Below are 46,535 nucleotides of genomic sequence, written 5' to 3'. Positions count from 1 at the left end.
CCAGAAGATATCGATGCCGACCTCATCTGCCTGAGCTCAATGACCGCTACCATTACTTGGTGTTACAGATTAGGCGATTTGTTAAGACAAATGGGGAAAAAGGTTGTACTGGGAGGAATACACCCTACGGCTCTTCCTTTTGAAGCTAAGGAACATGCTTATTCTGTTATTGTGGGTGAGGCAGAATCTGTCTGGCCACAGGTGCTCAATGATGCTGCACATGGTATTCTGAAACCATTTTATCACGGTGAAAGATTTCCCCTCGACAATATGCCCATGCCCTATACTTCTTTTGACCACAATCCATACCGGTTCAGAGCGGTCTTTACCGCAAGGGGGTGCCCGTACAGGTGCTCGTTTTGCTCTGTCAGGAAATTCTTCGGTGATACCATCCGTTACCGTCCAGTCCATAAGGTTGTTGAAGAAGTAGAGAACCATACCGGAAAGGTATATTTCAATGGAGATGACACCATCTGGGGTGGAGACATTGAACGGTCCATTGAACTGTTTACTGCCCTTTCGAAGGGTAGTAAAAAACGGTGGTACGGATTCGGTGATCTACGTGCACCCCAATCCCCTAAAGGAGATGAAATGCTAAAGGCTGCCAGGGCAAGTGGGCTATTTTCAGTGTGGGTGGGGTGGGAAACATCATCATGTGATGTGCTTGATAATTACCATGCCGAAACCAAACAGGGACGCAATAGGGAAAACGCCATTAAGAAGATAAAATCATATGGAATTGATGTGGTCCTGTTCGTCGTCCTGGGAGGGCGACAGGATACACTTAAAGATTTTGACAATGCCATGGAACTGGCAAAAAGACTTGGTGTGGGAGTCCACCCTGTGCTGTTAACTCCTTTACCGGGAACAGAACTGTATGATGAGTACGAGCCTTATTTAATAAAAAACAGGGGATGGGAATACTACACAGGTGTAAATGCTCTCTTCGATCACCCTGACCCCGAAATGACTCCTTTTGTAAGAGAAAAGAAATATTATGAAATATCCCTTGAACTGTTGAGTCTCCCGAGGATACTAAATCATCTAACCGAAATACCGTGGTCCGGTTTCCCAATGACACATCTTCTCTCGCTCATGAAACAATTACCAATGAGAAGAGCTATGAAAAAAGCATACACAGAATGGAAAGTAAGAGAAGATAATTCGTGACCAATCCGAATGGTCAGAAAAAAATTTATAATCTGAATTACTGAAATTATCGGAGTAATCCCGATAAACATATCACCCATGGATCCACTTACATTTGTGGGACGGTCGGAGTTTATTATGAAAAAAGTACTACTAATTTCTATTTTCCTGGTTGTAATGGTCCTATCCCCTGGGTGCATATTCTATGAAAAAGAACCAGCTACCGAAGATGATACAAAACATATAATTGGTTATGTGAGTTTGATAAATCACTTCCAGTCAGAAGGTCTTGAAGTTAAAACCCTGGGTATCAGCCAACAGCCATTCTTCTCGATCCGGAGCATGAACCTCACATTGAATGGAGAATTGGTCCTTGTGTTCGACTATTCCAACGTTTCAGGAGCCAGGGAGGATATGGCATTGGTCTCCCCTGATGCACAGTACATTGATAGTGCCAGAATGCACTGGACCGGAACACCGCATTTCTACAACTCAGAAGAAGTTATTGTTCTCTATGTAGGTGACGATCCTAACATTATTGCTGCACTGGACTCTGGAATGGGAGCCCAGTTCGCACCAAAATTATTGGACGAAAAATGACACCTAAAGTGCCAGCAGCCTCTCCCGACCGGATATCACATCTTCCAGGGAAAACACTTCCAGGTTGTGTATGCCCCCATAATCCAGGTCTCCGATTATTGACAAATCAACCGTACCTGTTCCGGGGGCCATGTGTATATCGCCATCATACTCACCGGTCCATACACCCATATTATCGTGTACATGTACATGCACAACCCATTCCCGCACTCTCTTCATGAACGCCCTCACCAGCCCGGAATCGCCCCCCGAGGTCAGGTTGGCATGTCCCACATCAAACGTTACACCCAGATTACCTGAATTTACTTCCTCCACGGCCATTACCAGTTCAGCTGCCTCACAGCACAGGTTGCCGGGAGCAGTACCTTCCTTATTTTCCAGGCCAAGCACTATGCCATGGTCCTCTGCAAATCCTGACAGGCGTTTAAGGTTATCGATCATTTTGTTAAAATTTCCCTGGCGGTCATCCCCTGCAAGACCTGGATGCACCACCATCACATTTGACTGGAAATAGACAGCCATTTCAATGGACTCTTCAATGAGCCTGAAATCAGAACCATTCATGTGTGCCATATCCACACGCAGGGATTTTGGATATGTCTGTGCATCAGCATAATATGGGGCATGGACCGATGTAATTCCTCCGGACGTGGACAATATATCCCTAACATCCTCTACACGGTCATGCTGAAGTTCACGCCCCTCATATAATCCCATTTTGGGAACGTATAGTTCCACAGAGTCAACTTCAGCTATCAATTCCTCGAGCGTGGACGCAAAGGATGATGCTCCGATAATCATTCTACTTACAGCACCTGCCCCATTATGTCCAGTGCCCGCAGGATATCCTCATCACCGGTGGCATAGGAAAGCCTGATATGCCCTGCTCCCCGGGGTCCAAACGCCTCGCCAGGTGCGGTAATAACTCCTGCTTCCAGCAGTTTCTGGACAGCTTCCATGGAATTTTCAACTTCAGGGAATGCGTAGAAGGCGCCCTGGGGCTCCACACATGGAATACCAATATCTTTCAACCCCTTCATTAACAGGTCACGGCGGCGTAAAAAGCTCCTGTACATATCTGTCACACAGTCCTGGGGTCCGGTTATTGCTGCCAGTGCAGCTTTCTGGGCGATACTGTTTGCACAAGCCTGCACATACTGGTGAGCCTTGACCATCTGCTCGGTGATGTCATGGGGTGCGGCCACGTAACCCAGTCTCCACCCGGTCATTGCATATGTCTTGGAAGTGGCATTGATGGTTACCGTATTTTCATATAAACTGGCAGGACTGACATGTTCGCCCGAATATATGAAATGTTCATAAACCTCATCCGATAGTATGGTGATATTATGGTCCTCTGCCAGCCGGCACAGGTCCCTGATCTCGTCCCGTGTCTGCACACTTCCCGTGGGATTGGACGGGGAATTGATAATAAGCACCCTGGTCCTGCCAGTGATGTGTTCTGCCACAGTATCGGCAGTAAGGGTGAAGTTCTCGCTCAGTGGCACACCTACCACATTACCTCCTGCAAATCCGCTCAGTGCCCGATAGGACACAAAGCCGGGGTCAGGGACCAGCACTTCATCCCCTGGTTCCACCAGTGCCAGCAGGGCGATATGAAGCGCTTCGGAAGCTCCTGATGTGATAATAATGTCATCAGGGGCTACGTCAAAATGATTCTCCTGCATGAATTTGTCACGAAGGGCCTGTCTGAGTTCAAGTATTCCCAGGTTTGCTGTATATCCTGTGAACCCGTCAATAATCGCATCAATTGCTGCCTGTTTTATATGATATGGGGTGTCAAAATCGGGCTGTCCAAGACCCATATTAACAGCATTCGGTCCGGCAGATTCAAATATTTTCCTTATACCTGAAATATCGATACTTTCAACCCTTTTCGCAAATTTTCGGTTCATTGTCATGCTTCATCCTTATATTCAACTCTTGATATCTTCCAACCATCAAGTGATTCCAGTTCCTTGCCAATCAAAATTATTCTGGCGATGCTTCCGTTCCAGTGGAAGGTTTTATCCAATTCACCATTTTTCAATTCCCTTGCCGTATTTTCAATAAAATGATTCAGAGCATGCTGTTTTGAAAACTGTATATTGAACAGGGCGCGATAACCACCTTTCGTCTTTCCGTACGACATCAGGACATAATCATGGTTTTCATACACAGGAATCCTGTCATAATTACAGATTATTTCCTTTTCATGGGTAAAAGAAGAATCGATCTTTGCAAAACATTGTAATACTGTCGATACCACATCACGGGTAGTCTGTCTGCCAAACCATAATCTAATCTTACCGGTAGTGCAGTATAAATGAACCTCAGCACATCCCATTTCAACAGACAGTATGTCTCTGCCAGGTTTAATAATGTCCTCAACCGACCCGGGCATATTTTCAGACATCAACGTATTGATATATGCTAGGTAAATAAGAATCTTACTATTCAAACAGTTCCGGGATCAAAACACTTCCATTACCTGTGAGTTTAGGATATTATGTCAGTATACAATAAGTCTGGTGACAAAATGTCCGAAACTCATATATATTTACCATATATTTTATATATTCAATATATAACAGGATATAAATATGGATATTCGTAAAATCCAGCGGACAGGAGGAGCTACATATATTGTTTCCCTTCCAAAAAGATGGGCTGACAGGGTAGGTGTGACCAATGGCACGAATGTAGGGATTACTATCAGACCAGACGGGGCACTTATCATAACACCCGATGTTTCGTCTCCCTCCCCTTCTAAAAAGCAACTTGATGTTACAGGGAAACACGGGGAACCTCTGGTAAGGGAAATTATTGCTTCATATATCGCCGGGTTCAATATAATTGAATTAATTTCACAGCGTATCTCGACAGAACAAAAACAGACCATCAGGCAAATTACCCACAAGCTCATTGGACCCGAGATCATTGAAGATACTGCGAATCATATGACTATACAGGACCTGCTTAACCCGAATGAACTTTCTTTACGCCAGAGTGTAAGGCGTATGTATTCAATAGCTGCATCCATGCATACCGATGCAATACAGGCAATTTCATCCTATGACATTGACCTTGCCATGGACGTGGCACAAAGGGACGACGAAGTAGACAGGCTTAACCTGCTCATAGAAAAACAACTGCGTTTGATGTTGCGCAGTGGCCAGGTCATTGATTCACAAAAGGATATTACTCCAGAAATGAGTCTTGACCTGAGTCTGGCAGCACGTCCCATCGAAAGGATAGCAGACCATGCGCGAAAGATTGCCCTTGCAACCGCAAAACTGGACCGGGAACTCCCTGAAGATACGAATACGATGTTCACAGATGCGGGGAAAAAGGCCAGTGTACTGTTCGGGAATGCTGCAGATTCATTGTTCACATCAGATATCGAACGGGCCAATATGGCAATAGGAATGAAAAAAGACGTTGAAGAAGCACTGCATGCCATAAATCGCAAACTGACAACCATGGATGCCCGGGATGCGCTGCACCTGCGTATTGTCTCGGACAGTATTGACCGTATTGGTGACTATGGGGCTAATATCGCAGAAATAGCGATAAATTCAACTATATCAAGATAAATGTTAGATAAAATAATAATCCCGTGAGGGGATATATAAGGAGGAACATGAATGGGATTAATAAAAAAAGTTAAAAAGAATCTATCTTCTGTATTCAAAGGTATATTCAAAAAGAAAGTGGCAAGGATTGGAATCTATGGTCCGCCCAATGCCGGAAAGACCACACTTGCAAACAGGATCATCAGGGACTGGACCGGGGATGCTATGGGTGCCGTATCTGAAATACCGCATGAGACCAGGCGGGCGCGCCGTCGTGAAGGTGTGACGATCGAATCGAACGGTTCAAAGGTCACCCTGGATATTGTGGATACACCAGGACTGGCCACCAAGATAGATTTCCATGAGTTCATGGCTCATGGATTGGAGGAAGAAGAGGCAAAGCGACGGGCAAAAGAAGCAACAGAAGGCATCATAGAAGCTGTTAAATGGCTGGAAGACCTTGACGGGGTCATCCTTGTAATGGATGCCACCGAAGACCCGTTCACCCAGGTGAATGTGACCGTTATCGGCAATATGGAAGCCAGAAGTCTGCCACTCCTCATTGCGGCTAATAAGATAGACCTGCCTGAATCTTCTCCGGCAAGGATACGCAGTGCATTCCCACAGCATCCTATGGTACCCATATCAGCGCTGGAAGGACAGAACATAGATACTCTTTATGAAGAGATTGCGAATCATTTCGGGTGATATTATGATAGGCGTACAGATGGACCTGATTTCTGAAGACAAACTGTCTCGACTGACACCCATGGAGAAGATACGGCTGATCCTTGATGGGGTCAAGGAAGGTAAGATACTGGTGCTTGAGCGAGGACTGACCCCTTCAGAAGAAGCTAAACTTATCGAAATGACCATGACAGAGATCGCACCTGATGAGTTTGCAGGTATTGAGATAGAGAGTTATCCCAGTAAAAAGAACCAGAAACTATTAGATAAATTATTCAGAAAACCTGTCCTCAGGACCAGATTAACGGTCATCGGCCCTGCAAACCAGTTAAAGACCCTGAAAAAAGACCGGGACCTTATCAGCGCACTGGTATCTTCCCAGTGATGAAAAAAACAGAATTTCATAGCAGAGTGGAAATATGCCCCATAAATGTACCAGGTGTGAGAACATTTTCACGGATGGAGCCGTGGAGATACTTAACGGCTGCCCTAAGTGTGGCTGGAACAAGTTCCTCTTTGTCCGTGAAGAGCCCAAAACGCCACAGTCCGATACAGTAGCAGAAGATGTGGAGCGCGAACCTGCAAAGAAGTTCTTGAAAGAGATCGATGACTTCCTGGTTGACCACGGAGTTGAAGTAAAAGAAAAGGTTGAGCAGGAACCTGAAGAAGACCGGATCGAATCAGTAAGGATAATGGGTCCCGGTTCCTATGAACTCAATCTTGATGCCCTGCTGGAACGCAAGGAGATCATAATGGCAATGAAAGAAGATGGTACCTATATGGTACATCTGCCTTCGGTCTTCGATAATAAAAATCTGAAGAAAAAGAGAAAGAGATAGGCCAGTCTATTCATCCTGTCTGAAAAACACGTTGGGGGTTGATGCGACATTATATAACATCTCGGGATTTTCCTTGCCAGGGAACATGATAAAAGTGTCCACCGTGGAACCAAGTTTGTGGGAATCATAGAAAAAAACGCCTTCAATATCTTCATCCTGGTATCCTACATTGTATGCCATTACCCGGGCATGATTTTCTTTTATGCTGATTATCTTAATATCATCAAAATCGTAGAACAGGTCGGTCATGGCAGGTTCAATGTTTCCGCTGCCCAGGAAGAGTACATATAACCGGGCAATGAAGTCAAGTCTATATTCGACAGTAAATGAAACATTGGATCCCTGTGGTTGCATGCTGATTTCAGTAATATGAAGATACCTGGGCGAATCTGCACTTGCAGGACCAGGGGAAATAAGTAATGTGGCATTGAATAACACCAGCACCAACAGGATCATACGTTTCATTGTCAATTCCATCCGTTTTTATTCATACTAGGTATATAGCTAATACTCAATAATAATAATATCATCGAGCAAATTATTTATCTCTTTCTGTCACCTTAGCAGCTGCGGATATTGTATGTCTCAGGCGTTGCGAGCCACCGAGGTTCTTAATGGTCTTTTTTTCTTTGATATCCAGCACGTCGAAATCTCCGAGTAACCCTGACAACTCGGAAAGAGTAAAATAATGATACACTGAACCCGTATCCCGCCTGTATGTGAAAGGTTCCACTTCACGTCCGCCCATTCGCATATCCTCTCTGCCCAGCACTTCCATAATAAGTATGCCACCTGGTTCCAGTATCCTGTTGAACTCATCCAGTGCTGCTTTTTGCTCAGTTTCAAGCAAATGCTGCAAAACACCAAAACAAACCATTCCCTTGAAAATATTATCCTGAAATGGTAGATGGCAAGTATCGGCTGCTACCAGTTCCATCTCAAGATGACGGCGCCGTTTCGCTTTATCCAGTTCACCCAGGGCGACCCGCGAGATATCTATTCCGACCATGGTATATCCCTGCATGACAAGTGGTATGGTATATCTGCCAATTCCGCAACCTGCATCCAGTATAATACCTGAAGAAGGAGCATACTGGTGGAAATAATCCAGTGAATAGGGTCCTTTCCAGATGCCTCGGCGGTGTTCTTCTTCCCATGCCATGATATGGCTGAATGTTCGACCCATACAATGCTCAATAGTATAACAACGTTTATGTATAAATGTGAATTTTAATCAGCTAAGCAAGTATGGCTTTTCGAATGTAAAATAATATATTGAGGACATGACATGAAAAAAATAGTATCCATCACGTTGATAACCTGTATCGTTCTGGCGGGGTTATTGATCTCGGGCTGCACCGATAATAAAACAAGTACCGGTAATACCATTTCGCCATTCACACCCCCTGAAACCGTAGAGGATGTTTCCATCGCTGAAGTGTTGTCCGATCCTTTTGCGTATAACAATATCCGAATTACAGGTACGGTTAACCAGACCCTGGATGTCAGCGGGTATACATACATGGAATTGACCGATGAGAACAAGAGTATATGGGTAGCAGGATACTCAACGTCGCTTGAGAATGGTACTGAGGTCACTGCCTCGGGCAGTCTGATGATAAACTTCCCAAGCACATCGCTGGGCAGGACATTCGAAGTCCTGCTTATGGCTGATTCTGTTTCTGATGGTTCATCCACTACCACTTCTGAATCACCTCATGGCAGCAGCAACAATGATGTTGTTATAAATGACATCAATGTCACACCAGTCGAAGGAAGTACACAGATATCAGATATTATTTCAAATGCTGAATCTCTGAAAGGACAGGAAGTAAAAGTGACTGCGGTTGTTGTGAAATCTACTCCCCTCATTAGCGAATTGTTCCTTACGTTGGACGATGGCACAGGGCAGTTGAAAGTCAGGTGCCCGAATTCCTTTGTAGTTTCAGGCGGCGACAATGTCGTGGTCACCGGTATTGTCAGGACAGATGTTGACCTGGGTAGCGGGTATTATTATGAAGTATTGCTTGATGTTACTAATGTAGAGTAAATAATGTTACCATTAACCCATTATGGCTTGACCTGAAGTGATAGTATGGGAGAGTACCCGGTAGTAATGACCATCGCCGGCTCTGATTCCGGCGGTGGTGCAGGCATACAGGCTGACCTGAAGACTTTTTCGGCACTGGGAGCCCACGGCACATGTGCGCTCACTTCAATTACTTCACAGAACACCACCGGAGTGCTGGATTTCTATGACCTGCCGCCATCGGCCATTGCATCCCAGATAAGGGCCGTGGCATCGGATATGGATATTGCCTATGCCAAGACCGGTATGCTCTCCTCTTCTGAAATCATCCTGGCCGTGGCAGAAATGGTGCGGGAATACAGGATACCCCTGGTTGTTGACCCGGTCATGTCGGCAGAAGCGGGAGGCAGCCTGTTGCGAAGTGATGCCGTGAAAACCTTGCAGGAGGAACTCATCCCTCTGTCAAAGGTGGTGACGCCTAATATCCATGAAGCAGGCATGCTGGCAGGGATAAAGGTCAATGACTGGCAGGATGCGAAGGAAGCCGCCCGCCGTATAGCAGATGCGGGGGCCAATGCTGTGATCATCACGGGCGGGCATCTTGATGGTTCCGACCTGCTCTATGACGGGCTGGATTTTACCCTGGTAGAGGGGGAACTGGTCAGGGGCGGGACACACGGGGCAGGATGCACCTACTCGGCGGCCCTGACAGTTTTCCTGGCGACGGGACATTCATTGAGGGATGCGGCGGCAGGTGCCAAGCTGTTCGTGACCAGGGCCATTCTTGAGAGCCGTTCGGTGGGCAGGGGTGTAGGCCCGGTAAATCCCGGCAGGCATACCCTGAGAACCGCCCAGATGTACGAAGCGCTCAATGATGTCAGGGAAGCGGTTGCCATGCTGGAATCGTCTGCTGGTTTTGCCGCCCTCATTCCTGAGGTGGGCTGCAATGTGGCAGCCGCAGTACCCCACGCAGCCTCGGTGGACGAGGTATGTGCAGTGAGGGGCCGTATCGTCAGGCTCCATGACCGCGCCCGGGCCGTAGGTTGCCCGGCCTTCGGGGCCAGCAGCCATGTGGCCAGGATCGTGCTGGCTGCCATGCATCATGATGCAGGATTGCGGGCTGCACTGAACATCAGGTACTCTGAGGATATACTGGGTGTTATCGAGGATATAGGGCTGGCTGTTACCTCATTTGACCGGGCGCACGAGCCGGAGGGTGTCAGTACTATGGAATGGGGCACCCGGATTGCTATTGATTCGTACCGAAAGCTCCATAACCGGGTGCCTGATGTGGTGTTTGACCTGGGCGCGGTAGGCAAGGAGCCTATGGTTCGGTTGCTGGCGCACAGGGCTGTGGATGCTGCTGGCAGGGTGCTGGAGATTGCGAGGGGGCTGGGAGAGGAGTAATGTGTGAGTGGGTGGGCGATGTGGGGATGGTGGCTGAGGCGATTATGCGCAAGACCTGTGTCAAGTCGGATATCGAGATCATAGATATGGCGGTCAATCCTGACCATGTCCATATATTTATGAAATATCCTCCAAAATATTCCGTAGGTTATATATCAAAGATGATCAAAGGTAGAAGTAGCAGAGTGCTCAGGAAGGAGTTTCCCCATTTGAAGGAGTGGTGTGGTGACCATTTTTGGGCTCCGAATTGTTACCACGGCTCTGTTGGCAATGGCTGGGATGTGGTTGAGAAATATATCTCAGCACACAATTCATTTGAGCATAACAGGAGATAATCCTGAAAAAACGCTATATACAGGCTCGGTACATTTGTAAGGGGTATACCGTTCCCTGTATACCTCGGGAACGTTCCCAATTTTCTATGAACGGTTCGGCTGGACAAAGCGAGAGACTGTGCATTATAAAAAGAAAGAGCGGACCATAATGGAAGTGAAAGTGCTTGGCTAGCGATCAGGTGTTCGGCCGGGGTGTCAAGTTTTAAAATATAGGTATAACCGACAAATCCAAAAGCATTTCAACTATGCGTATACGAGAAGCCACCATTGGATGCCCCAGATAGAGTGAAGCAACGTCCGTGGTCGTTGACTGCAGGTGGGCGGTTCTTCATTTTCTTGGAAAGGGATATGAAGTTAGTTAAATCTTCCTGAATCTGAAATTCAGGTGTGAATAGTACCGATCATCAAGGACAGCTTTATTTCAGAAGAACATATCGGGCAGATACTGGAAAAGGAATTTAGATCAACAACGACCTTACATCGGCTTTGCTTGATTCCAGTAATACATATACAGCCTGAAAGTCAGGATTGAAAGACCGGACCTGTGCGGCAGGTTACAGTCCAACGGATCGCTTCGGGCCTTGTACCAACAAAAGTATTATCGTGCCACCAGTACAGTGCACCTGGCCTTTCTGACCACTTCAAGCGCCACGCTTCCCATCTCACGGTCGAACTCACTCTCACCCTTGCTGCCCATTACAATAGTATGTACTTTGTACTGGTCTGCAGCGTCCAGAATGGCCCTGGCAATGGATTCTGCACATTGCCCTTTCTTCGGCATCCGCTGTATGCTGACCCCCACCAGGATCTTGTGCACCTCGACGCCCATCTCTTCCCCGATCTCAACCACACGCTTGAGCACTTCCTCCCCTTTTGCCACCAGCTCCTCCCGGGTCGAATCCTTCCTTGCCACGGCTACGTAAATAGCTGCAATACGAATATTGTAGGACCTGGCTATCTTCATGGCCGCTATCTCAGCTTTCTTGCCCCATACCGAGCCGTCGGTCGCCATTAGGATCTCGTATTTCGTCATGCTACTACCTCTGTTCTTTTGATCTTCTGCTCGAATCTATTCATTGCCATCATCAGGCCGAATATCACGGCCTGGGGCCTGGGGGGACAGCCAGGGATATAGATATCCACCGGCAATACCCTGTCAACACCACCGCCGCTTGCGTACGTATCGCCAAATATCCCGCCATTGCATGCACATGACCCCATGGCGGCCACCAGTTTGGGTGAAGGGGTTGCATTATAGGTCTTGAGCAGGGCAAGTTCCATGTTCCTTGTAACCGGACCGGTCACCAGCAGCATATCCGCATGGCGGGGAGAAGCCACGATATGTACACCGAACCGCTCAATATCGTAGATTGGATTTGAGAGTGAGTTCACTTCAACCTCGCAGCCATTGCATGAACCAGCATCCACTTCACGTATATGCAGCGAGCGGCCGAATATCTTCGTTATTCTGGAGCGCAACTGCTGCCCCATTATCTGGACCTCATCTTCAATCGTCATACGTTCCTCCGAATTATACTCAACAGGTCATCCCTTGTCCTGGAAGCCATTTCATATTCCTGTGTAAGTTTGATCGCATCTTGAGAACATACCTCCTCGCAACGGCCACAGAATATACATCCACAGTATGACAAAGTAAGCACCATTTCCCCCTTCTCTTCCCTGAGTTCTATCACGTTGGAAGGGCACACTGCGGCACATTCCCCGCAAAAGGTACATGTATCTGGGAATAGGTCCGGTTTTCCACGGAAATCGAGCGGGGCAATATCCGGTTCTTGTGGATATTTCGTGGTCTGGATTCCCGTTTTCAGGGTCATTTCTAGGATTTTTAACATAGTATCACCTACATATCATTGCCAGAGTAGGACAGGCTCAGGCTCTTGTTGATAATGGGAAAGTCAGGCACGATATTATCAAGCACTGCATATTCAATTGAAAGCCAGTTGCAAAATGAGGGGTCACGTACCTTACACCGTTCGATCCTCCCGTCCCTGACCATCACCCAGTACAGGTTCTCTCCCCTCGGGGCTTCAGTATATCCGAATGCATACCCGTCAGGGACATCCTTTACCCTGGCATCAATATCACCTTCCGGTAAAGATGCAAGTGCCTGCTGTATTATACTGATGGATTCAAACACCTCATGAGAGCGTATCCTTGTCCGTGCATACACATCCCCGTCATTGCGCACCGGCACGTTGAAATCAAGGTTTGGATACGCTGCATACGGATGGTCCCGCCTTGTATCCCTGTCTATTCCTGATGCACGTCCTGCCGGACCAACCACATGCAAGGCTTTTGCCGTATCATTACTGATGCGACCCGTGGTTTCAATCCTTTCCAGCACAGAAGATGTTTCCAGCAGCATCTCGATAAACTCCCGGAAATGATCATCCAGTGAGGTGAGTGCAAGCAGGATTTCTTCTTTCTTATGACCGATATCCCGCCTCACGCCTCCGATGGCGTTCATGCCTCTTAACAGCCTGCTTCCGGTAACAACCTCGTTCAATCGCATAACATCTTCTTTCAGTTTGTTGGCATGAGCTGCACCGGCTGCAAAGGCCACATCAGTAGCGATCCCTGCAATGTCTCCCAGGTGATTGTACAGCCGTTCAAGCTCCAGCAGTATCGTCCTGATATATTGCGCACGGGACGGGACCCCGATACCTGCCAGCTTTTCTATGGCCTGGCAAAAAGCCACGGCATGTGCCACCGAGTTATCACCGGATACCCGTTCTGCCAGGAATACCCCTTTATCTATTGAGATATTCTCGAACAGCTTTTCCACACCCTTATGGGTATAGAAATGCCGTATCTCCAGATTGATGATAGGCTCTCCTGCCACGCTGAACCTGAAGTGTCCGGGTTCAATTACCCCTGCATGCACGGGCCCCACCGGTATCTCATAGACGCCCTCGCCTTCCACACGGCGGTACACATACTCCCCCTCCACGCGTGGCGGTTTTGCAGCGATATCAAAATCCTTTCTCAAAGGATACAATCCATCAGGCCAGTCCTCGAACATGACCAGGCGCCTCGGGTCTGGATGACCCACCGGCCGCAGTCCGAACATATCCTGTATCTCCCGCTCGTACCAGTTGGCTGCCGGGATCACGGGAGTAAGGGAGCGGAACTGCGGCATAGTTTCATTGACATGTATCTTTAGGATAATGAACGAGTCCCCGGAATCAACGGAAAATACATAATGCAGGATAAAATTGCCTGTCTTTTTCCTCTCGTCGGTGGCGAAGATGAGGATAAGGGGCAGACCAAAATGGTAGTACAGGCAGTTACACATCTTAATGAGCGATTCCTTCTCTACGGTGAGATAGACCTCGTTCAGGTTCAGGGACTCTTCAATGATAGTGCTGCCAAATTCTTTGCGTAATGCTTCTCTATAGATTCTCATCGTATCATCCCACAATCTCGACCACTTGCATCAGCATATCATAGAAGAACGTGGGAATATATATTCCCAGGAACAGTACGAACACAAGTAAAATTCCCATGGCTCCCAGCGTCCATCTGCTCATATCTCCAGTTATTATCCCGGTTTTTGGTATCCCGAATGCCATGTTACTGATATGATTGAAAAAGCCGGCAAATATCATGATAATAAATAACAATAACAGTACTGACGAGACCACATGCCCCTGCGAGAACCCTGATGCAAGTATGGTAAATTCACTTATGAAGATACTGAATGGAGGTGAACCAGTGATGGCAAGCCCTCCCAGAATGAGCATCGTACCGGTCACTGGCATTGATTTCACGATCCCGCTCACCTTGCTGATCTCTTTTGTGTCATGCTTTAGCAGGACATTCCCCACAGCAAAGAACATCAGGGATTTTGTCATGGCGTGATTGAACATGTGAAGTATTGCGCCAAGGATGCCGAACGTACCACCAAACCCGATCCCTATGGCTATTATTCCCATATGTTCCACGCTGCTGTACGCCAGTAAGCGTTTGTAATCTTCCTGCAGGATAATGAACGGTACCGCAATACCCAGGGACAACAGCCCGAATATGATCAGGAGGTTGCTGGTAAAGGCATCACCTGTGGAAGCCGTAGCAATGGTATAAAAACGGATGATACCGTACATGGCACAGTTGAGCAGCACGCCTGAGAGCAGGGCACTGACGGGAGTGGGTGCCTCGCTGTGGGCATCAGGCAGCCAGGTATGCATGGGGGCAAGCCCTGCCTTGGTACCGTATCCAATAAGGATGAATATGAAGGCCAGCTTCATTATAGTGGGGTCGAACTGGTCGGCAACTTCGATAAGAGAGGTCCAGTTCAGTGCATTTCCTGTTTCTCCCAGTATCTTTACTGCAGCATAATAGGTGAGTATGGTCCCGAAGAGTGCGAACGTGATACCTACGGTACAGATAACCATATATTTCCAGGCAGCTTCAATTGAGGATTTCCTGGAGTACAGGATCATTAAGAGTGCTGATACCAGGGTGGTCATCTCGATGGCTATCCATAATCCCAGGTTATTGGTAACACCCACCAGCAGCATCGTGAACATGAAGAGATGGTACAGGATATAATACAGTTTCAGCTTTTTGACATCCATTATGCCATGTTCGAATTCGTGGCCCATATACCCGATCGAATACATCGATGCCACGAAACCGACCAGGGAAACGATCAATACAATAAATGCGCTGAAAGCGTCGGCAAAGAGGGAATTTTCCCATGTGACGATAGGCCCGTATCTGAACACGTTGTATACGAGTACCAGGCCAAGACCCAGGGTGGTAATGGAACCTGCGATGCTTATGGTCTCAATCTGTTTTCGACTGTTTGTGAAGGCGCACAATATACTGGTAAGCAAGGGAGCAAGGAGAAGATATTCTATCATTTTTATCACCCGATCAATGTTTTTAGCATGTCTGTATCAATACTTTCGAACGTCCGGTTTATCCTGAAGATCAGTATACCCATTATCAGCACACCTATCAATACATCAAAAAAGATACCCAATTCAACGAGCAGCGGCATACCATAGGTAAGCGATATAGCTCCCAGGAACAACCCGTTTTCCATTATCAGGATCCCCAGCATCTGCATCAATGCCTTTTTGCGGCTTATCATTATGAAAAGCCCGATGGAGACCAGTGACATGGAAGCTGACAGGCTCAGGCTGGACAGTTCTGACAGGATATGGATGGATTTAATTAAATAATACGAAATAACAAACAGCACACCGCCAATGATCAATGAGGGTGAGATGTTGACATACAGTTCCACTTCTTTCTTGACCTTTATCTCATTGATTATATAAATGAATATATACGGGATTATGGCTGCTTTTATTACCAGGGTCAAGAATGCCACGATATAAATATCAAATTTTCCTGTAGAATATGCAACAATACCGGCAACGCACGCCAGTAATAATGACTGGATGCTAAATGCCCTGACACATGAATACAATCGTTTCGAGCTCAGTATCATAAACGTGGTGACCAGGATCAAGGCTATGATCAATTGTACCAGTTCAGACCCGAGTATCAGTTCTGACATGTTTATCCTCCTTTTACAATAATGAACGAAACAATTGCCAGGAACGAAAGCATAAGCGAGAACGATAATAATTCAGGCAGCCTGAACAACCTCCATTTTGCAGTAGAGGTTTCGATCACGGCCATGAACGCGCCGAGGATCACTATCTTTATGGCGAAAACCATGATGGACACAAGTATGGCTGTTGCATTCCAGCCTGTGGCTATTCCCCAGGGGAAAAATATGTTCGCAAGGAGAGAGAAGACCAGCAGTTGTTTCATCATTGACCCCAGTTCGATTATTGCCAGCTGCCGGCCCGAGTATTCCAATATCATGGCCTCGTGTATCATAGTAAGTTCAAGATGCGTAGCTGGATTATCCACCGGGATGCGTCCGGTCTCTGCTATTGCAATGACAAATAATGCCACAAATGCCAGCATCTGGTATGGGGACAGACCTTCAAATCCCATCATCGACACGGTCTGTGCAATGTAGCCGAGGTTTGTTGAGCCGACATTGAGCGCCACTGCAAAAATGGACAGCATCAATGCAGGTTCCACCATTGCAGCCACGAACATCTCACGGCTGCCGCCCATCCCCCCGAACGCACTTCCTGCATCCAGCGACGCCAGGGCAATAAAGAACCGGGCCAGGGCGAATAAGTAGACGACTGCGATGAGGTCCCCGGCAAAGCCAAAGGGCATTATTGTAATATAGATAGGGACCATAAGACCCGCTGTGAGTACCGCTACAAAAGAAACGAGCGGTGCTGCATGGAATATCCAGGATACTTCTTTCGATACCACTGAATCTTTGCGCATGAGCTTTGCAAGATCGAAATATGGCTGGAAAATGCCGGGGCCTTTACGTATCTGGAAGACGGCTTTTATTTTTTTAATAATTCCACTTAAGAGCGGGGCCAAGGTAAGGATGATAAGTATCTGGAGAAAAATAATGGCGATTTGTGTTAACATTGTCAGGTACCTCCTGCTATCACGGTCATGAAAAGAATAACAAGTGTTGCGAAGATATATGCAAGATATGCATGGATACTGCCTGTCTGGATGATCTTGACCCTTCTTGACCTTGACTGGACGAAGCTGATTACAGGGTTATAGAGATAGAGCTCAAATAATTGCGCTATTGAAGATTCAAATTTGAATGAATCTTTAATAAATGTGGATGAGGAATATGTTGCCTGGGTCTCATCTACCGGCCTGTAGAGGTTTTTAAACCATATCTGAACCGGTTTTGAAAATGCTGCTGAAGTATATTCCTGTCTCGCACAGGATCGGGGCTGGCCGCAACCCCAGGTCTCATATACTCGCTGATTACCTGCGCGTGTCAGAATCAGAATCAGTATCAATAAAGGCACTAACAGCAACAGTAACAGCACTGGTGGGGAAAGAGAGATCTGGGATGGTAGAATAATGGTCCCGACAGACCCTGATACTACGGGGCTGTTTGCACCGGTGAATGTCCTGACAATTCTATCCAATACAGGCAGGACATATACGGGCAGTATCCCCAGTAATAACGATAATAATGCCAGAATTCCCATTCCCAAAAGCATTGGTCTGTTTACTTCAATTGCATTTGCCGCATGTTCACTTCGCGGAAGTGCCAGGAATCCTATGCCAAAGGTCTTTATGAAACAATAGGCAGCAAGGGCGCCAGTCAATGCCAGCACTGCTGCACTGACCGATAATGTGATCATGGCAAAGTTATCATGCACATTGAAACTCTGGAGCAATGATTGGAATGTAAGCCACTCGCTTACAAAACCGCTAAACGGCGGTAATGCTGAAATGGATAATATCCCGATCAGGATAAGGACGCTGCTAACCGGCATCTTCTTGATAAGTCCGCCCAGATGTTCCAGATTTTTTGTATGCGTTGAAAATATGACTGCACCCGCCCCCATGAACAATAGACTCTTGAATACTGAATGGTTCAGCAGGTGGTAAAGGGCGGCAATTGCTGCCAGGGATGAAAGACCTGGATGACCGCCAGACAAAAAGACCATTGAAGCACCGATACCGATCAGGATAATACCAATATTCTCAATACTGCTGAATGCAAGCATCTTCTTGATATCAGGTTCCATTATGGCATATAAAATGCCCAGCAAAGCTGATACGGTGCCGGCCATAAGTACCAGATAACCCCACCATGGTTCGCTTGCTCCGAGAAAATCGAAGCTGACCCTTATAAGCATAAAGATGGCAGTCTTGATCATGACTCCTGACATGAGTGCTGAAACATTACTGGGCGCCACTGGGTGGGCATACGGAAGCCAGATATGAAGGGGGACGATACCTGCCTTTGTTCCAAAACCAATAAGGGCAAACAGGAAGGCTGCATCCCTGAGCATGAACGGCATATTCGAGCCTGCCAGGCGGAAAGAGTCAAAGCTGAAGCTGCCACTGGTCCCGGCAAATATCAGAAAGGACATGATAATAAAACCAGTACCGATATGGGTCATTATCAAATAGATAATACCGTTTTTCCTGTTCTCCTGCTTTTCATGTTCATAAACCACAAGGAAATAGGAAATTATTGACATCACTTCCCAGACTATCAGGAACATGATGGCATTATTTGCACTTACCACCAGGATCATTGAAATAATGAACAGGTTATAGAGAAAACCCAGGTACCCGATATTTTTTTTTCCGAAATATTCCCTGACATACCCGATCGAGTATAGGGAAACTGCAAATACGGATATTGATATTACGAGAATAAAAAATGCTGATAGGTTGTCAATAAAAAGGCCATTAGCCAGGAAGCTGGAGCTTGGAAGATCGAAGGTGTATGTGTCACCAAAAATCACTGAAATCGAAAACACAATCCCGATAATGGCTGCAAGAGCAGCACTGGTGAAAGCAGTATACGTGCATAGTCTATCGTTTCTGTTCAGTATGAGTGATGATGAGGCACCTGCAATATAAAAAACTATTAGTCCAATAAATAAATAATCATGTATCATAATTCACCAAAAAAAATATTTTACCAACAAACGCTATTGGCACAAACAAGGCATGACCTAATTGTTTTGAAAATCAACTCTTGTAATCATTTATTTTTTATTAATAGAGCTCTGTATTACATGCAATCCAGTATTTAATCCTAACCCTAAGAAAATCATCTTCAAATGTCATCCTCCACTACCTACATATATCAATGCAATTACCAGGGTGATGAGTATGTAAAGGAGATATGTTTGTATGTATCCGGTCTGGATAAGCGTCATCAGTCTTGATATATTAAGAACGATCCAGATGACAGGACCATACAAATACTTTTCAAATACCGGATTTATTTGTGAATCGAAAATAATCCTTTTTTTAAGGTACGGGGAATCAGTGTACGTGGTCTGGATCTCCCTGTGAGGCCGGTAGATATTGGCGAACCACATGCGTATGGGTTTTGAGAAAGCTGTTGAAGTATATTCATTTCGTGAACCAATTACGGGTTGGCCACATCCCCAGGTCTCATATTCCCGTATGGAGGTCCGGCGTACATAAAGATACACAATGAATGGCAGGGGCAGTACAACGAATACCAGGAGGGCGATAACAAGGGGGGAAATACTTGCAGGATGCTCAGACAGTGAAGTAATAAAAAGTCCACCCCCCATCCTGGAACCTATACTTGTTCCTACATGTTGCATGGATATTGAATCAAGAATCCTGACAATATACCATGGCAAAACGCCAAGAGCAATGCATGCAATTGAAAGAATGCCCATTCCGGTCAACATTGAGATGGGTACCTCTTTTGCGTCCTCTGCGTGATGGCTTCTTGGGATTGCAAGAAAACTTATGCCAAATGCCTTAACGAAACAAGCTGCTGCCAGGGCACTGGTGAGGGCGAGACCTGCCCCGCTGAAAAGTACCGCAATTTTCGTAATGTTATCAGTAAGATTGATACTGAGCAACTGGGCCTGGAACGTAAGCCATTCGCTCACAAAACCATTAAATGGGGGCAGAGCCGAAATCGAGATGGCTCCGATCAGGAAAAAAAGGGCAGTCCAGGGCATCTTTTTTATGAGTCCTCCGTAATCTTCGATATTTTTTGTATGGGTCGAATAGATCAATGAACCGGCTCCCATAAAGAGCAGGGATTTGAATACTGCATGGTTTACCAGGTGATAGAGCCCGGCGATCAATCCAAATGCCGCCAGTTCAGGCTGTCCCGAAGACATGAAGATCATGGCAATGCTCACTCCAATCAGGATGATGCCAATATTTTCAACGCTGTGGTAGGCAAGCAGTCGTTTCATATCATGTTCCATCAATGCATACATTACTCCCACAAGCGCCGATACCGAGGCTAAGACCAGAAGTAGTATTCCCCACCACAATTCAGTAGCTCCCAGGAAATCAAAAAAGACCCTGATGAACATGTATATAGCAGTCTTGATCATTACCCCGGACATCAGTGCCGATACATTGCTGGGTGCGGCCGGGTGAGCATAAGGGAGCCAGATGTGCAATGGGACGATACCGGCCTTTGTCCCGAAACCGAGAAGTGCGAATAAAAATGCGAGGTTCTTTAAAAATGGTGGCAGTTGTGTACCAGCACCCACGAACGTATCAAAATCGAAACTGCCGCTTGCACCAATAAATATCAGGAATGATATGATTATGAACCCTGTTCCGATATGGGTCATCACTATGTAGATAAAACCGGCTTTCCTTGTTTGCGGTTTTTCATGTTCATATAATACAAGGAAATAAGATATTACTGACATCACTTCCCAGGCGATCAAAAAGAAGATGGCATTATTGCAGGTGGTTACAAGGATCATTGACAGGATGAATGTATTATACAAAAAACCAAGGTAACCGATATCCTTTTTCCCAAAATACTCCTTTACATAACCCAGGGAATAGATGGAGACTGCAAAAACGGTAATGGATATAACTAATATGAAAAATGCGGAAAGCTTATCGATAAAAAAGCCGAAATGTATCAGGGATGTTCCGGGCAATTCAAAGGAAATATCACTTCCGAATATCACTGATAAGGAAAAAACAGTTCCGAGAATGGATGCAATGATCGAGCTTACGAAAGATGCATACGTGGCGAGATAATCTTTTTTATGAAGGATGATGGCCAGCACTGCACCTGATAAATATGTACCTACTATTCCAAAAAACAGATTCGTAGATATCATCATTAAAAAAATTTCAGACCTCTGCTATTCTGTTATAGTCATATCCGCAATCGAACTCGATAGTGAAATACCAGCTTTTTATAATAAACAGGTAAATCTTGAGGTTATACAAGTATTTAAAATTTTCGGGAATTTTTAAATACGATTTTTTTATGGATAAGGGCTCTTCCTTCGTTTCATGGTGTAAACTCAGGATTAAATTGAGTCACGTTAATTGGGTGATTTTACTTTGGGGAGCATAATGAAAAAAAATATTGAAAAAAAGAGTCCATTGACTATATTAAAGTCTTATTCAAACTTTGCTATAGTGATACTGGACTCTCATTTCCATCCTAATTAATCCAATTATACGATTGGATAAAAAATTATTTCTTAGGCAGAGGAGCTTTTCTTGCTCTGAGCTGTTCATTGAATTTCTTCAATCTATCACTTTCTGCTTTTGAAACTTTATCCGCCATTTCAATTCACCTCTTATATTTTCTATTTCTCTTCGTCAAACAGCAGCAATTGCTGTGACGAAAATCATATCCAAGATGATACCCCTTCCCATGGATTGCAGATATCTGTAATCATGAGAACAGATACATATTATATGTGGGGGTGATTATACATAAATATATGTGATAGTTAAAAAAGGGTACTAATTTTTGAATCTACATATTATCTTATAAAGGAGCATAACCCTAGAGAAGTCTTCACAAACAAAAATGAGTGAATCAACATGGTAAAAATAAAAGGACACGAAATCGGTCCAATAATTGTTAACAACGCTGGTAATCGAAGAGCTCTGCAATATAAGAATAATATTGTTACGGTTTTGAGAAGGATCGGTGTTAACGAAAATGACATTCACATCCCTCTTGAAAATATAGCGACTAAAAAAGCCAAGGCTTCTGCAACCTGGTACCTGTCAGGTTATCGAATGCAGTATAGTCATAACCTGCAAAGTAAATATGTAGAAAATCTTCATGTTATATTCAAAGTAATTGAGATCCAGGCAAATCTGGTGATGTCTGAGAAAAATACATTATCCGATTTTATTTCAGAGTTCAAAGAGGATAAAGATGTTGATATTAGGCGCAAAGAGGCGCGAGAGTTCTTTGGTTGCGACCCGGATGAGACTGATTTTGAGATAATTCATACAAAATACAAGGCGATGGCAAAAGAATTGCACCCGGATATGTCAACGGGGGACACTGAAAAATTCAAGATGCTTAATATTGCACATAAGATACTGAAGAGAGAATTGACTTAGGTCACTTCAGACCTCGCGGTATTAAAAATTCATTTAATTATTCATTGTTTCCTTATTATGTGGAATAATTCAGGGCAGTACCGATTTTTCCTTTTAGGAGATACACCATGGTCAACAACCCCTTCACAAAATTCGAGGTATATGCATGGATGTTCGGAAATTATCTTGAATAAATCAATTTCATTCACGATTCCTGTCCCTTCCCATCAGAAATGCTTATCCCCCCTAACCACGAAATTAGCATTATCATAACTAAAACGGAGTATTAAAAATGTCAAACGTGGATGTACTACTTGGGGAAAAACGCACGTTCTATCCCCCGAAAGAGATCGTTGAGAACAGCAATGTAAAGCAGTGGATGGATGCACATAACATCCCTGACATTGAGACCCTCTACCAGCGCAGTAAGGACATCGAATGGTTCTGGGGAGAAGTGGAAAAAGACCTTGTAGAATGGTACAGCCCCTATGACAAAGTACTGGACAGTTCAGATGCCCCTTTCTACCACTGGTTCACCAAGGGCAAGTACAATATCGTTCATGATGCCCTCGATCGTCACATGGGAACATCCACCGAGAACAAAGTGGCATACATCTTTGAATCGGAACAGGGCAACGTCACTGAACTCACCTACCATGACCTGTATCACGAAGTCAACCGGTTGGCCAACGGCCTGAAACGCCTGGGTGTGGGTAAAGGCGACCGGGTGGCCCTCTATATGCCTATGATACCAGCCTTGCCCATTGCCATGCTCGCCTGCGCCCGGATAGGTGCCATACACAGTGTCGTATTCTCGGGTTTCAGCCCCCGCGCACTCCAGGACAGGATACAGGATTCGGGCGCGAAGGTCCTCATCACAGCAGATGGGTTCTGGAGAAAAGGCAAGGTCATCAGCCTTAAAGCCCTGGCCGATGAAGCAGTCAAGGGTACTGGCATTGAACATACTATTTGCTATCAATGGGCGCAGTGCGATGTACCCATGCGTAAACGGGATATATGGTGGCACGACCTGCTCGCTGACCAGCCTGATGAATGCAACGCAGAGATCATGGACTCGGAAGACCCTCTCTTTATCCTGTATACCTCGGGTACCACAGGTAAACCCAAAGGCGTAGTACACGTGCACACCTACTCGGTAGGAGTAGCCCTCACCCTTAAATGGGTCTTTGACCTCAAACCGGAGGACGTGTGGTGGTGTTCCGCTGACATAGGCTGGATCACTGGACACAGTTACATTGTGTTTGGGCCGCTCATGCTGGGTATCACTTCGGTGCTCTATGAAGGCGCTCCAGCCCATCCCGAACCGAACCGGCTGTGGGAAATGGTAGCACGTCACGGTATTACCGTGCTCTATACTTCCCCAACATCCATCAGGATGCATATGCGCTTTGGTGATGAATGGACTCAAAAGGATGATATGAGCAGCCTGAGACTGCTTGGTACTGTGGGCGAACCCATCAATCCGGAAGCCTGGATGTGGTACTATGAAAAAATTGGTAAAAGCCGGTGCCCGATCATGGACACGTGGTGGCAGACCGAGACCGGGTGTTTTGTCATTTCTCCGCTGCCATTTTTGCCATTGAAACCCGGGTCTGCGACTAGGCCACTACCCGGTTTCGGTGCAAAAGTGCATGACCCTGAAGGCAAACCCGTTGTGAATGAAGGGGGTAGCCTGGTACTCACATCACCCTGGCCATCCATGCTGCGCACTCTCTATAATGAACCCCGGCGATACGTGGAAAAATACTGGACCGAACAGGGTGATTTCAAATCAGGCGACATCGCCAGGGTAGACAGTGACGGCTACTTCTGGATACAGGGCAGGGGTGATGATGTGCTCAATGTATCCGGGCACAGGATAGGGAATTCTGAAGTTGAATCAGCCCTGGTCAGCCATTCATCAGTGAGCGAAGCCGCTGTGGTAGGCAGGCCCGATGATATTAAAGGTGAGAGCATTGCAGCATTCGTGGTGTTAAAGATGGGTGTTGAGCCAGGAGATGAACTGATGAAGACCCTTCGCAATCATGTCGGAGAAGAGATAGGCAAGATAGCCAGGCCAGACATCATTTATTTCGTGGACGACCTTCCCAAGACCCGAAGCGGCAAGATCATGCGACGGGTAGTGCGTTCAGCCCTCATTTCAAAAGAAGTGGGTGATATCTCCACACTGGCAAATCCTGAAGCTGTGAAAGGAATAGAAGATGCTGTGAATAACAAGAATTAGCAGTCGTTCCATCGAAGTACGTATCGAATAAAAGTAGTTAATGCCTATTTTGCACAAGTTTAATAGGTTAAAACATAATGGTACTAGTATGAAACACTGCCCCAGTGGTATTGCATATCTGGACGAAGTGCTGGGCGGTGGTCTGCCCAAACCCTCCCTGATACTCATCGCAGGGACTGCGGGAGCGGGAAAGACCACCTTTGTGCTTCAATCATTATCACATGCAGCAGAGAACGGGGAAACGGCAGTATATATGCCTATTACCTCCCAATCGTTCAACAAATTGATGGATTATCTCCGTTGTTATCCTTTTTTCAGTGAAAAAGTACTTGTCCGGCCCATAGACCGTTCTACAGCCGAAAAAGACCCGCTGACAACACTGCTCGATATGGGGAATATCCTTGCTTCCACGAATCCGGACCGGCTTGTAATAAATCCCCTTGATACCCTGGGATTTGGGTTTCCATCTCACGAAAAACGTCGTTTCGCCTACTCTTTTGATGCCATGATACAGGACTGGTCCGCCCAGACCATGGTCACAGGAGAGCTGAACCGGCCCCAGTTACACCAGTCCATACTCCCCCATATTGCCGATGGTATCATCTTTCTTGACAGGGAATTGAGCGGGGATAGAGTAGTCCGGAAGATGGAAATAATGAAATGGCGCGGGATGGGGCACAATATGAACAATACGTCTTCTGCGCATGAGTTCAAGATCAACTCAAAGGGCATATCCATATTCCCTAAACTGGATTCCACTTCCGCCCCCCGGTCGGTAGGCCAGGGAAGATTATCTACTGGTGTGAAAGACCTTGACGATATGATGCGGGGGGGCATTCCAGAGCAATCTTTTATCGTTGTCAATGGCGGTGCCGGTGCAGGCAAGACCATAATGGGGCTTCAATTTATGTGTGCAGGTCTTGAACTGGGCGAACACGGCATCATTGTGCTTTTTGAGGAGAAGCAGGAACAATTGATGCATGAGGCAAGCAGGATGGGATGGGACCTTGATGGATTTATCAAGAACGGGCAGCTACATATTTTCTATTCAAATCCTAACACTATCCTGCCTGACGAACATAACCTGATAATAAAATCCTATGTGGAGGAGTTGGATGCAAAGCGGTTGTTCTATGATGGTGTGTACAACCTTGAATCTGCACTGCCAGATGCACTCGACCTCAAGAACCATATCCGTCTGCTCATCGATTTCTTAAAAGGCAGGGGAGTCACGACAATGCTTACCAACGAAGTTCCAGAACTGTTCAGTCCGGAAAAGATGCCCGGACCGGGAATATCATCCCTTGCAGACGGCATCATCATGCTCTATTTCCTGGACCATCAAAACCGGTACGAACGTGCCATGTCTATCCTGAAACTGAGGGGCACCGACCATGACAGGTCTGCGCGGAAATATATTATCGGGGATAGAGGAATTGAGATAGTCCAGAAAGGATTTGCCGTGAAATAGCAAAAATCAAAAAAGTAAAAAAAAGAAAAACAACAAAAAATGAATCACAAAATAAAAGAAGCAAAAATAAAATGACCTATTCCGGTATGAACTTCGTACCGTAATAGATCATGCCTTTCTCGCTTTCTTCGCCAAGTTTCCTGAACACTGAGCGGACCCTCATCCCAATCTCCATTTCGTTCTGGTCACATACCACCTGTCCGGTCAGGGACGGCCCCTCGTCCAGTTTTATGATCGCCAGGTTATAGGGTGTCTGCATTTCATAGCCCTTGGCGGCAGTATGAATAACAGTATAGGTAACAACTTTGCCTTTACCCTCGAACTTGTGGTCTTCCATTTTTCCATCCCTGCGGCAGGTAGGACACATCTGCCTTGGCGGGAAATAATGTTCTCCACAGGTGGTACAGTGGGTACCTATCAGATTATACCTGTTGGGAATCTTTCTCCAGAATCTCGCTACTGTCATTTAGATCACCTGTTCCTCGAAAGTATATGCACAACAGCAGTACCGCCGGAACCGCCCACGTTATGGGTCATGCCAACTTCGGCGCCGTCCACCTGGCGCTTGCCTGCAGTTCCACGCAATTGCTGGGTAATTTCCACAGCCTGCTTGATACCTGTGGCGCCGACCGGGTGTCCGCACGCTTTCAGGCCGCCTGATGTATTCACCGGTATTCGCCCGCCAATAGCAGTATCGCCTGCTTCGGTGGCCCTGCCGCCATCCCCTTTCCTGAAAAATCCCAGGTCTTCGATGGCACAGATCTCAGCTATGCTAAAGCAGTCATGAACCTCTACCATGTCGATATCGTCCGGTGTCATCCGTGCCATTTTATAGGCTCTCTGTCCTGCTGCCACTGTGGCATCCAGTGTAGTGATATCTGCCCTGTCATGCAGGGAGATAGTTCCGCTGGCCTGGGTTGTAGCTTTCACGTACACCGGTGTATCAGTATATTTTTTGGCAATATCAGCCGCTGCCACCACAACAGCAGACGCACCATCCGATATTGGCGAACAGTCGAACATATGCAGAGGGTCTGCCACCATATTTGAGTTCAGCACGGTATCTATGCTTATTTCATTCTTGAACTGGGCGATGGGATTCATGGTACCGTTATGATGGTTTTTCACAGAGGCTGCTGCAAGTTGCTCAGAAGTAGTGCCATACGTATGCATATGAAGTTTTGCTATCATGGCATACAATCCCGGAAATGTGGCGCCCATTATGCCTTCCCATTCCCTGTCAGCAGCTGCTGCAAGTGCATCAGTGGCCGTATCCATACCCACGTCCGTCATCTTCTCTGCACCCGCTGCCACCACAATATTATCATGTCCGGAAGCTACGGAAAGAATGGCCTGGCGCAGGGCGAGACCACCTGAAGCACATGCCGCCTCTACCCTGGTAGCAGGTACATGCAGGTTACTGGCTAGCCCGGCATAATCCGCGATGAGACTGCCTATGTGTTCCTGTTCAACAAACCTGCCGCCGCTCATGTTACCAACATACATGCTGTCAATCTCTTCACCCTGGATGCCTGCATCCTCGATCGCTATCACACCTGCTTCCACGAACAGGTCCCTGAAGGAACGGTCCCACAGTTCACCAAAGTTAGTACAGCCAATTCCAATAATAGCTACGTCTCTCATTTTCATCACACCTTTATTTTGCCTTTATGCTTGGCATAGGAGGCATAATTCATGTAAATCGGATTCTCAAGCAGTTTTTCAACTTTCGGCCCGGCATCACGTATCTCTTCAATCCTGTCGGTAACGGTGATGCTGAAAGCATCACTGCCGGCACCAGAGCCAAATGCAGTCATGAATATCCTGTCTCCTTCCACAGCCTGGTCAAGTATGGCAGCCAGTCCTATCATACATGAGCCGGAATAGGTGTTCCCCAATCTGGGAACGACCAGTCCGGTCTTAATCTGTTCAGGAGTGAATCCCAATGTTTTTGCCACATTTTGGGGGAATTTGCCATTAGGCTGGTGGAACACTGCATAATCATAATCTGAAGGTTTTGTACCGAGCTTATCCATCAGGCCGGATGCTGCAGAGGTTACATGCTTGAAATAACCCGGTTCTCCCGTGAACCTGCCTCCATGTTCCGGGTAGGGCATGCCTTCTCTTCTCCAGAAATCAGGAGTATCGGTTGTGAATGAAAAAGTATCCTCGATAACGGCTGCCAGGTCACTGCTCCCTATGATATAAGCTGCCCCTCCTGCTGCTGCAGTATATTCCAGTGCATCCCCTGGCGCACCCTGGGAGACGTCAGAACCGATGGCCAGTCCAATATCAATCATGCCTGCACCGACCAGACCCATACAGGCCTGAATGGCAGCTGTACCTGCTTTACATGCGAACTCAAAATCCGCGGCTGTCAGGTTGGGTTCTGCTCCCACAGCTGCTGCCACAATGGTGCTGGTGGGTTTCACGGCGTATGGGTGACTTTCAGACCCGCAGTAAATAGCTCCAAGCCTGGAAGCGTCGATATTGCCCCTGTTTATGGCATTGCGTGCAGCCTCTACTGCAATGGTTATTGCATCCTCGTCCAGATCTGGGACCGACTTTTCTTTTACCTTCAATCCGCCGATAATACTTTGTGCATCATCTCCCCAAACGGCTGCAATCTCTTCTAGTTTAATGCGATATCTGGGGACATACACACCGTACGAGACAATTCCTACTTTCATATGGTACACCTTTTTATCCGGAATTTTATTACTGATTTATTAATATTACTAAGATGATAATAATTAACAAATAAATCTATTGTGGTCACACCTTGCGTTCCTGAAGTGCTTTTATTATCGATTCAATTGACATATTTGTCGACATTAAAGGAATGTTCTCGGCCTGGGCGATTTTCTTTGCCACCGGGTCCACTTCGTTCCCGTCAAGACCATGAAGAACGATTACCCTGGGTTTGAGATTGGTGACCCTTATTGCGACCATCGGTGACCTGCCAGTTGAGATGCCCGTAAAGATCAATGCCCGTTCAGTACTCCAGCCATACAGTTTTTGAAATTCATAGAAGGGCATATCGAGGATAGCTTTCAGACTGTCGATGATGGTGTATCCGTATATCTGTTTTTCACTTTCTGAAATGGGTCGGTAAATAAATCTGGCATCTATGAGGGTCGATAACTCATCAAGGGACATGGGAGTGGTATATTCATGAATATCATAGATGATATTTGGATCATAACTCACTGATACCATGCTCTCATAGGCATGTATTTTCTTACTACCTCGCTGTCTGTCAATCTCAAGCAAAGCATTGACTATCTTGCTTACAATGACCGTACCAGGGGATTTTCTTCGCCCGCTTTCATAATCGCTTATAACCGAAGGGGATACTTCAAGGTGGCTCGATAGGTCCGACTGGGCCACGTCAAAATTCACGCGCCATTTTTTCATTACCTCGCCAGGTTTCTCAGACAGGGTTATTTCACCTGCCATTTTCTCAGCGAGACGGTTCTTAATGTCTGCCTCGTGCTTATCCCCTATCATTCTATGTCTAATTTATCTGCACTCAATATAAACATAACGAATGCAATATCGACATTTGACGAATCAGATTTCAGGGGTCATCACTAAATAGGTTTATCAAATATCAAATATTAGAGTCAACGAGGAATGTTTTGTTTATGACAGATGCAGAAATAAAAGCCGAACTTCTGGCTGTGGGTGCTGTTGATATCGACAGGGCATTGCTGGGCAATATCACTGTTCCTACCGCAGGGCCTGGAGCAGGCAACACTGCCTTTTTCTTTACCTGGGACGGGCACAGGGTCAGGTTATCTGTTGATGATGGGTCTCCATTAAGGGCTGTAGAGGATAATGGCGATATAGTGATAATTAAAGGTGGCAAGGAACTGGTGCGGGGACAGCTGGAAGTGGAACTTATCCACTGTCCAGGACAGGCATATATCACTATCAGTGAACGGTGTGTATTTGACTGCAAATACTGTCCGGTACCTAAATTGGCCGGCGATATTAAAAGCCTGGACAAGATAGTGGGTATGGTAGATGAAGCCAGCAAAAGCGGGAACCTGCATGCTATCTCAATTACTTCTGGTATTGCTGATACTCCCGAGAACGAGGTTGACCGTGCTGTTGAAGCGGTCAGGGCTCTCGTAAAATATCATGTGCCTATTGGTGTGTCGGTCTACCCGACAGCAGATTCAACACGGTTGCTAAAGGAAGCCGGAGCTGTCGAGGTAAAATATAATGTTGAGACCATGGACAGGGAGATATTCGACCGGGTTTGCCCTGGCATGGACCTGGACTTTATCAAGGATAGTCTCAAAGAAGCGGTCAGCATGTTTGGCAGGAACCGGGTATATTCTAATTTCATAGTCGGTCTGGGTGAAAACGACCAGATCGTGGAAGCGGGGCTGGAAGAACTGGCTTCAATGGGTGTGGTGCCTATTGTCAGGGCCGGAGGCATGCATCCGTTGCGTGAGGGGGAGATCGATGTACAGCGCCCTACAGCCTCACGGTTATTAAAACTGACAAAAATATTGCGCCATATACTGGATGAACACGGCCTGCGCGCTGATGTGTCCCAGACAATGTGCCTGCCCTGTACTGGTTGCGACATCAATCCCCATATCGACATGTAAGCCGGCTGGTACTATGACTGACGTGCAGTTCAGGAACGACCATTTCAGGCTGCTTGATGATGAATTGGCCCTCCATGCCCCTCATGAGGCGTGTGGTATACTGATTGGCAGGAAAGAACAAAGCAGTATCATAGTCGAGATTGTTGTGCCAATTAAGAACTCCAGACCCTCGGACAGGAGTTTTGAACTGGATCCCAGGGAACATTATGACGCCTGGAACCGGGCAGAGGAGGAGGGGATGGAAATTGTCGGGGTGTACCACACCCACCCTCATTCAAAAGCAAGTCCTTCAGCCTGGGACAGGGAAAGTATGGAGAATTACCAGACCCTCTGGGTCATTGTCGGTATTGACGGGATACATGGATTTGAATGGGACGGCGGTATTAAACCGGTTGAGGTAATTGAAATAAGCTGAAGTCAGTTGGAATCAGTCGAAGTCATTTGAAGTCAGAGAAAGTTAGTTGAAGTGGTTGAAGTTACTGCATCCCGCTCAAATGCCTGGAAATTGAATCCATGGCATCAGCAAGCCCTTTTTTATTATTGAAATACCGTACGATATCCTGCAGATACCATGTATCCATGTCCTTCAATTCCCGGACCATTTCAATCATGTTTGGTACTGCCCTGACAACGTTGTCAACAATAGATATCGTGGCCTGTTGTGCTGTTCTTGACAGGGGGTTCAGGTCCACGGCAATGACCTGTTTTCCCATTCTCACCAAAGCCTCGCACCGGTCACCATCTTCCAGCGGGACGAACACTACATCTGCCGAATAGATCCCGTCGTGGCAAACTTTGCTCCTTTGTGATGCCAGGCCGGGAATGGAAGCATCAGGATTGGCCCCCAGCACCTGTCCTGCTCCGTGAGCCTGCAGGTGCTTGATAATCTTCAATACCCTCTCCTCGGTCCTGTAGAACAGGTTCACTTCCAGGGGGGAGCCAGTTAGTTCTGATAGTCGCACCAGTTCGGCAGGGACCAGCGCTGCAGCATTGCCGTTCACTGAAATAATCCGCCTCCCGGCTAAAAGTATCATGGCCGAGGCAGCATATTCGGCAGCACGGGCAAAAGGTAGTGTTTCCTCACCGATAAGGTAATCAAAAGCCTCGCCCCTACCCTGTGCAATCAGTCCCTCCTGACTGGTAATGCCTTTATCCACTCCGCTGACTATACGATGCCTTGTCATCAAAGAGAGGTATCTGGGATGGTCTTGCGGAATATCGGTCATTAAGACTAAAGATAGGTGGCCTGCAGATTAAAACCTGTGGTTTTCACACAGGCTACCTGTCTGTCCGTTAACTTAATCGATATTGTCGTTCTTAAGTGGTCTGACCATTAATCTCTTTATAAGTTTTCTTCTTCCTATCTCATCTAATGTAGTATATATTGTCCAAAAAACGTCCATTTTTGCATCCCCTGCTAAATGTTTTTTTAAATTTACTGTTTGTTATTATATAAATTACGGTTATAATATATAAAGCTATTTATCCGCCTGGTCTTGCTCATACGCATTTTGCATCATCTGTTCATACGTCAGGTCAATTATTGTCTCGAGATGAGAAATATCTTCCAGATTGTACTTTATCAGGGTGTCCAGTGCGCCCTGGTCACCCCGCCTGTACCGGTGCCACAATCGTACGGCATCAAATCCTGTAAGACCTGTTGTCTCGGTGCTTCTTGCAAGGCCCAGCAGGGTCTCAATGTGCTTGAGGCCCCCTGACAAACCTATCCTGCGCAAAGGGTACATAAGGTCAATGTGCAACTGGTCAAAGCATATTTCCGGAAAATACCGGGAGATGAATGGCAGGTCGAACCGTGCGCCATTGAACGTAACAATGGTCTTGCAGCCTTCAAGTACCTGCGGAAACTCATCCAGGTCGATTCCGTTTATATATACCCGGCTCTCGCCACCACCGTACACCCCGATCATGGTAATTTCATCACGGTCCATGGACAGCCCGGTAGTTTCAATATCCAGGAATAATGTATCTTTCTTGAAATGCCGGTATCCCCGCCAGTGTTCCTTTGATGGCAGGGTATTGGCAAAATAGATATGGTCAGAAACTTCAAGCCGCTGCCTGGATTCTTCAATACCTTCAAGCAACTGGTCTATCTTTGGTCTTGACATGCCTGTTCGATGGTGGTTTTCGCAAAATTCATCCCATGAACGTATCCCACTGCTCCATATCTTTTTCTCGGTGGAAGCGCCGATGCGGGGAATGTGAATATAACTATTGGTTAGCACATTTGAATATAGGGCATACCGGTATAAATATCCCAACATTAATTATCATTGAGAATAGTAGGAGTAAGCATGATACGCGCAGGGATTATGGGTGCATCCGGCTATACTGGCGGCGAACTGATGCGCCTGCTGGGAAGTCACCCCCGGGCAGAAGTGGTATGTGCTACATCGCGCCGCCTTGACGGTAAACAGGTAAGCCAGACCCACCTCCACCTTAAGGGTTTTACAGACCTGAAGTTCCAGAACCTTGATGCTGGTGACGTTGCAGGTCAGTGCGATGTCGTGTTCACTGCAGTACCCCACGGCAGCGCCATGGATATTGTGCCGGACCTGTTGGAGTCAGGGACTAAAGTGATAGACCTCAGTGCAGATTACCGGCTGCCTGCCAGTGTTTTTGAGCAGGTGTACGGACTCAGGCACAGGGCACCGCTCGATGCTGTCTTCGGGCTGGTTGAACTCCATCCCGAGGTGCATGATGCCTCATTTGTAGCTAATCCAGGATGCTACCCGACCGGAGCCACGCTGGCAGCCGCACCAATGGCCGCGGCCGGATTGATAGAACGTGTGGTATTTGATTCCAAAAGCGGCATCTCAGGAGCTGGTGTAGAGCCAAGCCCTGTTTCACATTATCCTAACATGGCCGAGAACATACAGGCATATAAACTAACCACACACCGCCATGGTGCTGAAATGAGGCAGGAACTGGGGCGCCTTGACAGTAACATCAAGGTCAGTTTCACACCCCACGTCATCCCGTCTGTCAGGGGTATCCTGACCACTGCGCACCTGTTCCTGAAAACAAGGACCGAAGCTGCACAGGTGGCTGATATCTACCGTCAGTTCTATGCTGGCAAACCATTTGTCAGGCTCCTGGATGGCATTCCCATGCTGGGGCATGTTCGTGGTTCTAATTTCTGTGATATCGGATTTGAGATGGATGCTGACGGGCAGCGGCTGGTCGTGGTATCTGCCATCGACAACCTGGTTAAAGGGGCATCGGGGCAGGCAGTCCAGAACATGAACCTTATGTTCGGGCTTGATGAGACCTCAGGATTGTGGAATCCGGCAATTTTTCCGTAGGAAGTAATGAACATGCTGATAAAAGAGATAATGACAACAAATGTAATAATATGCAGCCCGGATGACATGGTCAAACATGCTGCGCTACTGCTTCGGGAACATAAGATAAGTGGTATCCCTGTGGTAAAAGATGGCAGGGTAGTGGGTATGGTCACTGGAAGCGATATACTGAAGCTACTTCAGGTACCTGAAAAATCCAGCCAGTTATGGCTGCCAAGTCCTTTTGAAGTTATCGAGGTGCCCCTGCGGGAACTCATCAGCTGGGAAGAAGCAAAACGTTCCCTTGAGGATGTCGGTTCCAGGAGATTGTCCGATGTGATGAGCAGTCCGGTCGTGACTGCAGATGTTTCCGATAGTCTTGAAACAGTGGCATCCAGGATGGTCAAACATAACATCAACCGGATGCCAGTACTGGACAAGGGCAAACTTGTAGGTATCGTAACACGCCAGGATATAATCTCTGGTATGGCACTGTCTGCCTGATCGGAGGTGAAACTCGATGAACGAGATAGAAGGCGGAATCTGTGCTGTTAAGGGTGTCAGTGCCTGGGGTGTAAAGCAGGGCAAGTACGGTCTTGCCTTGATCAGTGCTAAGGGCAATGCAGCAGGGGTATTCACCCGAAACCGCATTATTGCCGCGCCTCTTATTGTGACAAGGCAGCATCTTGAAGATGGCAAGCTGTCTGCTGTTATTGTGAACAGCGGTAATGCCAATGCTTTCACAGGTTTGGACGGTATTAAGGATGCCAGGTCAATGGCTGCACTGGCTGCTGAGAAACTGGGTATTGATGAAAAGAGTGTAGGTGTTGCGTCCACAGGTATTATTGGCCACAGGCTTGATATGGACATTATACTTTCCCAGTTGAACCAGGTTGAAAAAGGCCTGACCAATAGTTATGAGGGTAGTGAGCAATCTGCAAGGGCCATCATGACCACTGACACTTTCAGAAAAGAAGTGGCTGTGGAGCTTTCCGACGGTATACATATCGGGGGCATTGCCAAAGGGAGTGGCATGATTGAACCGAATATGGGTACCATGCTGGCGTTTATTTATACTGATGCTATTATGGATCCGGCAACATTAAAGAAGTGTCTGCAATCTGCTGTGGATAAAAGTTTCAATATGGTGGTGGTGGATGGCGATACCAGCACCAATGACATGACATTGATAACTGCTACCGGACAGTCGGGTACACCTGACCCTGACAAGTTCCAGGCCGGACTTGATAACGTATGTATAACTCTTGCCAGGATGATAGCGAGGGACGGTGAAGGTGCTACCAGGCTCATCGAATCCAGGGTAAAGGGGGCTGCCAGTCATAGTGATGCGGTACGGGCTGCAAAGGCCATTGTTCGTTCACCCCTGGTGAAATCGGCGATATTCGGATGTGACCCAAATTGGGGCCGGGTGGTGGCAGCAGTAGGATATTCAGGTGCACAGGTGGAACCTGACCTTATCAGCCTGGCATTTGCAGGCCAGAACATTTCGGTTGAGCTGGTACACGGGGGTAAGGTCATGGAAGTGATATCCGGGATTCTTAAGGAGATCATGAATTCCGAAGAAGTAATAATTAATGTTGACCTGGGGTTAGGAAGTGAGAGTGCTAAGGCCTGGGGATGTGACCTGTCCTACGATTATGTGCGTATCAATGCCGAATACACTACATGAACGGTAAATGTTCCTAACGAAACAATGAAGTGCTAAGAGTAATATTAACACTCCAGATTCAAGATAGACAATGGAGGACAATCGATGAAAGTTCTGATTAGTGATTCCCTTTCTGACAAGGGTATTGAAATATTGAAAAAGGAAGTTGAAGTTGATATTAAGACAGGAATGAGCCCTGATGAACTGAAAAGCTGTATCGGCGAGTATGATGCCCTGGTTGTCAGGAGCCAGACCCAGGTGACAGCTGACGTGATCGAGGCGGCTGCGAACCTGAAGATAATCGGGCGTGCCGGTGTGGGTGTAGATAATATTGATGTTGAAGCCGCCACCCAGCATGGTATTATTGTGGTAAATGCTCCCGAAGGTAACATGATATCGGCTGCCGAGCATACCATTGCCATGATGATGTCACTTTCACGGAACATCCCGCAGGCAAACCAATCCCTCAAATCAGGCAAATGGGACCGCAAGTCATTCACCGGTGTTGAGGTAAGGGGCAAGACACTGGGAGTCGTTGGATTGGGGCGGATAGGTGCTGAGGTAGCCAAACGAGCCCAGGGTATGGAAATGAAGATACTGGCTTTCGACCCGTTCATCAGCGAGGAACGGGCAGGGGAACTGGGTGTTACGCTTACCACGGTAGATGATATTGTACAAAATTCAGACTATATCACTGTACACACGCCACTTACCAAAGATACAAAGAACCTCATCGACAAGAAACAGTTAGATAAGGCTAAACCCGGCCTCCGTGTCATAAACTGTGCCCGTGGCGGTATCATCAACGAGGAAGCTCTGGCCGAGGCCGTTGCCAGCGGTAAGGTCGCAGGTGCTGCAATTGATGTATTTGTCAACGAACCTCCTCTCGGGTCACCTCTGCTTGAGCAGGACAAGATCATAGTCACGCCGCATCTGGGCGCTTCCACCGAGGAGGCACAGGTTAACGTAGCAGTGGATGTGGCAGAGCAGATCATAAATTATAGTAAAGGGCTCCCTGTCCAGAACGCTATCAATATGCCATATGTGAAACAGGAGGTAATGAAAGTCCTTCAGCCATACCTGCCACTGGCAGAGAAGATCGGAAGACTGGCTGCGCAGTTGATGGAAAATAAATACGAGCGCATCGAGCTATCATATAGCGGCGAGATCGCTGACAGGAATACCGGGCCTTTGACCGTAGCTGCCCTGAAGGGAGTGCTTGAATTTGCCATGGGGTCATCAGTGAATTATATTAACGCGCCGGTAATTGCCAGGGAGCGTAAGATCAAAGTTGTGGAGTCAAAGTCCAAAACATCTGAGAGTTATTCCAACCTGGTGGTGCTTCGTCTTACCAACAACGGTACTGTGAAGACGGTAGCGGGAACTATGGTTGGCACGAATCCCAGGATAGTGCAGATAAACGAATACAGTATAGATGTGTTGCCCTCTGGACACATGGTGGTAGCTTTGCATGAGGACCACCCTAATATTATCGGCCCGTGCTGTATTGTGTTGGGTAAGCATGACATCAACATTGCGGGTATGCAGGTTGGGCGCATCAAGGCAGGCGGTACGGCTATTATGGTGCTCAATGTAGATTCTGAGGTCAATGAGAATATCCTGGATGAGATCCGTGGTGTAAAAGGTATAATTGATGCGAAGATGGTATACCTTTAAGTCATACTATTCAAAAAATATAAGTAGTTTAAACGACTATAAGTACTTATTATGGAAGTATTATTTCGTGTAGTAGCTTCTGAAAAAGATGTGGAAGAGGTAACATCCAAGGATGATAATATCCATTTCTGTTTCAGACCCTCAGAAAAGGATATATTCAATGTAATCCGCAAAAATCCGAGAATAAAAATGATCCAGCTTCCGGTATCTTATTACAATACTCTGTCCAATACCACGAAAAAAATACTCTCTATGAATAATATAGAGATAATTGTGGGAAATGTCTGGGGACACAGGACTGATATTGACAAGTATAAGGTAGTAGAGATTTAAGTCTATACTTGTTTTTCAGGAACTTTAAGGCCTTTTAGTACTACCAGTTTTTCAAAAAAATGCCTGGATTCTGCGACTTTTTTTACTGAGATGCCTTCACCGTGCATCAGGTCGCATACTTCTTTTATACCTGTAAGCGAGGATATTAACAATAATACCTGTCCGTTCGGGTTAAGATGTGCACCCACGTCTGCTACAAACCGCCTGACCGTTTCCCTGCCATCAGGGCCGCCATTTAGCATAAGGTCATCCCAGCCCCCTACATGCTCATCTTCTGAGGTGGGCAAGTAAGGGGGATTAAAAACCACTATGTCAAAAGTGCCTTTTATACCTGCAAACAGGTCTGTCCTTACAACTTCTATCCCATTGAGTCGGGCACAGTGTACTGCATGCGGGTTGATGTCAGTGGCCAACACTTTCGGACTGTGGTCTTTGGCAAATACTGAAACAATACCGCTGCCGCAACCTACTTCAAGCAAACGGTTCTTGCCTTCGATAATTTCGAGCAGGGCATCGACCAGCAGGAAACTGTCTTCGGCCGGTTCATAGACATTTGGCAGTACCTGTATGGTTTTGTTGCGGTAGTTGATGGATGTCATATTTCATCCCTGATGATGTTGGAGATTTGCGCGAGTTCGTGCGGTGAAAGGGATTCAGGTCGGCGTTGTAGTATTGCTTCATCCAGTCGTGATATGTTGTCAGGGGGAATGCCCAATACGGGTAACGCAGAAGTGATGGAATTCTTCAACATTTTCCTGCGTTGTCCGAATACTACCCTTAATAATTGGTTAAAGAAATCCAGGTCATTGACATGATATGGTGCTTCCCTGGGTGTGAGCTTCAATATGGCAGATTTAACCCTGGGTTGAGGTTTAAAGGCTGAAGGGGGCACACTTTCCAGCATTTCTATTTTGGTATGGTACTGTGCCGTCACTGAAAGTCTGCTGTAGTCCGGAGTTCCTGGGGCAGCAACCATGCGTTTTGCAAACTCCAGCTGGTACATAAGAATGGCATATTCAAATCCGGCATCAAGAAGCCTGAAAGTAATCTCTGAAGATATCTGGTAGGGTAAGTTTGAAACAATTTTATTAAAATATGGCAGCTTGACCTTCAGTGCATCTCCATGTATCACGGATACATTGGAATTTCTGCACATGAATGACAGTCCATCAGCGAGGACGCGGTCCAGCTCTATAGTGATTACATTCCCGGCATATTCAGCCAGTTTCTTTGTTAGAATGCCGTTACCACCTCCGATTTCCAGAACGGTATCAGAAGCTTTCAGGTCTGCGTAGCGGATTATCCTCTCAAGTATGTGGTGGTCAACTAAAAAATGTTGTCCAAGCCTGGGCTTCATCGGCTATGAGTGCGAGGCTTCGGAGGGGTTGTGAAAAGGCGGTACTTTACATTCTCGTCCTTTAATTCATCAATGATCCTGTGAACTATCAACTTTTCGGGAGTATGCAGGCCCTTGACCCTTTCTGTGAGTTCCTTGAAACTATGGAATTCTCCTTTTTTCCGCTCATCTATAATGCCCCACATAAGTTTCTTACCTATACCGGGAAGAAGTTCCAGCATGTGAAGCCGGTTTGTTATGGGGTAGGCATCACTGAAGAAACGGACATATTTTGGTTCGTTTTCGGCTATAACTTTTTCAAGGATATATGGGAGTTCAAGTTGTGCTCCGTGGGTAAGTTCATTGTAGGTAATTCTGCGCTTGACATGGTCGATAATATCCCGGTCACCATCACCAATATAGACCTTGTCCTGAGATTCAGGTACAACTCCTTCTTTTGGCATCAGTTCCATCAGCACAAAATGTGATTCACCCACTGCCTGTACCAGTGGTTTTTTCTGGTGCAATGGCCTGGAATCCTCCGAGCTTCCATAGGGTAAATAATCCAATACAAATGCCCAATCTTCACTTCGAGGTTTTTTTTCCAATACCATACCTATCCACTCATAACCTTATTTCAAATATCTATTTTTTCAAATCGGAATTAAAATTTATACATAGCATTGCATATAAACTTTTACATTACCCAGGTTAAGAATTTAGTATGCAGCAGTAACAGCATCCAAAATCTGCGTAAGTTCTGTTTCAGATAGCGTAAATCTTTCCTTTGCGTATATTGACCGTATCTCGTCAAAGGAAGTCGGCATTATATCAGCAAGACGGAATGCAATATCCGGTTTCATTTTCTCCAGTTTGAGCAGTTCTTCTACTAATTTCCTGGAACTTGCTCCGTCCGTCTTAGAGGATTTTTCGGCATGGTTAATGGCTCTTCTGAGCTCATATCCCAGTTCTAGTTCCTGTTCGGTACGGGTCTCCCTGATATCTACCAGAATTTCCTTTGCTTCTGCAATGGTCAACATTTCTTCATTAAATACCTGTTTGACTATCATAAAAAACTACCTGGATATTGAGTATCTGTAATCATACCTGGGGGCTCAGATGCTGCGGAAACAGAATAACCTGTTTTGTGGCGTTCCCATCACTGACCGCTACAATGTAAGCACGGCCTCTCTGTCCGAGTACTTTACCGGTCCTGCCATGGAATTTTGGATTTGACATACCTCTGTGAACACTGGGGTCCAGTTTTATATGGACCGATTGTCCAACTTCAAATTCCTGGATGGCACGTGATACGGGACTAAGCCCTCTTTCCCGCACGCTTTTCTTCAATTTGTACCTGGTCTTCCTTCTCTCGCCGTGTGATTTTGACAATGTTATATCCTCCAATTAAGTTAAATGAATGTTTCTTCTACTTTTATTACGTCCAGTTCGGTAACGGTTGCCTCGACATCCAGATTCCGGGCAAGGCTGGGTACTGTACGTCCGTCGTCCCCGGATACCAGTTCTTTTACGTATAGTCCTCCCTGGCAGCTCACCACTATGGTGGCTATTCGGCCGTCGGGAGATATTTGTTCCAGTTCTATATTGTGTATCGCACGCACCCGTTCAAGATCAGCCCTGCGGTGAGATACTCTTGTGGGTGTTCGCTGGTTTATGGGAGTTCGGGCAAGTACGTCAATAGCTGATATAAGCTTTTCTTCTGATACCTGCACTTTAAATGTAACTCTTAATCTATAAACTTTATCTGCTTTTGCCTGTTTGATGGCTTCAACTGCCCGGTGGGATACAAATTTGAGTCCTTCGACTTCAACTTTACCTGCTGCATGGCGGTTGATCCTATGCTGTAGCCTTGTCAGGTCAATGTGGCGGCGGAGTGGTTCCTCAGCTTCTACAATAAAAGGCCTGCCCCTTCCCAGCATCAGGGCATCTATATCTTCCCGGCCCGCGCCGTGGAATACGGTATCTACAGACTCGGTAGCTTTTATCACTTCGGGTTTGATGAGTTCATCTACTGATTCGGGGTACATGGCTCCAGTGAAATTACAGCGCTCACACCCCCTGCCGTGGCATTCACGGCATGGCCAGCGTGTCTGTGGGATGCCACGTATCAATTTGCGGTAACGACCATAAATATACTGTGAGCGTATTTCAAGTTCAACATCCTCGCGGTCTATGTCCAGCAATGCTGTGATGTGGGGAGTTTTGAGGTCAGCTTTTTTGCCCAGTTTTTCTTCCACCCGCCGACCTACTTCACGGTTCATTTCGGTCTTTAAGGGTTCTGGCCAGGCGGTTCCCGAGGCGGCCCAGAGTATCTCTTCGTTCTCGATAAGCAGACCCGACGGGCGGGTGCCGATAAGGAATGTATCAAATTCATAACCCTCAAGGGCATCGACCACCCGGTCAGCCCAGATATCAAGTTGTTCGAACAGGCTGTTGCATACCCAGCATTTTCCGGATGTACCTTCTTCTTTCAGGCTTTTCCTGGCATTGACACTGCTATGTGATAGTAATTGTAACATTGAATCGTCTGAGGTCTCGTTGCGTATTCGGTCCGCTTCCATTGCAAGTGAGAGTTTAATAGCAGCTCCTCGCTGGTCGTTGGACAATCCTGTGGAGAGCTTTGCGAACATCCTGCCCATGCAGTGGTCGCAGATGGGGCCCTCGGACAGGATATTGGATGCAGTTTCAAAGATATGATTTGTCATGTTACCTCAAAATCAGAGGGGTCTTATAAGGGAGTTTTATTCTATATAGGTTTCGAATAGTGAAGAGATTTCTATTAGCTTCAAAAAACGGATTTAATGTATCATTTATTTCAAATGGGTTGTTACTAAAAAGGTCTATACAGTGATTGGGTTACAATTGGGGTTTTATGTATTTTATAGTAAGACTACGACCGACCCCATGGTGATGATTATAAGCATTATTATGATAATTATAAAAATTTTTAGATACATTTAAGTATCAATGAATTCACACAGTAAATAATAAAAAATTCAAGGTGGACAAATGGATTGGATTAGAGATTACCAGAAAAAATACATCGATGGATTTGGAAATATCAAGCAGAATTCTATTAAAGCAACGTTTCTGACCACTTTTTCGTTAAATAAGAAACACCAATCCCCTGCATGCTATACCGGACGGTCTCGAAGTCCACCTCGCGAAGCCTGCCGCTCTATTCCCAGGGCCGGGATGATCCTGGCTGTCACAATGCTTATTATGATGCTGTTCGCGGGATCGGCGAGTGCGGCAGTTACCGCATATTATTGGGAGCCTTCTTCAGGGGCAATAGATGCTTCGGGCTATACTGCTGATTGGGGTGCTTGCAACGCCCGGCCCACAGCATATCGGGTCACCACGCTTAATGATGTAGGATTGAATTGTGCTGATGACAGGCTGACAACCACGACAACTGGTGATCAGTTTTTAGCGATATTCCCTATAGCATATACGGTTCAGACCCAGGTCACCGGCCAATCAGGAGCTAACTTTTATCTCAGGGAACGAACTTCAATTGGTCCCGTCACATATCGTTTTGAACTTGGCTATGCGCAATCAGGTGCCTTTACATCGTTTGGATTTGTGGATCAGGTAGTACCTTCCGGTGTACAGCAGGCATATGTGGTTGATATGAGCAGTATTTCGGGAGGTGCCCCCGCAAACTCCTATCTAGCCCTGAAAGTTTCAGTTGCTTCAACAAGTGGCGAACAGAGGATATACATGGGTACTAGCAACTCGAACAGTGGGCAATTCTCAGTGGATGAAGTAGCTGGTTCAACAGCTCCAACATACAATGTCACAGTTACCCCATCTCCAACATCAGCAGGTGTGGTTGCAGGTGGCAGTACTGAATATACAATCACAGTCAATAATAACGGTAACACTGATGGCAATTATAGTCTCAGTGCAGTTGACTCCGACCCCACCAATTTCGGGTCCTCGCTTGGCACAACGACTTTAGCAGTACTCTCTGGCGGAAGTGCGCAGACAACACTTAATGTTACAAATGGCGGTGCTGGTACATCTGATACCACAACAGTGACAGCGACATCTGTGGAAGATCCTGCCAATTTTACCGGCTCAGGACAGGTTATAACAACTGTGATTGTGCCAAATCCTTCTGTCAGTGTTACCCTGACACCACCATCCCAGAATGTAGCACCCGGGAGTCAGGTATCGTATACTGTTACAGTGCAGAACACCGGAAATGTAGCCGACTCTTATACTCTTTCCCTTACCAATGCCAATACTGCCGATTTTTCCTATTCACTTAATTCTTCTACGACTGGAACGCTTAATCCGGGACAGCAGTCCATTAAGACCATGACAGTGACCGCATCTGCGGGTGCTACTGGCTCTCACCAGCAGTCGGTGACAGCCACAGGAAGTGCTTCGGACACCAGTAACCTGGTGACTACCACTGTGTTTACAGGTCCTTCTAAGATATTGGTCGCAACCAACAGGTATGTAGTGCTGGATGATGCAACTACGAGCGGTCAAGCTTCAGGGACTGGTTTTATCGTACCATCGAGAACTTGGACTAATGCTTTTGGGCCGGGTGTCAGGACGACAGTAAATATGTATGCTCTTGTACTAGATGCTGATGGGATGCCCCTCCCCTCTTCAAATGTGACATTAACTCTTAGGAATCCAGGTGGAGCCATTGATTACACACTTCCGACTTCCACAGACAGCAATGGACTTATTAATGTACCACGTGACCTCAATGCTAAGAATTATTATGGAAAATGGCAGGTAGAGGTCAATGCTTCTGGTGTAACCGGAAGTGCCCAGTTCATCTACAACTGGTGGGGTTGTGTTGGTGGAAATGGTTGTAGCGGTCATGGTAATGAGAACCTTGGCAGTGGTGCTCCCATCAGTTCACCATATGCAGGTGGTTCCGATGCTGTGGTGGGTGACAGAAGTCAACATGCAACTACCTGTACTGTGTGCCATTTATCCTATAATGGGCAGGGTTTATCCCAGTCTGTGAATACAATCGGTGCACACAGCAGCCTGAGTTGCGACAATGCCAACTGTCATGGCAGTATATCTTCTCATAATACCAACATGATTATTGGTAGCTGTACGAACTGCCATAGTAGTGCAAACACAACCATGAAGAGTACTCTGAACGGTATCGTATCCACTTATTCCACGACTTCAACATACCACTCTAATCCCGCCATTCCTTGTGTCATCTGCCACGGTCCCATGCACAACATTACTAAACCTGATCCTTCAGCAGGAACTTTAGGACCCACAGAGGACTCCCATTGTACTACCTGCCATCAGGGATTGACCCAGCATAATACTACAGTAGCATGTACTGAGTGTCATACCCAGGATGTACACGTGATCAAGTTCATCCAGAACGACAATAACTTTGCCACCACAAGGACCAATGCTGCCTCATGTCCTGATTGCCACGTGGGCAGCGGGCTGGCATCATTTGCCACTGCACCCAAAATAACACAAATAACCCACAGCAATAACATCCTCAATGGTACGCTGTGGGATAGAGGTGCTGATTTCTGGACTGCATCCGATGATGAATCCAAGTGCCTGTACTGTCACGGCGAGACCAAACACAGCGCTGTCGCTGCAGGTTACATTGCCAGCTTCAAGGGTGCCAATGTGATGGGTGGCGACCTTTCCGGCGATTGGTGTTCATCATGCCACAAGAAAGGCAGTACCAATTACAATGATATGCTCACCACTCTTAGCAATGTACCACCTGAAATAACAGGTGATTCCTTATATGGGAATTATTCAACAGGAGCCCAGGATGGAACATCTTATTATGACCATTCAACCATAAGCGGGTTCACAGATGCAGATTGTACAGAATGCCATAAAAGCACTGCTACAGAGATCACTCCACTTATGCATGAAGTTAAGAAAGCGAGTGGTATGACCTGTGCACGCTGCCATGCAGCCTATGGTACAGCCGTATTGTCCACACAGCACAACCAGAGCCTCAACCCCGGTGCTCCCACATGTACAGATTGCCATAACGATACCGGTTACGGTGATCTAAGTCATGCGAACGGTCCCAAAGTGTACACCGTGAACGAGACCAATACATGCCGGAACTGCCATATCGACGGTGTCAACGGCTTCTACGAACGCCATACCAGTTCGTCCGACTGTACGACATGTCACTTTGCCAATACCACCCAGCCATTCACTCTCAACGCATCACTGTACGCACATGACCACAACCTGGTCGTTGAGCATAGCTACTATGAATACAACACCAGCGGCGGTATGCCACTTGCGCTCAATGGCGGTACCGGCGTCGGCATGTTCCCGCAGTATACCTGTTCGTTACCGTGCCACGCAACCCGCAGTCCGGAAAAAGTCGATCTGGCCTCCCGCACCTGGCTCAACAGCTCACATGCCAATTCCCGGGCCGGAGCCTCAGACAGTAAGAACAACTGTGCCAAATGCAAATCGCCAACGAATTACGATGTTCTTCTCTCTGCTCTCAATCCCGTTATAGCAGAAGAAGATTGGGACGGCATCCAGTGCAGGGTCTGCCATAACCTGCATGACCGGAAGTATCCGAACAATACCGGTACCAGTGGAGCACCGATAGCATTCTATAACGCGACAGCCAGTTCATATGCGAACTACTCGGTCTATGATGAGATCTCCAACAATACTGAACTGTGCGAGAAATGTCACCAGCCTGGCGGCAGTCACGACAGTAAATTCGCCGGACCCCACAGGGATACCTTGAATTTCACCTGTACCGACTGCCACATGAACGCCAGTTTCAGCAAAGGAATGCATGAGTTTAAGGTCGAGAACATCACGTCCGCCCAAACCGGTTGTGAAGTCTGCCATAACCCAGCCGACCATACCTTCACCTCAACCGCTCTTCATACCGACAAAGTGGATTGTCTGGGCTGTCATGACCAGATGTATACCACTGCGAACGTGACCGGGTATGCCGTAACAGCAGACGGTAATTATGGTGTCTGGAACGATAGCGGAATTGTCACCACCTGGCATCTTTCCCACGGTGCACCGGCAACGTTCAAACCCCATAATATCAGTAGGGATGTCACCTGTGCCAAATGCCACGGAGCCAAATCGATCGTTACCGATCTGCCCATTGCACCGGTGTTATCCGGTGATGCCTGTGCAAGCTGCCATGCAGCCTATGGTACAGCCGTATTGTCCACACAGCACAACCAGAGCCTCAACCCCGGTGCTCCCACATGTACAGATTGCCATAACGATACCGGTTACGGTGATCTAAGTCATGCGAACGG

46 protein-coding genes are annotated in these 46,535 nt (G+C 46.7%); 20 read left to right on the top strand and 26 right to left on the bottom strand.

Annotated elements, in window-relative coordinates; genetic code table 11:
- Nucleotides 1-1,170 (top strand): radical SAM protein (locus tag K0A89_07090; GenBank protein ID MBW6518251.1); only part of this gene is annotated, 1,170 nt, incomplete at its 5' end.
- Between the two features lie 117 nt (nucleotides 1,171-1,287).
- Entirely contained in the window at nucleotides 1,288-1,749 is a 462-nt protein-coding gene (locus K0A89_07085; GenBank protein MBW6518250.1) for a hypothetical protein, read from the top strand.
- Nucleotides 1,750-1,752: 3 nt separating this feature from the next.
- On the opposite strand, the gene K0A89_07080 is transcribed toward K0A89_07085, so the two are convergent.
- From K0A89_07080 to K0A89_07070, 3 genes are read right to left on the bottom strand one after another with little or no spacing between them, the layout of a single operon-like run.
- A complete protein-coding gene (locus K0A89_07080; protein ID MBW6518249.1) occupies nucleotides 1,753-2,550 on the bottom strand; it encodes a sugar phosphate isomerase/epimerase in 798 nt (265 codons plus the stop codon).
- A gap of 5 nt (nucleotides 2,551-2,555) precedes the next feature.
- Nucleotides 2,556-3,665: a pyridoxal phosphate-dependent aminotransferase gene (locus K0A89_07075; GenBank protein MBW6518248.1), complete on the bottom strand. Its 1,110-nt coding sequence runs from the start codon at nucleotides 3,663-3,665 to the stop codon at nucleotides 2,556-2,558.
- 2 nt (nucleotides 3,666-3,667) lie between these two features.
- Nucleotides 3,668-4,165: a hypothetical protein gene (locus K0A89_07070; protein MBW6518247.1), complete on the bottom strand. Its 498-nt coding sequence runs from the start codon at nucleotides 4,163-4,165 to the stop codon at nucleotides 3,668-3,670.
- Between the two features lie 187 nt (nucleotides 4,166-4,352).
- Between K0A89_07070 and K0A89_07065 the strand changes: the two genes are divergently transcribed.
- From K0A89_07065 to K0A89_07050, 4 genes are read left to right on the top strand one after another with little or no spacing between them, the layout of a single operon-like run.
- Nucleotides 4,353-5,345, top strand: a complete 993-nt coding sequence (locus tag K0A89_07065) for a phosphate uptake regulator PhoU (protein MBW6518246.1) — start codon at nucleotides 4,353-4,355, stop codon at nucleotides 5,343-5,345.
- Between the two features lie 51 nt (nucleotides 5,346-5,396).
- Nucleotides 5,397-6,032: a GTP-binding protein gene (locus K0A89_07060; protein ID MBW6518245.1), complete on the top strand. Its 636-nt coding sequence runs from the start codon at nucleotides 5,397-5,399 to the stop codon at nucleotides 6,030-6,032.
- 4 nt (nucleotides 6,033-6,036) lie between these two features.
- On the top strand, nucleotides 6,037-6,396 hold the full coding sequence (locus K0A89_07055) for a DUF2073 domain-containing protein (GenBank protein ID MBW6518244.1): 360 nt from the start codon (nucleotides 6,037-6,039) through the stop codon (nucleotides 6,394-6,396).
- Nucleotides 6,397-6,430: 34 nt separating this feature from the next.
- A complete protein-coding gene (locus K0A89_07050; GenBank protein MBW6518243.1) occupies nucleotides 6,431-6,850 on the top strand; it encodes a Zn-ribbon domain-containing protein in 420 nt (139 codons plus the stop codon).
- A gap of 6 nt (nucleotides 6,851-6,856) precedes the next feature.
- On the opposite strand, the gene K0A89_07045 is transcribed toward K0A89_07050, so the two are convergent.
- Nucleotides 6,857-7,315 (bottom strand): hypothetical protein, encoded by a 459-nt coding sequence (locus tag K0A89_07045; protein ID MBW6518242.1) that lies wholly within the window; start codon nucleotides 7,313-7,315, stop codon nucleotides 6,857-6,859.
- A 73-nt stretch (nucleotides 7,316-7,388) separates the two neighbouring features.
- Nucleotides 7,389-8,036 carry a class I SAM-dependent methyltransferase gene (locus tag K0A89_07040; protein ID MBW6518241.1) on the bottom strand — a complete coding sequence of 216 codons (648 nt, stop codon included), beginning with the start codon at nucleotides 8,034-8,036 and terminating at the stop codon, nucleotides 7,389-7,391.
- Nucleotides 8,037-8,138: 102 nt separating this feature from the next.
- Here K0A89_07040 and K0A89_07035 point away from each other — a divergent pair, with 102 nt between their 5' ends.
- The 3 genes from K0A89_07035 to tnpA are packed head-to-tail and all read left to right on the top strand — an operon-like array spanning nucleotide 8,139 to nucleotide 10,621.
- On the top strand, nucleotides 8,139-8,900 hold the full coding sequence (locus K0A89_07035) for a hypothetical protein (protein ID MBW6518240.1): 762 nt from the start codon (nucleotides 8,139-8,141) through the stop codon (nucleotides 8,898-8,900).
- A 45-nt stretch (nucleotides 8,901-8,945) separates the two neighbouring features.
- Entirely contained in the window at nucleotides 8,946-10,286 is a 1,341-nt protein-coding gene (gene thiD / locus K0A89_07030; GenBank protein ID MBW6518239.1) for a bifunctional hydroxymethylpyrimidine kinase/phosphomethylpyrimidine kinase, read from the top strand.
- Nucleotides 10,286-10,621, top strand: coding sequence for an IS200/IS605 family transposase (gene tnpA, locus K0A89_07025; protein ID MBW6518238.1), 336 nt, complete (start codon nucleotides 10,286-10,288; stop codon nucleotides 10,619-10,621). Before thiD ends, tnpA begins: the two co-directional genes overlap by 1 nt.
- Nucleotides 10,622-11,219: 598 nt before the next feature.
- On the opposite strand, the gene K0A89_07020 is transcribed toward tnpA, so the two are convergent.
- The 9 genes from K0A89_07020 to hyfB (K0A89_06980) all read right to left on the bottom strand — a co-directional run bounded on the left by K0A89_07020 (nucleotide 11,220) and on the right by hyfB (K0A89_06980) (nucleotide 21,336).
- Nucleotides 11,220-11,654 (bottom strand): universal stress protein, encoded by a 435-nt coding sequence (locus K0A89_07020; protein MBW6518237.1) that lies wholly within the window; start codon nucleotides 11,652-11,654, stop codon nucleotides 11,220-11,222.
- Nucleotides 11,651-12,139, bottom strand: coding sequence for an NADH-quinone oxidoreductase subunit B family protein (locus K0A89_07015; protein MBW6518236.1), 489 nt, complete (start codon nucleotides 12,137-12,139; stop codon nucleotides 11,651-11,653). Before K0A89_07015 ends, K0A89_07020 begins: the two co-directional genes overlap by 4 nt.
- Complete coding sequence (locus tag K0A89_07010) at nucleotides 12,136-12,474, bottom strand: 4Fe-4S dicluster domain-containing protein (protein ID MBW6518235.1); 339 nt, start codon at nucleotides 12,472-12,474, stop codon at nucleotides 12,136-12,138. Before K0A89_07010 ends, K0A89_07015 begins: the two co-directional genes overlap by 4 nt.
- Nucleotides 12,475-12,482: 8 nt before the next feature.
- Nucleotides 12,483-14,048, bottom strand: a complete 1,566-nt coding sequence (locus tag K0A89_07005) for an NADH-quinone oxidoreductase subunit C (protein MBW6518234.1) — start codon at nucleotides 14,046-14,048, stop codon at nucleotides 12,483-12,485.
- A 4-nt stretch (nucleotides 14,049-14,052) separates the two neighbouring features.
- Complete coding sequence (locus K0A89_07000; GenBank protein MBW6518233.1) at nucleotides 14,053-15,507, bottom strand: hydrogenase 4 subunit F; 1,455 nt, start codon at nucleotides 15,505-15,507, stop codon at nucleotides 14,053-14,055.
- 5 nt (nucleotides 15,508-15,512) lie between these two features.
- A complete protein-coding gene (locus K0A89_06995) occupies nucleotides 15,513-16,172 on the bottom strand; it encodes a hypothetical protein (protein MBW6518232.1) in 660 nt (219 codons plus the stop codon).
- 2 nt (nucleotides 16,173-16,174) lie between these two features.
- Nucleotides 16,175-17,125 carry an NADH-quinone oxidoreductase subunit H gene (locus K0A89_06990; GenBank protein MBW6518231.1) on the bottom strand — a complete coding sequence of 317 codons (951 nt, stop codon included), beginning with the start codon at nucleotides 17,123-17,125 and terminating at the stop codon, nucleotides 16,175-16,177.
- A gap of 2 nt (nucleotides 17,126-17,127) precedes the next feature.
- A complete protein-coding gene (gene hyfB / locus K0A89_06985) occupies nucleotides 17,128-19,143 on the bottom strand; it encodes a hydrogenase 4 subunit B (protein MBW6518230.1) in 2,016 nt (671 codons plus the stop codon).
- Between the two features lie 168 nt (nucleotides 19,144-19,311).
- Entirely contained in the window at nucleotides 19,312-21,336 is a 2,025-nt protein-coding gene (gene hyfB, locus K0A89_06980) for a hydrogenase 4 subunit B (GenBank protein MBW6518229.1), read from the bottom strand.
- Nucleotides 21,337-22,057: 721 nt separating this feature from the next.
- Between hyfB (K0A89_06980) and K0A89_06975 the strand changes: the two genes are divergently transcribed.
- The 3 genes from K0A89_06975 (at nucleotide 22,058) to K0A89_06965 (ending at nucleotide 26,286) form a co-directional block, all read left to right on the top strand.
- Entirely contained in the window at nucleotides 22,058-22,591 is a 534-nt protein-coding gene (locus tag K0A89_06975; GenBank protein ID MBW6518228.1) for a J domain-containing protein, read from the top strand.
- Nucleotides 22,592-22,862: 271 nt separating this feature from the next.
- The gene (gene acs, locus K0A89_06970; protein ID MBW6518227.1) at nucleotides 22,863-24,815 is read left to right on the top strand and encodes an acetate--CoA ligase; all 1,953 of its coding nucleotides are present in this window, start codon (nucleotides 22,863-22,865) and stop codon (nucleotides 24,813-24,815) included.
- A gap of 88 nt (nucleotides 24,816-24,903) precedes the next feature.
- Entirely contained in the window at nucleotides 24,904-26,286 is a 1,383-nt protein-coding gene (locus K0A89_06965; protein MBW6518226.1) for a circadian clock protein KaiC, read from the top strand.
- Nucleotides 26,287-26,362: 76 nt separating this feature from the next.
- Here K0A89_06965 and K0A89_06960 read toward each other — a convergent pair whose 3' ends face one another.
- From K0A89_06960 to K0A89_06945, 4 genes are all read right to left on the bottom strand, one after another.
- Nucleotides 26,363-26,752: a Zn-ribbon domain-containing OB-fold protein gene (locus tag K0A89_06960; protein MBW6518225.1), complete on the bottom strand. Its 390-nt coding sequence runs from the start codon at nucleotides 26,750-26,752 to the stop codon at nucleotides 26,363-26,365.
- 5 nt (nucleotides 26,753-26,757) lie between these two features.
- Complete coding sequence (locus K0A89_06955) at nucleotides 26,758-27,930, bottom strand: thiolase domain-containing protein (protein ID MBW6518224.1); 1,173 nt, start codon at nucleotides 27,928-27,930, stop codon at nucleotides 26,758-26,760.
- 5 nt (nucleotides 27,931-27,935) lie between these two features.
- Nucleotides 27,936-28,976 carry a hydroxymethylglutaryl-CoA synthase gene (locus K0A89_06950; GenBank protein MBW6518223.1) on the bottom strand — a complete coding sequence of 347 codons (1,041 nt, stop codon included), beginning with the start codon at nucleotides 28,974-28,976 and terminating at the stop codon, nucleotides 27,936-27,938.
- 85 nt (nucleotides 28,977-29,061) lie between these two features.
- Nucleotides 29,062-29,796, bottom strand: a complete 735-nt coding sequence (locus K0A89_06945; protein ID MBW6518222.1) for a transcriptional regulator — start codon at nucleotides 29,794-29,796, stop codon at nucleotides 29,062-29,064.
- 137 nt (nucleotides 29,797-29,933) lie between these two features.
- Here K0A89_06945 and K0A89_06940 point away from each other — a divergent pair, with 137 nt between their 5' ends.
- Together K0A89_06940 and K0A89_06935 are read left to right on the top strand one after the other, a co-directional pair.
- On the top strand, nucleotides 29,934-30,911 hold the full coding sequence (locus tag K0A89_06940) for a radical SAM protein (protein MBW6518221.1): 978 nt from the start codon (nucleotides 29,934-29,936) through the stop codon (nucleotides 30,909-30,911).
- Between the two features lie 13 nt (nucleotides 30,912-30,924).
- A complete protein-coding gene (locus K0A89_06935; protein ID MBW6518220.1) occupies nucleotides 30,925-31,326 on the top strand; it encodes a M67 family metallopeptidase in 402 nt (133 codons plus the stop codon).
- 61 nt (nucleotides 31,327-31,387) lie between these two features.
- On the opposite strand, the gene K0A89_06930 is transcribed toward K0A89_06935, so the two are convergent.
- Together K0A89_06930 and K0A89_06925 are read right to left on the bottom strand one after the other, a co-directional pair.
- Entirely contained in the window at nucleotides 31,388-32,137 is a 750-nt protein-coding gene (locus tag K0A89_06930; protein MBW6518219.1) for a phosphopantothenate/pantothenate synthetase, read from the bottom strand.
- Between the two features lie 252 nt (nucleotides 32,138-32,389).
- Complete coding sequence (locus K0A89_06925) at nucleotides 32,390-33,154, bottom strand: ribonuclease H-like domain-containing protein (protein MBW6518218.1); 765 nt, start codon at nucleotides 33,152-33,154, stop codon at nucleotides 32,390-32,392.
- A gap of 69 nt (nucleotides 33,155-33,223) precedes the next feature.
- Here K0A89_06925 and argC point away from each other — a divergent pair, with 69 nt between their 5' ends.
- From argC to K0A89_06900, 5 genes are all read left to right on the top strand, one after another.
- Nucleotides 33,224-34,234 carry an N-acetyl-gamma-glutamyl-phosphate reductase gene (gene argC, locus K0A89_06920; protein MBW6518217.1) on the top strand — a complete coding sequence of 337 codons (1,011 nt, stop codon included), beginning with the start codon at nucleotides 33,224-33,226 and terminating at the stop codon, nucleotides 34,232-34,234.
- Between the two features lie 12 nt (nucleotides 34,235-34,246).
- On the top strand, nucleotides 34,247-34,717 hold the full coding sequence (locus tag K0A89_06915) for a CBS domain-containing protein (GenBank protein ID MBW6518216.1): 471 nt from the start codon (nucleotides 34,247-34,249) through the stop codon (nucleotides 34,715-34,717).
- Nucleotides 34,718-34,733: 16 nt separating this feature from the next.
- Nucleotides 34,734-35,903, top strand: coding sequence for a bifunctional ornithine acetyltransferase/N-acetylglutamate synthase (gene argJ / locus K0A89_06910; GenBank protein ID MBW6518215.1), 1,170 nt, complete (start codon nucleotides 34,734-34,736; stop codon nucleotides 35,901-35,903).
- Nucleotides 35,904-35,987: 84 nt separating this feature from the next.
- The gene (serA, locus tag K0A89_06905) at nucleotides 35,988-37,559 is read left to right on the top strand and encodes a phosphoglycerate dehydrogenase (GenBank protein MBW6518214.1); all 1,572 of its coding nucleotides are present in this window, start codon (nucleotides 35,988-35,990) and stop codon (nucleotides 37,557-37,559) included.
- Between the two features lie 51 nt (nucleotides 37,560-37,610).
- Entirely contained in the window at nucleotides 37,611-37,892 is a 282-nt protein-coding gene (locus K0A89_06900) for a DUF1699 family protein (GenBank protein ID MBW6518213.1), read from the top strand.
- 2 nt (nucleotides 37,893-37,894) lie between these two features.
- Here the strand turns inward: K0A89_06900 and K0A89_06895 are convergent, their stop codons facing one another.
- The 6 genes from K0A89_06895 to K0A89_06870 form a co-directional block, all read right to left on the bottom strand.
- Nucleotides 37,895-38,491, bottom strand: a complete 597-nt coding sequence (locus K0A89_06895) for a methyltransferase (GenBank protein MBW6518212.1) — start codon at nucleotides 38,489-38,491, stop codon at nucleotides 37,895-37,897.
- Nucleotides 38,488-39,249, bottom strand: a complete 762-nt coding sequence (locus K0A89_06890) for a 16S ribosomal RNA methyltransferase A (GenBank protein ID MBW6518211.1) — start codon at nucleotides 39,247-39,249, stop codon at nucleotides 38,488-38,490. The genes K0A89_06895 and K0A89_06890 overlap by 4 nt, the downstream gene beginning before the upstream one ends.
- Nucleotides 39,246-39,842, bottom strand: a complete 597-nt coding sequence (locus tag K0A89_06885; GenBank protein ID MBW6518210.1) for a DUF655 domain-containing protein — start codon at nucleotides 39,840-39,842, stop codon at nucleotides 39,246-39,248. The genes K0A89_06890 and K0A89_06885 overlap by 4 nt, the downstream gene beginning before the upstream one ends.
- Nucleotides 39,843-39,947: 105 nt before the next feature.
- Nucleotides 39,948-40,298 carry an RNA polymerase Rpb4 family protein gene (locus tag K0A89_06880; protein ID MBW6518209.1) on the bottom strand — a complete coding sequence of 117 codons (351 nt, stop codon included), beginning with the start codon at nucleotides 40,296-40,298 and terminating at the stop codon, nucleotides 39,948-39,950.
- A gap of 31 nt (nucleotides 40,299-40,329) precedes the next feature.
- Nucleotides 40,330-40,620 carry a 50S ribosomal protein L21e gene (locus tag K0A89_06875; protein ID MBW6518208.1) on the bottom strand — a complete coding sequence of 97 codons (291 nt, stop codon included), beginning with the start codon at nucleotides 40,618-40,620 and terminating at the stop codon, nucleotides 40,330-40,332.
- Between the two features lie 20 nt (nucleotides 40,621-40,640).
- Nucleotides 40,641-41,954: a tRNA pseudouridine(54/55) synthase Pus10 gene (locus K0A89_06870; GenBank protein MBW6518207.1), complete on the bottom strand. Its 1,314-nt coding sequence runs from the start codon at nucleotides 41,952-41,954 to the stop codon at nucleotides 40,641-40,643.
- Between the two features lie 304 nt (nucleotides 41,955-42,258).
- Between K0A89_06870 and K0A89_06865 the strand changes: the two genes are divergently transcribed.
- On the top strand, nucleotides 42,259-46,535 hold a 4,277-nt coding region (locus K0A89_06865), incomplete at its 3' end, for a hypothetical protein (GenBank protein ID MBW6518206.1).

The sequence above is a fragment of the ANME-2 cluster archaeon genome, from assembly GCA_019429385.1.
Lineage (GTDB): Archaea > Halobacteriota > Methanosarcinia > Methanosarcinales > Methanocomedenaceae > Methanocomedens_B.
This window is presented reverse-complemented; position numbering and strand designations above follow the sequence as displayed.

Bases quoted from the DNA above. Each gene is read 5' to 3' on its own strand.
- K0A89_07085 (MBW6518250.1), top strand. From the start codon at position 1,288: ATGAAAAAAGTACTACTAATTTCTATTTTCCTGGTTGTAATGGTCCTA.
- K0A89_07080 (MBW6518249.1), bottom strand. From the start codon at position 2,550: ATGATTATCGGAGCATCATCCTTTGCGTCCACGCTCGAGGAATTGATA.
- K0A89_07075 (MBW6518248.1), bottom strand. From the start codon at position 3,665: ATGAACCGAAAATTTGCGAAAAGGGTTGAAAGTATCGATATTTCAGGT.
- K0A89_07070 (MBW6518247.1), bottom strand. From the start codon at position 4,165: ATGTCTGAAAATATGCCCGGGTCGGTTGAGGACATTATTAAACCTGGC.
- K0A89_07065 (MBW6518246.1), top strand. From the start codon at position 4,353: ATGGATATTCGTAAAATCCAGCGGACAGGAGGAGCTACATATATTGTT.
- K0A89_07060 (MBW6518245.1), top strand. From the start codon at position 5,397: ATGGGATTAATAAAAAAAGTTAAAAAGAATCTATCTTCTGTATTCAAA.
- K0A89_07055 (MBW6518244.1), top strand. From the start codon at position 6,037: ATGATAGGCGTACAGATGGACCTGATTTCTGAAGACAAACTGTCTCGA.
- K0A89_07050 (MBW6518243.1), top strand. From the start codon at position 6,431: ATGCCCCATAAATGTACCAGGTGTGAGAACATTTTCACGGATGGAGCC.
- K0A89_07045 (MBW6518242.1), bottom strand. From the start codon at position 7,315: ATGAAACGTATGATCCTGTTGGTGCTGGTGTTATTCAATGCCACATTA.
- K0A89_07040 (MBW6518241.1), bottom strand. From the start codon at position 8,036: ATGGGTCGAACATTCAGCCATATCATGGCATGGGAAGAAGAACACCGC.
- K0A89_07035 (MBW6518240.1), top strand. From the start codon at position 8,139: ATGAAAAAAATAGTATCCATCACGTTGATAACCTGTATCGTTCTGGCG.
- thiD (MBW6518239.1), top strand. From the start codon at position 8,946: ATGGGAGAGTACCCGGTAGTAATGACCATCGCCGGCTCTGATTCCGGC.
- tnpA (MBW6518238.1), top strand. From the start codon at position 10,286: ATGTGTGAGTGGGTGGGCGATGTGGGGATGGTGGCTGAGGCGATTATG.
- K0A89_07020 (MBW6518237.1), bottom strand. From the start codon at position 11,654: ATGACGAAATACGAGATCCTAATGGCGACCGACGGCTCGGTATGGGGC.
- K0A89_07015 (MBW6518236.1), bottom strand. From the start codon at position 12,139: ATGACGATTGAAGATGAGGTCCAGATAATGGGGCAGCAGTTGCGCTCC.
- K0A89_07010 (MBW6518235.1), bottom strand. From the start codon at position 12,474: ATGTTAAAAATCCTAGAAATGACCCTGAAAACGGGAATCCAGACCACG.
- K0A89_07005 (MBW6518234.1), bottom strand. From the start codon at position 14,048: ATGAGAATCTATAGAGAAGCATTACGCAAAGAATTTGGCAGCACTATC.
- K0A89_07000 (MBW6518233.1), bottom strand. From the start codon at position 15,507: ATGATAGAATATCTTCTCCTTGCTCCCTTGCTTACCAGTATATTGTGC.
- K0A89_06995 (MBW6518232.1), bottom strand. From the start codon at position 16,172: ATGTCAGAACTGATACTCGGGTCTGAACTGGTACAATTGATCATAGCC.
- K0A89_06990 (MBW6518231.1), bottom strand. From the start codon at position 17,125: ATGTTAACACAAATCGCCATTATTTTTCTCCAGATACTTATCATCCTT.
- hyfB (MBW6518230.1), bottom strand. From the start codon at position 19,143: ATGATACATGATTATTTATTTATTGGACTAATAGTTTTTTATATTGCA.
- hyfB (MBW6518229.1), bottom strand. From the start codon at position 21,336: ATGATATCTACGAATCTGTTTTTTGGAATAGTAGGTACATATTTATCA.
- K0A89_06975 (MBW6518228.1), top strand. From the start codon at position 22,058: ATGGTAAAAATAAAAGGACACGAAATCGGTCCAATAATTGTTAACAAC.
- acs (MBW6518227.1), top strand. From the start codon at position 22,863: ATGTCAAACGTGGATGTACTACTTGGGGAAAAACGCACGTTCTATCCC.
- K0A89_06965 (MBW6518226.1), top strand. From the start codon at position 24,904: ATGAAACACTGCCCCAGTGGTATTGCATATCTGGACGAAGTGCTGGGC.
- K0A89_06960 (MBW6518225.1), bottom strand. From the start codon at position 26,752: ATGACAGTAGCGAGATTCTGGAGAAAGATTCCCAACAGGTATAATCTG.
- K0A89_06955 (MBW6518224.1), bottom strand. From the start codon at position 27,930: ATGAGAGACGTAGCTATTATTGGAATTGGCTGTACTAACTTTGGTGAA.
- K0A89_06950 (MBW6518223.1), bottom strand. From the start codon at position 28,976: ATGAAAGTAGGAATTGTCTCGTACGGTGTGTATGTCCCCAGATATCGC.
- K0A89_06945 (MBW6518222.1), bottom strand. From the start codon at position 29,796: ATGATAGGGGATAAGCACGAGGCAGACATTAAGAACCGTCTCGCTGAG.
- K0A89_06940 (MBW6518221.1), top strand. From the start codon at position 29,934: ATGACAGATGCAGAAATAAAAGCCGAACTTCTGGCTGTGGGTGCTGTT.
- K0A89_06935 (MBW6518220.1), top strand. From the start codon at position 30,925: ATGACTGACGTGCAGTTCAGGAACGACCATTTCAGGCTGCTTGATGAT.
- K0A89_06930 (MBW6518219.1), bottom strand. From the start codon at position 32,137: ATGACCGATATTCCGCAAGACCATCCCAGATACCTCTCTTTGATGACA.
- argC (MBW6518217.1), top strand. From the start codon at position 33,224: ATGATACGCGCAGGGATTATGGGTGCATCCGGCTATACTGGCGGCGAA.
- K0A89_06915 (MBW6518216.1), top strand. From the start codon at position 34,247: ATGCTGATAAAAGAGATAATGACAACAAATGTAATAATATGCAGCCCG.
- argJ (MBW6518215.1), top strand. From the start codon at position 34,734: ATGAACGAGATAGAAGGCGGAATCTGTGCTGTTAAGGGTGTCAGTGCC.
- serA (MBW6518214.1), top strand. From the start codon at position 35,988: ATGAAAGTTCTGATTAGTGATTCCCTTTCTGACAAGGGTATTGAAATA.
- K0A89_06900 (MBW6518213.1), top strand. From the start codon at position 37,611: ATGGAAGTATTATTTCGTGTAGTAGCTTCTGAAAAAGATGTGGAAGAG.
- K0A89_06895 (MBW6518212.1), bottom strand. From the start codon at position 38,491: ATGACATCCATCAACTACCGCAACAAAACCATACAGGTACTGCCAAAT.
- K0A89_06890 (MBW6518211.1), bottom strand. From the start codon at position 39,249: ATGAAGCCCAGGCTTGGACAACATTTTTTAGTTGACCACCACATACTT.
- K0A89_06885 (MBW6518210.1), bottom strand. From the start codon at position 39,842: ATGGTATTGGAAAAAAAACCTCGAAGTGAAGATTGGGCATTTGTATTG.
- K0A89_06880 (MBW6518209.1), bottom strand. From the start codon at position 40,298: ATGATAGTCAAACAGGTATTTAATGAAGAAATGTTGACCATTGCAGAA.
- K0A89_06870 (MBW6518207.1), bottom strand. From the start codon at position 41,954: ATGACAAATCATATCTTTGAAACTGCATCCAATATCCTGTCCGAGGGC.